Origin of the sequence: Nocardia sp. NPDC050713 (assembly GCF_040654315.1) — a bacterium.
Classification (GTDB): Bacteria; Actinomycetota; Actinomycetes; order Mycobacteriales; family Mycobacteriaceae; genus Nocardia.
Genome location: NZ_JBFAHS010000001.1, coordinates 576,716 through 634,207 on the forward strand (window position 1 = coordinate 576,716; position 57,492 = coordinate 634,207).

Sequence of the window (57,492 nt, forward strand, 5' to 3'; positions counted from 1 at the left end):
GCTCCTTGGCAGCCAGCGCGCCGGGCGTCATCGCGCCCTCGCGCGCCAAGGTGGCGAGGGCGGAGAGCTGGGTCAGCGAGATCTGTGAGTCGGCGCGTCGCCCCCGCAGATGTCGCGTCAGCCGAACCACCGCCAGCGAGAGTTCACCGGCGAGGGCTCTGACATCCGATGACGTTGTCACAGTGGCAAACGATACGGGACCCGCTGGGTGCGGCATGCCGGTTCCCGCAGCTACGCTGAGCCCGTGACCCAGAAAGTGCCGGAGATCCCGCCGCGGCTGACCGATCCGCGGCCGGTGCTCGTCGTCGGCAGCGCGCTGTGGGTGGTCGCCACCATCGTCGTGTGGGCCGGACCCGAGAGCTGGGAGCCGGCGCTTCCCGTCTGCCTGATGGGTCTGGTGGTCGGCCTCATCGGCTCGACCATCTTTTTGATCCAGCGCCGCGGCGCCCGGCGCGGCGACAAGGGCGCGCAGACCGGTCTGGAGTGATCAGCTCACCTGGAATTCCGCGCTCACCCCGGTGAAGGGGCGCAGTACGCCGTCGGCGCCGAGGCTGTCGGCGAAGTGCACGAAACGGTACTGCCCCGGCTCCGCGTCGGCGGGAACGTCCCAGGTGAACCGGGCCACCGATTCGGCGGACCCGCGCTTGCTCCAGTGATACCGCACCGCCCACTCCCCCTCGTTGGCAACGCGCACCCAGCCGGTTCCGGTGCTGCGCTGCACCTCGAGGAAGGTGCCGTTGCGTCGCGGGTTGTGCTTCGGGTGGGCCGAAACGAACTCGGCGACAACGCGTTCGCCGCGTGCGCAGGAGGCGGGCTGGGTCAGCACGTCGCCGAAGCCACGGCCCGGCGGGGTGGCGTCGGGACCCGGCGCGGGCACGAAGTTCGGCTGGAGGTTCGAAACGTCACGCGGCGCGGGTCCGCGCGCGACCGTCGCCCCGGCCGCCAAAGCCGTTGCCAGACGGTGGAATTCCTGCTGGTAGGCGGGCAACGTGTAGCGGCCGTACAGCGTCGAGGCGCCCTCGTACTGCTGGGCGTCGTATTCCTCTGGGGTGGTGACGTATTCGTGGTAGGCATTGGCGTAGCCCTGGAGCAGCACCTGTTCCACGTCGACGCCCAGCGCCTCCGCCACGGCCCTGCGCACCCGCAGCCCGGACACGATGGTGAACTCACCGCCCGCGGCGGCCAGGTACAACTCGCCGATCCGCATCAGCTGGATCGGCACCACGCTCGGCACCCACGGCACCGGCGGAAGCAGACCGAGCGGCGCGGCAATCGCCTTGGGCGCCTGGGCATCCGCTAGCCAGGCCGGTGCGGGCTGGTTCGGATCGCCGAGCGCGCCGAGGAACGGGTTGCGCACGCCTTCCGGGATCGGGCCGCCCGGCAGACCGGGGCCGTCCTCGACGCTGCCCGCGATCAGCGAGACGCCCGCGGCGGCCGGAGCGGTGTGCCGCGGTCGACCGTCCGGGGTGAATCGCCCGTCTACCGCGATGTTCGCCAGGTCGATGTAGCAGAGCAGGGAGTCGACGGGTCCGCTCAGGGAGCGTGCCGCGTTCAGCGCGTTCTCGGCGGCGTCGTGTTGGCGTTCACCGATGATCCGGGTGTTCTCGAACTCGTCCTCGGTCGGCCCCGATCCGGGGCGCAGATTCAGGTTCGGCGACATGTCGCCCGCGTTGGTCTGGGCGAAGGCCGACACGAAATCCGGTGCGCCGTCGAGGTATCGGACGCCGTGGTCGGTGTGTTCGTGGGCGAAGGAGGCGTAACCCTTGTTGTCACCGCTGATCAAACGGTTGGCGTTGGTCATCGACGTGTTGTGCGTCGCGAACCAGGTGATCGCGCCGATCCGCTTGCCGCCCTTGGCAATCGAGAGCGCGGTCACCGTTGGGTCGATGGCGTCGGGGAAGTAGGCGCGATCGGCGGCCGGGTTGCGGTCGAAGGCGACGCGCGAGCGGTTGACGCTGGCATCGTGCAGTTCCGCGCGGCCAAGCGCGAGCGACGCGGGCCCGAGATCGGCGTGCGCGGCCGCGACGGCCTCCACGATCCCGTTCACCTCGGCGTCGTACACCTGCTGTTGGAAGCCGAGGATGGACAGGTTGTAGGCGTAGTCGTGACTGGAGCCGCCGCAGGTCGCGTGCGAGTGAGTGGAGGTGAGCAGCACGTTCTGCTCGGTGTAGAGATCGCCGAAGCGACGGGCCAGCTCGAGCAGCACGCCGCGGTGCACCGACTGGAAGATCATGCCGTTCTCCGCGACGACGAACACGACGCGCCGCCCGCCCGCGGCGATCACGTACGCGCGCGCCCGCGGGCGCAGGTGGATGCCCGCGGTGGTCTGCTCCAGCTGGGAGTAACCCATCATTCCGCACTCGGCGGCCGGGCCGGTGATGTCGGAGATGCCGACGCCCACCTGATAGCCCGAGTCCGGCGCGGCGGCGGCGGGACCCGCGGTCGGCCCCGATCCGATCGTCGTGGCGGCCGCGAGCGCCGCCGACCCCGCCGCGGTTCGGGCGAGAACCGTTCTGCGTGACACCGGCATCCGAGCCTCCCTTCGTCCGTTTGGCAGCGAACCACACAACTGGACGCACGTCCAGTCCAGATTTTTCGGCGGCGCGAATTGACTGCACGCGCCGCGAGCGCTTAACTCGCTGAGGTGTCCTCCCGATTGAGCGTCGAAGAACGACGGGCCCACCTTATCGAGGCCGCTATCGGCCTTGCCGAAAAAAAGGGCGTGGCCGGTGTGACCACGCGCGATGTGGCTCAAGCAGCCGGTGTCTCACTCGGTGTGGTGCATTACTGTTTCGAAAATAAGGACGCGCTGATGACCGAGCTGGTCAAGGCGTTGTCGATGGAATTACGCGATTCCGTCGACGCCAATGAAACAGTTTGGCAAGACGTCGAAAGTGGAAAAGAAGCGCTTCAAAAATTGGTGCGCGCCGGACTCGAACTGATGTGGCTGAACATCGAAGCCACACCGGAACGACAACTGCTCACTTACGAAACAACCACATATGCGTTGCGCGAAGGGGAACAGACCCCGAAGAAACTCGCGATCGCGCGCGAACAGTACGCCTTCAACGACTCCACGGTCGCCGACATCCTCGATCACGCGCGCGACGCCACGGCCACCTCGTGGTCGGTGCCGGTGCAGACACTGAGCCGGTTCACCCTCAATGTGATCGACGGCGTCGTGCTTCGCTGGCTGGTCGACAACGACAGCGAAGCGGTGCGGGCGCAGCTCGATCTGCTGAGCGAGATGCTCGCGGGGTACGCGACCTAGGCCCTCGGCTGTTCGTAGCGTCTAAGGGCTCTCGAACGTCGTTCCGTCGATGATGCTTTCGGGCGTCGTCGTGTCGATGAGGCTCGGGACGCGGATGTGCGTCTCGGTCCCCACGCGCCACCAAGGCACCGACACCGTCCCGGTCACCGCGCCGGACAGCCGCACGCGCAGGTCGTCGTGCAGCACCAGCTCGCCGTCCTGCGGTGCGAGTGAGAACAGTTCGCGCAGAACCACTCCCAGCGGGTCGGCGGACCACGAGGTGCGTCGGCCCGCGCCGAGTACCTCGGCTGTCACCGACTCCGAGACGAGCGGCAGGTCGAGCAGGGTCGCCAGGCTCGGTGCGGTCTCCTGGTCGCCGAGCACCAGGCGATCCGGGGGCAGCGCTAGGCCGAACCACGGCAGGTCGAGCACCATCGCGTCGGCGGCTTGCACCGCGTCGCCGGACAGTACGCGCACCCGTTCCGGCAGCACCAGCTCGGTGAGGTCGAGACGGGACGCCGCGGCGGCCAGGTGGCGGTGCGCGCGCGAAACGATCTGCGGCTCAGGGTTGTTCGCCGGATCGGCCAGCGCGGCGAGCAGCGCCTCGGCGAGGTCCGGGGTGATTCGCTCCGGATCCGCGAGGACCGAGCGCAGTACCGCCAAGTCGGCGTGGCTCAGGCCGGGAACCGCGAACCGTGGGAGCAGCCCGGTGAATTCGGTGTCGTCGGGATGCAGGTGGTGGCCGAGCGGGATGCCGTCGAGGCGGGCGTGCCTGCGCAGCCACCACGCGGTGTAGCCGTCCGGGTCGGCGAGCAGACGCCTGGTCTTCGGTTCGGCGAGCAGCTGGTGCAGGGCGTCCGGCCAGGCGATGTCGTCGATCAGGTCCAGGTCGCGGACGGCCGCGAACTCGGCGGGCTCCTCGGGCAGGCTCGCCCACCAGGACTCTTCGTCGTCCAGATGATGATCGGGCCCGGTCGGGTCGGACTCGGAGACGACGCCGAAATCCCAGCCGACGCCCACGGCCCGCAGCGCCTGCGCGCCGTACTCGTCCACGATTTCCTTGGCGACGGTGCCCAGCGGCGCGTCCTCGACGAGCAGCGCGTACAGCGGCGCCTCGGGCAGCAGCAGCTCGTCGGCGGGCAGCAATTCGCCTGCGGTGTCCGGCAATTCGATCGAGCCGAGCCAGGGCGGCAGCGCGTCCGCATCGGCGTACGCGGCCAAACGGAGCACCGCGTCGACCAGGTCGGGATCGTCGGGGTGGTCTTCCAGGTCCGCGTGCAGCGCCGGATCGGCGAGCAGGTCCGCCGCGGTGGCCGAGCGCGCACCGAGCCTGGACAGCAGGGGGTGCGCGGCCTCCGGATGGACCAGGCGCGCCCAGTGCAGCGGGATGGCGACCTCGAGCATGTCGTCGAGGACGACCGTGCGCGGACCGGTCACCAGGCGGCCGTCGGCCAGCGGTACAGCCAGCGCGCCGAGCTCTTCGGCGGACAGCGGGTCGACCACGAACGGCTCCAGCGCCGCGTACCAATCCCGCCACCAAGCGGGCGGGCGCTCCACACCGGCGGAGAGTTCGGCGAGCCGGGCGAGGCCGAGGCGGTGCACGTCCAGGACCGCGAGGGCCTCGGTGTGGGCGCGGCCCGAGAGCTCGGGGATGACCAAGGGGCCGACGATGTCGTCGAGGAGGTCGGCCAATTCCGGTGTGAGGTCGGGGAAGACGCTCGCGCGGGCGGGTACGGCCGCGGGGATTTCATTTGCGGCTGGTCCGACGGCAGGGTGCGCGCCGGGCCCGGACTCCACGGCAAGACCAGATGCCGGGCCGGAGTAAGTCCCCGCTGCGACGGTGGACGCAGCACCGGAACTGGACTCGGCGCCGACGTTCGGGTCGGCGTAGAGGTCCAGCTCGGCAGGGGTGGGCCCAGCGGCGGAGTCGGCAGCCGCTTCGAAGCTCGACCCCGCGACGGCGCCCAACCGGGCGGCGGAGTTCGGCGCGGCGTCGAGATTCAGCTCAGCGGCAGGGCCAGCTTCGGTGACGCGGCCCGGCTCGGCGGCGGGAATAGGCTTCGAGGGTGCGCCGACCACCGGCAGCCAGGGGTGCGTTTGCAGTTCGCGGATGAGGGCCTCACGGAGCAGGCCGTCGGTCTCGCTGCGGGCGAACCCTGGTGTGGGGACCAGGACGAGGCGGTCGGTCGCGGGGAGGGCGCGTGCGAAATCGGCGTAGCCGGAGGCCAGTTCGGTGATGCGGGCGCCGGGTAGCAGGCGGCGCCGGTCCGGTTGCATCGGAATGTCGGCGATCAGCAGGGCCGGGAGGGACAGTTCCTCGTCGGAGCGCGTGGGCGCGCGAAGGACGTCGTGCGGTGCGGCGTGGGGTTTGCCCTCGCGCAGCGGCAGCAGCCATCTCGCGCGGGCGGTGCGGAACTGCCACCACGTTCGGCGACGATCATCCGGACCCGACACCTGTAGTTCCTGGAGGCCGCCGCCGAGTTCGCGCACCGCGGAGGTGAACTCGTCGTCGCCGATCCGAATGGATTGCAGGGTGGGCAGTTCCAGGAGCAGATCCGCGGCCTCGTCGCGCATGGCGGCGAGCAATGCGTCGGCGTCGATGTCGGCGTGTAGGCGCAATACGACTTCGGTGTCGAAGCCCGGTGTGGGACATGCCTCCAGCGGCCAGGTCAACCGGAGGGCAGGAGGTTGGAAAGCTTGCGCGGCGTCGTTCGGAACCGTGTTGCCCGCCGAACCGGCCGTACCGTCGCCCGACACAGCGGCCGAATCATCGCGTGACGCAACGGCAGTACCGTCGCCCGACGCAACGGCCGAACGGTCGCCCGACACAGCGGCCGAATCATCGTGCGACGCAACGGCAGTACCGTCGCCCGACGCAACGGCCGAATCATCGCGCGACGCAACGGCAGTATCGTCGCCCGATGCAACGGCCGGATGGTTGCGCGGCGCGTCGGCCTGACGATGGTGATCGGCGACCAGGCCCGGTGTAGCTATCCCATACTCGCGCAGGGCCTCTCGCGTCCTGGCGCGGGAGAAGTGCAGCGACCCTGTGGTGGAACGGAATTCGATGTCGTCGCTCACCGTGAGCACGGCGGTGAAGCCGACACCGAACCGGCCGATGGAGGTCGGTTCGGCCTTTCCGGAAGCGCGCAGGGCGGTGAGCGCGTGGACGCCGGAGAGCTCCAAGGGCGCACCGGTGTTCGCGATGTACAGCGTGCGACCGTCCAGCCGAACGGAGATCCGACCCGCGGCACCCGCTTTGGCCGCGGCGTCGGCGGCGTTCTGCGCCAGCTCGGTCAGCAGGCGATCGCGGTAACCGGCCCGGACCAGATCCGCCTCGGTGGCGGCATCCTCCCGAAGCCGGGTCGGCGAATCACGCCAGGAAGCGAGGACGGCGGCGCGCAGCCCCTCGGTGCCGAACGGGTCGGCCGAGCCCGTCAGTTCCGCGGCGATGACCCGGACTCCGGTCCCGCGTCGGTCGCCGAACCCGGCTCGGCGGCAACGTCAGTCGCAGCCGCGTCGGTCTCACCCTCCGCCGCATCGTCAACCGTGGCGATTTCACCCGACGGCTGCTCCGCGTCGGTCATCGAACCGAACTCGGCGGCGACATCGTTCGCGGCACCTTCGGCCTCATCCTCGGCCGCGGCGACATCCGCGGCGAGGAGGTCGCGCGGCGTCGACGGTTCCGCCGCATCGGCAACGGCCGACTCGGCCGCCGTCGCGTCGGCGATCGCCTCCGGCTGGGCCTCGGCCGCGGCAGCTTCGGCGACCACTTCCGCCTGCTCGACTCCCTCGACGCCAGTCGCGGCTTCACCCTCGACAGCGATTCGCTCGTCGCTGCTGGCCACGGCATCGACCTGAGCATCACCGCTCACGGCGGCACCATCGGCGCTCAGCTCGGTTGCGGTCGAAGCCGTTTCGGCCAGAGCGGCCTCGGCACCGGTCGCTTCCGCCTGCCCAGCGTCCGCGGTCTCGACTCCCGACTCGCCCGCATCGGCCGACGGCGCTGTCTCAGCGCTCGCATCCGCATCGGCGGCCGTCTCCGAGGGCACCGACGGGTGTACCTCGGCGCTCGTCTCGGCAGCGTCCGCCTCAGCGGCGACGGCCTCCGGCTCGGTGTGGACGGTCTCAGCACTCACGGCGGCAGCGCCGTTCTCCGGGGTGACGGCAGCCTCTGGCACCGACGGGGCGCTAACAGCGCTCGCGTCGGTAGCGCCGTCCTCGATCGCGATGGCGGCTTCCGGCACCGACTGGGCGCTTTCGGCGCTCAGGTCGACAGCGGCCGCCTCGGACGCATCGGCCGCTTCCGACACGGATGGAGCAGTGCTCCCGGCACCGTCCTCGGTCACGGCGGCCGTACCCTTCACCGACGAGGCGCCTTCAGCGCTCACATCGCCAGCGGGAACCGACGCATCGGCCGTCTCCCCATCAGCGGAAACCTCTTCGTCCGCAACCTCTTCGGCAACGGACCGCTCGGCGCCTTTGCCCAACTCCTCCGGCGCGATCACATCGAACGCCGCGTCGTCGTAGGCCTCGTACAGCGGCGAACCGTTGCCCGTCGGTGCGACGACGTCGGAGTGCGCGCCGCACCCGTATTCGACGTGTACCACGTGTCCGTCCGCGCCCATCGCGTTGCCGCAGACGCCGAAAGCGGCGCGCAGGGCACCGGCGAGCGGGACGTAGAAGCCGCACTTGCCGCAGGTGGACGGCGCGGCCTTGGCCATCTCGGTGTCGGGGCCGTATTCGGAGTACCAGCGTTCGGCGGCCTCGATACGGCCTTCCTCGCTGAGCACCTTGGTGCGGCCGAGGCCGATCTCCAGCGCGACCTCGTCGACCTCCGGGTCGCCGCTGCGCACGTAGCCGGGCACCAGCCGGGGGTCGTCCTGCGGCGGGGCGAGCAGGTCGCCGGGCGCGAGATCGCCCGGCCGGATCCGCTGGTCCCACGGCACGAATTCGGGCGCGACCAAGGCGTCCGGACCGGGCAGCAGCGCGGACTCGCTGACCGTCGCGCGATCGGCGCCGGGTGGGGCCGCCACGACGACGGCCCACTGCCAGCCGCGATAGCCGGGCAGGGTGGCCTCGAAACGGTGGGTCGCCGCGCTCTCGTCCTCGACGCTGACGCCGAGGTGCGCGCCGACGGCGGAGGGCTCCAACTCCAGGAGCGCACGGCGGGCCAGGTCCGCGGCTTCGGCAAGGACCGGCCGGACGTCGGACTCCGAAACAGATGCTGCGCTCACGGCCTACATTTTGCCGTATGGAGCGGAATCGGCGTGCGTTGGCCATCGGTGTGCTGGTCGGTCTGCTCGCGACGTGCGGTTGCGGCGCCGAGGAGCCCGAGCCGCCGCGGCTGCGGATAGAGGTCGTCGGCACCCGGCCGCACGATCCGAAAGCCTTCACCCAGGGCCTCGAGGTGCACGGCGACGTCCTCTACGAAGGCACCGGACTGCGTGGTCGCTCCACCGTGCGCGCGACGGATCTGCGGACCGGCGCCGAACTGGCCCGCGCCGAAGTCCCCGCCCCGTATTTCGGCGAGGGCATCGCCAGAGCGGGCGACACGCTGTGGCAGCTCACCTGGCAGGACGGCATCGCTTTCGCGCGCGACCCGGTCACCCTCGCAACCCGGGCCGAGGCCGCCTACCAGGGCGAGGGCTGGGGCCTGTGCGCGCGGGACGGCCGGTTGGTCATGAGCGACGGCTCGAACACGCTGACCTTCCGCGACCCGGCCACCTTCGCCCCCACCGGTTCGGTGACCTTGAAGAACCGCAGCGGCGCGCACCTGAACGAACTCGATTGCGCCGCGGACGGTTCCGTCTACGCCAACGACTACCCGACGAACCGGATCCTGCGCATCGACCCGGACACCGGCGAAGTGCTCGGCGTCGCCGACGCCGCCGACCTGCTCACCCGCGAGCAGCGCGCCGAGGCCGACGTGCTCAACGGCATCGCCCAGCTCCCGGGCACCGACCGCTTCCTGATCACCGGGAAATACTGGCCGACCGTGTTCGAGGTCCGTTTCGTGCCCGCCTGAGTCTCGGCGGGGCGCGAGGAACGTCACTTCTGCCCGGCAACGAGGAGCGCCGGTGCGTTCCTGTCGCCGTAGTACGACAGAATTGAGTGGTGACTACTCCGCGCGATCCCTTCGGTCCCGAGCGTGGTCCATGGGATGGCGAGGAGCCGCCGATCGAACGGCATCCCGGCTACGACCGATATCCCCCGCCCAACGCGCCCGCCCGGCGCAGGCCGCTGCCGCCGCTGGATCCCGGCCGCAACGCACCCCAGCGCGGTCCGCTCGGTCCATTGCGCAAAACGCCGCAGGAGCCCGACCCGCACGCTCGAACACGCGAGCTCGGCCGCCGAGGGCAGGACGACGAGCCGACACGTAAGACCTCGCGCCGCGTCTTCCGACGGCAGCCCGCCGACACCAAGCGCTTCGAGGCGCCCGACCTGCCGCCCGAACCGGCGCAGCCGGAACCGGCCGCACCGCCGCCCGAACAGCGCACACCGCGCAAGCTGACCGTCACCAGGGTCGCCGCGCTGCGCGGCCGGGAGCTGACCGAGAAGGGCATCGCCACCTTCCAGCGCGCGGCCAAGGCCGACGGCGCGGACAAGTCCGGCCTCACCGCGCTGACCTACGCCACCATGGCGAACTTCGCGCTGGACGCCGCGATCGCGGTGGCGCTGGCCAACACGCTGTTCTTCGCCAGCGCCACCGCGGAGAGCAAGTCCAAGGTCGCGCTGTACCTGTTGATCACCATCGCGCCGTTCGCGGTGATCGCGCCGCTGATCGGCCCGCTGCTGGACCGATTGCAGCGCGGCCGCAGGCTGGCACTCGCCACCTCGTTCGGCGCGCGCGCCGTGCTCGCCGTGGTGCTGATCTTGCAGTTCGACACGTGGGCGCTCTATCCGCTCGCGCTGTGCATGATGATCGGCAGCAAGTCGTTCTCGGTCCTCAAGAGCGCCGTGACACCGCGCGTGCTACCGCCGGATATCGACTTGGTGCGCACCAACTCCCGGCTCACCGTCTTCGGTCTGGTCGGCGGCACCATCGGCGCGGGCGGCATCGCGGCGCTCGTCGCGGCGATCACGGGTTCCACGGGCGCGCTCGTGCTCGCCGTTCTCATCGCGGGCGCGGGCGCCTATCTGAGTCTGCGCATCCCGCGGTGGGTGGAGGTGACCGAGGGCGAAGTGCCCGCGACCCTGAGCTATCACGGCGACGACGCGAACACCGAGGTGCTGCGCGAGGGCGCGCAGTCCGCCGTGCCCGCGCGCAAACGCAGGCAGCCGCTCGGGCGCGCCGTCGTCACCGGACTGTGGGGCAACAGCGCCATCCGCGTGCTGACCGGCTTCCTCACCTTCTACGTGGCGTTCGTCGCCAAGGCGACCGAGCACCGGCCGGTGCAACAGGCGGCGATGCTCGGCGTGGTCGGCGCGGCCGCCGCGATCGGCAACTTCACCGGCAACGCCACCGGCGCCCGCCTGGCGCTCGGCAGGCCCTCGCTGATCGTGCTCGGCTGCACCGCCGCGTGCACCGGGGTCGCGGTGTTCGCGATCTTCGCCGACAACCTGCTCGGCGCGGCGGTCGCGACCCTGGTCGCGGCGGGCGCGAGCGCGCTGGCGAAGGTGTCGCTGGACGCGTCGATCCAGGACGATCTGCCGCCGGAGTCGATCGCCTCCGGCTTCGGCCGCTCGGAGACCGTGCTGCAACTGAGCTGGGTGGTCGGCGGCGCGGCGGGCGTGCTGCTGCCGACCGACTACTGGAAGGGCTTCGCGGTCGTTTCCGGAATACTCGTGCTCGGACTGATCCAGACCTTCGTCAGCTACCGCGGCCATTCGCTGTTGCCCGGCTTCGGCGGGAACCGGCCGCAGCACGCGGAACAGGAAGTGCCCGCGGCGCGGAAACCGCACGGCGACGGCATCCAACGAGAAACGGGAGATCCGATCTGGTGAACAAGCTCTCTGGCCGCACCGTCGCCGCGCTGGTCGGTGTCGCGCTGACGCTCGTAGTCGCGGTTACCGCCGTCGTGGTGATCGTGGCGGTGCGCAACGCGCCCGAGCACGACCCCGAGATCACCGCCTACGCGTACGGCAAGTCGGTCACGGTGCCGCCGTACCAGTACTGCGACATCCGGATCGTCGGCGACGACCAGCTCGACCTATCCAATTGCCGCCAGGGCGAATCCGTCGATCTCGAGGTGCCCGCGGGCTACCCGCTGCAACTGTCGCTGCCGCATTCGATCGCGGAGGCACCGTGGCTGGCGCAGCTGGTCTACGCGCTGCCGAACGGCGACATCGTGGATCGGGTCATCAGCCACAACGACTACCCCGACGGCACGCTGGCGCTGACCATCGATTCGCGTCCGCTGCCCGAACTCCGCCTCATCGGCGTGGAATTGCAGCTGCCGGTGCCCGCGATCGACGAGAGCGGCAGGGAGACAACCGTTCCGCACGCCGCCTGGTCGATCCGCACGGCCTGACCGCTCGATCCGCCGGGCGCGCACGGCATCCCGGCGGATCGGTCGAAATGCGTATCGCCGCCTTCGCTCCGGCCGTGCGCGGGGCTATCGACCTGTGTCGATCAGTGGTCGAGTTCCCGCGCGACGGCCCGGACGACCTCGGAAATGGTGCGCGCGGACTTGCGATCCGGGTACCGGCCCTTGCGCAGGTCCGGCTGCACCTTGGTCTCCAGCAGGGTGATCATGTCCTCGACCATCCCGTGCAGTTCGTCGGGCGTGCGGCGCGGACCGGCGGGTTCCTTGCGGTTGCCGCGATCGCGTTCCTGGCCCTGCCGCACCGACGGCGGCGCCTCGAGCAGCTTCAGGCTCAGCGCCTGCGGACCGCGACGGCCCGCCGCCATGCCGAATTCGACGCGCTGCCCGGGCTTCAGGCCTTCGACACCGTCGGGCAGCGCGGACGAGCGGACGTAGACGTCCTCACCCTCGTCCTGGGAAAGGAAGCCGAAGCCCTTTTCGACGTCGTACCACTTCACCCTGCCGGTCGGCACTGCGCTCACCCGTTCATCATCGACACCCGGACCCGGACGGTCCGAGCACATCCGTCTGCTCGAAACTGCGCGGCGAATTCCCGCCGGGAGCAGCTCCTGTCAGTTTGCGAAAAGAACGCGCCCCACAAGCCTGTAGGACGCGATTGTCATCGAGTCTACCCCGGTGGCAATAACCGAAGCACATCAGTTTTACGGTCGAGAGGTGACGAACCCTTCCGCGCCGCCGCCGCCGAGCGACTCGCCGCGCCGCTCCGGAGATTGGTTGTTGAAGCTCGCGCTCGCTCTGTTCGCGATCGGATTGCTGGCGGTCATCGCGATCTTCCTGACGCCGATCCTCACCGACGGCCTGCCGGGACTGTGGCTGTACCTGCTCGCGATGCTCGCGCCCGTCGGCTTCCTCTGCGCGCTGGTGTTCGCGCTGTGGTCCGGCCGCCGGTCCAGATGACCGCGAACTGAGTACCCGACCGGTTCGTTACCCACTCCAAGGTGTGATCCTCGTCACATCACGAGAAGGTCACGGAGGGGCAACAGTGCCAAAGCAGCGGCGTGTCGCGCCTCCTAGCTGCGCGGAAGCGGTCACGCACCCACCGAGACCACATCGAGACCCGCGCGTACACGCCGGTTACCAAATAGTGATTTTTCGCGCGGATCGACGTACGGTCTATCCCAGCCGGGACACCCGGCACCACCGGCCCGCCGCACCGAACCTCGCCCCGCGGGTACCGGACCCCGACGGATAACAGGGGCGAGGGCGGGACGGACGACCTCTCAGTCCGAACCCGAGCGAAACCTCGCAGGTGCGGACGAGAGGAAGACACCCGATATGAGTGGACGCCATCGCAAGCCGACCTCCACCGGGCGCACCGTAGCCAAGGTCGCCGTCACCGGCGCGATCTTCGGCACCGCAGGTGTGGCCCTCGCTGGAAACGCCAGCGCGGCTCCCGACTCCGACTGGGATCGCCTCGCACAGTGTGAAGCCGGCGGCAACTGGGGCATCAACACCGGCAACGGTTTCCAGGGCGGCCTGCAATTCTCCCCGAGCACCTGGAACTCGCACGGCGGCCAGGAGTTCGCGGCCACCGCCAACCAGGCCTCCCGCGAAGAGCAGATCGTCGTCGCCGAAAAGGTCCTGGCCTCGCAAGGCTGGGGCGCTTGGCCGTCGTGCTCGGCCAAGCTGGGGCTGAAGAGCGCCCCGACCGAGCGCAGCGCTCCGGCCAGCGCGGAGGCTCCGCGCTGGAACCCCGAGCCGTCCGCACCGCAGGCCCAGGCCCAGGCCCAGGCCGCCGACGCCAACCAAGAGATCTTCCAGGCCGTCGACCGCGCGATCGCCGCGGTGCAGCAGCAGGGCGTGCAGATTCCGCAGCCCGCACTCGATTTCTTCAACGCCGCCAAGGCGAACGGGGTCACGCTGGATCCCGCCGTCGTGAACTTCTACGAGGCGAACAAGGGCCTGCTGCCCTCCTGAGTCTCGTTTCACGAACAAGGCCCCCGCATCAACGAGGATGCGGGGGCCTTGTTCGTACCTGCGGCCGCGGTCGGCCGAGATCAGCGGTTGATCACCGTGTGCGGGTGCACGTAGGCCAGCTGCTCGGCCGGAACCGGAAACTCGGTGTCCTCGCCGTAGGGCGACAGGCCACCGGACCGGGTCGAGGAGAGCTCGGTGACCGCGTGATCACCATCGGCCACCTGGGGCCAACCGTTGTCGACATAGGGCTTCTTAGATTTGTTCACCACGCCCCTCATGCTAGCTCCCCCGCCTCTCCGCGTTTCAGGCCAGACCTAGGTGCGGGGCCGAGCAGCGTTGGCGGCCGGCGGTTGCGACGAGGGTGACGTCAGCCCGTCCCCGGTGAGTTACCCGGGCCGTGCGAAAGCTGTCGTCGCGTCAGGCATATCGGCATCTGCGATGGAACAGAGTGTCCTGGTCCGGCGAGCGGCCTGGTATCGCACTAGGCTGGATCGGATGACTCTGACCAGTGCCCTTGCCGCGTGGCTCGGGGCGCGCAGCGACGACCAGCTGGTGCGGCTGCTGCAGCTGCGGCCCGATCTCGCTGTGCCGCTGCCCTCCTCGATGGCGGTGCTGGCGGCCAGGGCCGAACAGCGCGCGTCGGTGCTGCGCGCCACCGACGATCTGAACACCCTCGACTTCGCCATCGTGGAAACGCTTGCCGTGCACGGCGCCTCGCGGGCGCCGGGCGACGGCACGCCGCTGACCCGAAAAGCGCTGCACGCGCAATTGAAAGGACGCGCGACCAAGGCCGCGATCGAGGAGTCGCTCGACCGTCTGACCGCCCGCGCCCTGGTCTGGCTCGACGGTGACGATCTGCATTCGAGCGCCGCGGCGGCCGAAGCCCTGCCGTGGCCGATCGGCAGCACCACCGAGTTGCCCGACGCGCTCACCGAAGCCGAGGTCGTCACGGCGCTTGCCGCGGTATCCCCCGCCGAACGCGCCCTGCTGGAGAAACTGGCGAGCACCGGTCCGCGCGGTCGCACCAAGGACGCCGCGCCGGGCACCCCCGCCGACCGTCCGGTTCAGCAGCTGCTCGCGCGCAGGCTGTTGCACCGGATCGACGACGAGACCGTGGAACTGCCGATCACGGTCGGCCAGGTGTTGCGCCGCGAGCCGGTCACCCATCCGCACGCGCTGACTCCCCCGAAGCCGGAGCCGGCCAAGTACGCGCCCGCCGACGTCAACGCCGTCGCGGCGGGCGAGGTGGGCGAGCTGCTGCGCCATTGCACCGACATCCTGGAGGCGCTGGGGCAGACGCCCGCACCAGCACTGCGCGCGGGCGGACTCGGCGTACGGGAGTTGCGCCGAGTCGCCAAGCAGACCGGCATCGACGAGACGCGAGCAGGTCTGCTCGTCGAATTGCTGGCGGCCGCGAAGCTCATCGAGAAGGGCCAGCCGGACCCGCCGCCGGATTTCGACTCGGTGGACGACTACTGGGCGCCGACGCCCGCCGCCGACGCCTGGCTGGAAGGGCCCGCCGCGCGGCGCTGGACCGTGCTCGCGATGGTGTGGCTCGATCTGGACCGGATGCCGTGGATGATCGGTATGCGCGACGCCAACGACAAACCGCTGGCCGCGCTCTCCCTGGAGCTGCGCACCCCGACCGCGCCACGGGACCGGCGCGCCATTCTGGAACTGCTCGCCGAATTCCCGTCCGGCAGCGCGCTCGACCCCACCGACATCGGCCGCATCCTGGCCTGGCGACAGCCGCGCTGGCGCAGGCACTTCCGGCGCGAGGCGATCGAGAACACCGTGCGCGAGGCGGCCGAGGTCGGTCTGATCGGACGCGGCGCGCTCGGCTCGCCCGGCCGCGCGCTGCTGCACGGCGCGGTGACCAGCGCGGCCGACGCCGAGGCCGCCATGGAGGAGGCGCTGCCCGCCCCGGTCGACCACGTCCTGGTGCAGGCCGACCTGACGGTGATCGCCCCCGGCCCGCTGACGGCCGAGCTGCAACAGCGGGTCGCGCTCGTCGCCGACGTCGAATCAGCTGGCGCGGCAACGGTCTATCGGATCGGCGAGGACTCGGTGCGGCGCGCGCTCGACGCCGGGCTGACGGCCGCCGAGCTGCACACGCTGTTCACCACGCACTCCCGCACGCCGATCCCGCAGGCGCTGACCTATCTCATCGATGACGTGGCCCGCAGGCACGGCAGGCTGCGCGCGGGCATGGCGCAGTCGTTCGTGCGCAGCGACGATCCGACGCTGCTCGCGCAGGTGCTGGCGGCGCCGGTCGCGGGCGCGCTCGCGTTGCGTGCGGTGGCGCCGACGGTGGCGATCTCGCAGGCGCCGCTCGGCGAGGTGCTCGAACAGCTGCGTGCGGCCGGGTTCGCGCCCGCGGGCGAGGATTCGGCGGGCGCGATCGTGGATCTGCGCACCCGCGGCGCGCGCATCTCGGTGCGGCCGAACGCGCGTCAGGCCTACCGGCCGTCGCCGCCGAGTACCGAACAGCTCGAGCTGCTCGTCGCCGAGCTCAGGGCGGGCGAGCGCGCGGCGAGCGCGCGCTCGGGTCAGTCGGTGCGCACGGACGGCACCAGAACGAGCACGGCCGCCACACTCGCGCTGCTGCAATTGGCGGCACGGGTGCGGCGGCCGGTGAACATCGGCTACGTCGACGCCTCGGGCGTCGCGTCCCAGCGCGTCGTCGAGCCGTTGAAAGTCGGCAACGGGCAACTCGACGCGCTGGACCCGGTGACGGGCGCGGTCCGGCACTTCACGTTGCACCGGATCGCGTCGGTCGCACTGCTCGAGTGATCAGCTGTTGGGCTTGCCCACGCAGAACAGGGTCTTCGGGTCGGAGACGGTGATGAACTCCGTGGCGCTCTCGCAGAGCAGTTCGTCGGTCTGGCCGTCGACGCGCTGCAGGACCTTGAAGGTCGCCTCGGTCGAGGTGCAGTCGACCCACTTGTACGGCGAGGTCGCGACGTCGTTGTAGCAGGCGCCCTGCGCGAAGTTCGGCGCCAGGCACAGGAACGCGGTGCCGCCGCTGGCCAGCTCTTCGGTGTAGCTGGTGTACTCCTTCGACGCGCATTCGGTCTTCTGGTCGAAGCTCTGGTGCACCTTGTACACAGCCTTGGGCGAGGAGCACTCGACCGGCTCGCCCTTGGTGGCGGTGGGCGAGTTGTCGGTGATGTTGATGCAGTCACCGACCTTCGTCTTGGCCACGTCGGACTTGGTTGCGTTGTCGATCGTCGAACAGCCGGTCACCGCGACCGCGAGGGCGGCCACCGCCAGGAGGGCGAGCACGACACGTGCCAGCAGCCTCGTTCCTGGGAACTTCACGGGAAAACCTCTCTCACCGAATACGTTCACGGGCGTGAACGCGGTGAGGATACCCGCACGATCGCGGTGACCGCATCAACTCGGTCCGGCGCGCGGCCTGGGCGGGTTCAGAGAATGGTGCCGTACATCCCGAGGATGGCGAATCCCAGCACGCGGGGGAGCAGTTGACCGAGCATTTGCAGACCAAAGTAGTTCACTGACAATGCCTTCCGCAGATCGCCCACTTGGTGGACGTTCGTCCAATACGTCGACTGTGTCGTCGGCGCACGGCGAGTCGTTACGCTTGGCAGGTATGACGCTCGAGGACGTCGCAGGCGACCTGTACGCAGTGGAGCCCTCCGAGTTCGTCGCGGCGCGCGCCGCACGGGTCGCCGAGGCCAAGGAGTCCGGCGACAAGGAGCTCGCGGCCGCCATCGGCAAGCTGCGCAAACCGACCGTCACCGCGTGGACGGTGAACCTGCTCGCCCGCTCGGTACCCGACGAAGTGGACGCCCTGCTTCGGCTCGGCGACGCCCTGCGCACGGCGCAGCGCCAACTGTCCGGCGACCAGCTGCGCACGCTGACCACCCAGCGGCAGCAGGTCGTCAACGCGCTGTCCCGACGGGCGGGGGCGCTGGCCGCCGAGGCGGGCAAGCCGGTGAACGAGGGCGTGCTGCGCGAGGTAGGCCAGACTCTGACCGCGGCCCTCGCCGACCCGGAGGTGGCCGATCAGGTGCGCACCGGCACGCTGGCCACCGCCGCGAGCTACGAGGGATTCGGTCCGGCCGGGCCGGAGCTGGTCGCGATCGACGGCAAGGGCTCCGCGAAGAAGCAGGCGCGCAAAGAACAGAAGGGCAAGGAACCGAAGACCGAGGAACCCGACGCGGAGGCTCGCCAGGAACTGGAAGACGCCCGCGCCGCGCTCGAATCAGCTGACGCCGCCATGGATTCGGCGCAGCGGGAGGCCGACGAGACGGCCGCGCGGCGCACCGAGATCGAGGAGCGGATCACCGCGCTGCGCGCCGAGCTCGAGCACGCCGAACAGGAGAAACAGTTCGCCCGCACCGCAGAACGCGGCGCGCAGGACGAGTTGCGTTCGGCGCAGCGGCAACTCGATCGGGTGCGGCGCTGGGTGGAACGGGCGCGGGCACGCGTGGAGGGCTGAGCTCAGAGCCGCAGGTCGCCAGGGAAGAGGTACTCGTCGGCGGGCGGTGCGGTCTGGTTCAGCCACGCGTCGAAGAATCCGCGCAGATCCGTCCCGGTCTTCGACTGCACGAACGCGCGGAACTCGGGCATCGAGGCGTTGCCGTAGGCGTGTCGGGCGAGGAATTCCCGCAACGCGCCGAAGAATACGTCGTCGCCGATTTGCTTGCGCAGGGCGTGCAGGAAGAGCGGGCCGCGGTAGTAGACCGAGGTGAACTCGAAACCGGCGCCGGGGTTTTCCAGCGGGATATCCCAGAAGGTCTGTTCGTCGTACCACTTCGCGATGGTCTCGCGGTACTGGGCGTCGACGTCCTTGCCCTCCATCCGCTCCGGCCACAAGTAGTCGGCGGTGTAACTGGCGAAGCACTCGTTGAGACAGATGTCGGACCACTGCCGCACCGATACCGCGTCACCCCACCACTGGTGCGCGATCTCGTGCACCACGGTCTGCAGATCGGTCCACGGAGCGTAGATCGGGCGGGTCTGGGTCTCCAAGGAGAACACGATGTCGGCGTCGACGTAGATGCCGCCCGCCGCGTCGAACGGGTACGGGCCGAAGAGCTGCTCGGTGAAGTCGAGGATCTCGGGCAGCCGCGCTTCGAGCTCGCGGTTGTGCTCGGCGTCGGGGGCGAAGGCGCTCAGCAGCGGCATGCCGTTGGCGCGCTGCTGCTCGAGGTAGGAGAAGTGGTCGATCGCGACGGTGGTCAGGTAGCCGAGGACCGGAGAGCGCGATTCCCAACTGACCGTGCGCTTGTCGGCATGCACCGAGTTCCGGGTGCGGTATCCGTTGGACATGACCTCCCACTCCGCGGGCACGGTCGCGTGCAGCGCGAAGGTGGCTTTGTCCAAGGGGGTGTCGTTGAGCGGGTACCAGGTGGTCGCGGAGTGCGGCTCACCGGCGACGAACGCGCCACCGCTCGGCGCGAAGGTCCAACCCTCGCCCACGGTGCTGGTCATCTCGCCCGCGTAATCGACGGTCACGGTGAACGGCAAGCCGGGCAGGATCGGCAGCAGCGGGGTGACCGTGAGTTCGTGCTCGCCGTTGCGGTCGAAGGAGGCGGGCTGGTTGTTCACCCAGACCATCCGCACGGGCGGCCCGGCGAAGTCGAGATTGAACGCGCGCAACGCCTGCGTCGCGACGGCGTCGATGCGGGTGCTGCCGTCGAGCAGGCGACTCGGCGGGTCGTAATCGATGGTGACGTCGTAGTGGCGGACGTCGTAGCCGCCGTTGCCGTCCATGGGGTAGTACGGATCGCCGAGCCCTGGCGCACCGACGAACGGGTCGGCGTTCGCCGGTCCCGCCGCCGTCAGCACGACCGCGGCGACCGCGGCACTTACCAAGCCGGACAACCTCATTCGACAACCGCCCCTCTCACCGCACCCCATACCGGTACCGGCGTACCGCGCAGGTGGATGGTAGCCGGTTCAGTCCGCGGTGCCGCTGAGTGCCACCGACGCGCCGAGTCCGACGATCATCGCGCCGCCCGCTCCGCCGACGGCTTCGAGCCTACGCGGCGACTTGGCGAACCAGCTGCGGGCCGAGGCGGCCAGCAACGCCCACGCGCTGTCGGACACCAGCGCGATGGCAAGGAACACCGTCCCGAGAACGACGAACTGCAAAGGCAGCGAACCGGTCGCCGGATCGACGAAATGCGGGAGCACGGCGGAGAAGAACACGATCCCCTTCGGGTTGGTCACGCCGACGAGCACGCTCTGCCGGAAGACGCGGCCGTCGGCGCCGGTGTCCACGCTCGCGCCGAGCGCGTCGCGCAAAGCCTTGCGTTCGCGGATCGCCTGCACGCCCAGGTAGACCAGATACAGCGCGCCCGCGAACTTCACCACGGTGAGCGCGAGCGACGAGGCGGCGAGCAAGGTGCCGAGCCCGATCGCGACGAAGACCAGGCAGATCAGCACGCCCGCGCAGTGGCCGACGGCCGAGATGAGCGCGGCCCGCCTGCCGAGGGCGAGCGCCCGCCCGACGGTGAACAGCACACCGGGGCCGGGGATCACGACGATGAGGGTGGCTGCGGCCATGAACGCCAACAGGTTGGTCATGGGAACCATCACGGCAGTGTATTTCGCCGTGGACGGCACACGGCGTGTCGCGCGAAGGCGGCGCGCTCAGTTGCCGAGATCGTCCGGCAGCTGCCGCGGATCGAGCAGCAGGCGCTTGGCCGAGGTGCGGCGCACCTGCGCGGCGAGCGCGAGATTGTCGGTGAGCAGTTGCCATTCGACCTCGCTGATGGCGGCGCGCGCCTTGGCGATGACCCGGTCGTCCCTGGTCCCCCAGGCGATCGGCATGGCGCTCACCGACTGCCAGCGCTCCCCCACCTGGCGCGGCGCGCGGTCGGTGCGGATCGCCACCGACGGCACCCGCTCGCCCGCGCGCTTCTCGTGCCCTGGCAGATCGCGCACCTTGCGGATCACCAAGGCGTAGCGCGGATCGGTCGCCTCGGGCGTCGACACGTCGACGAGCGCGAGCAGCACGACGCCGGTCGGATAGGTCTCCGAGACGACGGCGGGCACGAGTTCACCGTCGGCGTAGAGGCGATCGATGCTCGACCGGTGCGGCGACCACAGCGCCACCCACAGCGCGGTCACCGTGCCGAGCGCGAAGGCGACCGCCAGCAGATAGGACCACGGGTGGTTCAGCCAGATCAGATAGGCCGTCACGGTGGCGGCGATGACGGCGGCCGCGATCGCGGCGATGCGCAACCGGCGTAGGTCGGCGAACACTTCGTTCACCGCATGGGCGTGCCTGCGGTCCACCGCGAATTCGAAGCGTCGCACGTCTCTTTCCTAGCACACGTTGCGGAGGATTTGCCTCCACTTATCCGATGGCAGGACCCAGCAAGTCGTCGGCATCCGTAATGCGATACGCATACCCCTGCTCGGCCAGAAAACGCTGCCGGTGCGCGGCGTATTCGGCGTCCAGCGTGTCCCGGGCGACCACCGAATAGAAATGCGCCTGACCGCCGTCGTGCTTGGGACGCAACAGCCTGCCCAGCCGCTGCGCCTCCTCCTGGCGCGAACCGAAAGTTCCCGAAACCTGCACCGCCACCGAAGCTTCCGGCAAATCGATGGAGAAATTCGCGACCTTGCTCACCACCAGCACCGGAATCTCACCGCGCCGGAACGCGTCGAAAAGCTCTTCGCGCTCTTTGGTTTTCGTCGAACCCTGGATCACCGGCGCGTTCAAGTGCTCGCCCAATTCGTCGAGCTGTTCCAGGTACGCGCCGATCACCAGGCTCGGCGAATCCTTGTGCTTGGCCAGAATCGATTCCACCACCGCGATTTTGGTGCGCGCGGTCGAGCACAGCTTGTAGCGCTCCTCCGGCTCGGCGGTCGCGTATGACATCCGCTCGGCGTCGGTGAGCGTCACCCGCACCTCGATGCAGTCGGCCGGGGCGATCCAGCCCTGCGCCTCGATGTCCTTCCACGGTGCGTCGTAGCGCTTCGGGCCGATCAGCGAGAACACGTCGCCCTCGCGGCCGTCCTCGCGCACCAGGGTGGCGGTGAGGCCGAGCCTGCGCCGGGACTGCAGATCCGCGGTCATCCGGAAGACCGGCGCGGGCAGCAGGTGCACCTCGTCGTAGATGACCAGGCCCCAGTCGCGGCTGTCGAACAGCTCGAGGTGCTTGTACTCACCCTTCGTCCGGCGGGTGATCACCTGGTAGGTCGCGATGGTGATCGGCCGGATCTCCTTGCGCTCGCCGGAGTACTCGCCGATCTCGTCTTCGGTCAGCGAGGTGCGGGCCAGCAGCTCGCGCCGCCACTGCCTGCCCGCGACGGTGTTGGTCACCAGGATCAGCGTGGTCGCCTTGGCCTTGGCCATCGCCGCGGCGCCGACCATCGTCTTGCCCGCGCCGCACGGCAACACCACGACGCCAGAGCCGCCCGCCCAGAACGAGTCCGCCGCCATTTGCTGGTAGTCGCGTAGGTGCCAGTGGCCGCCGGCGTAGTCCAGCTCGATCGGATGGGCCTCGCCGTCGACGTACCCGGCCAGATCCTCGGCGGGCCAGCCGATCTTGAGCAGCATCTGCTTGATCCGCCCACGCTCGGACGGGTGCACCACCACGGTGTCGTCATCGATGCGCGCGCCGAGCATCGGGGCGATCTTCTTGTGCCGAAGCACCTCTTCCAGCACCGCGCGGTCCAGGCTGACCAGCGTGAGGCCGTGCGCGGGATGCTTCACCAGCTGCAACCTGCCGTACCTGGCCATGGTGTCGACCACGTCGACGAGCAGCGGCTGCGGCACCGCGTACCTGGAGTAGCTGACCAGAGCGTCGACCACCTGCTCGGCGTCGTGTCCGGCTGCGCGCGCGTTCCACAGCGCGAGCGGCGTCACCCGGTAGGTGTGCACGTGCTCGGGCGCGCGCTCCAGCTCGGCGAACGGCGCGATGGCCTGACGCGCCGTGTCGGCCAACTCGTGGTCGACCTCCAGCAGCAGCGTCTTGTCACTCTGAACGATCAGCGGACCGTCGGTCACAGTCTCTCCTCGTATCGGGGGCAGGTGAACCCGCACATAGGGTGCTTCTCCGCGTGAGTGCCTGGCAACGGGAAGACAGGGTCTGCTTGGGCGCCGTCTCCGCACAAGTACACCTGCCGAATACGGACGTGCGCTCATTCCATTCATGCACGGTCGTGCGCCTGCTCGGCCCATTCTTCCCGAGGCCACCGACAACCCGCAGGCCGCGGTGGGTGCGCGCGGCGGCTTCGGCTCCTGATCTACCAGCGTCCGGCACGGGCGTTTTGTTCCGTTGCGCCGGTCACGGTGGGGGTCCAGCGGAGTCGAAGTGGACCGAGACGGGGTGGGGCGCGGTCGGCGACGATCGGGGGCATGATCGAGACGGCGGCGATTGTCGGGGTGGCGGCGGCCGCGCTCGGCATGGTGCTCACACCCGGGCCCAACATGATGTATCTGGTTTCTCGGACGGTATCCCAAGGGCGGCGGGCCGGGCTGGTGTCGCTGGCCGGGGTGGCGGCCGGTTTCGGCGTGTATCTCGCCGCGGCGACGGCCGGTATCACCGCGGTGTTCGCGGTGGTGCCCGGGTTGTATCTCGCGGTGAAGCTGGCCGGGGCGGCGTATCTGTTGTGGCTGGCCTGGCAGGCGCTGCGACCTGGCGGCGTCTCGGTGTTCGCGCCCTCGGAGCTGCCCGCCGATCCGGCCCGGCGGCTGTTCACCATGGGCCTGGTCACCAACCTGCTCAATCCGAAGATCGCGATCATGTACCTCGCGCTGATCCCGCAGTTCGTCGCGCCCGACCGGGGTCTGGTCTGGCTCCAGAGCTTGTCCCTCGGCTCGATCCAGATCGCCGTCGCGCTCACCGTGAACGGACTGATCGTGCTCGCCGCGAGCTCCATCTCCGGCTTCCTGACCGGTCGGCCACTGTGGTTGCGCGCGCAGCGGTATGTGATGGGCACGATGCTCGGTTCGGTCGCGGTGCTGCTCGCGACCGACCGCGCCCGCCCGGCACCGGCCTGAGGCGCGGCTCGTCCTATCCCGGCGCGTCCCATCCCGGCGCGGGACCAGGCTCGTCGCGATCCCAGGTTCCGCTCGGCGCGGGCCTTACCCGAGTCGGCTCGGCGGGCACACCGCTCGTCCGCTCCGTCCCGACGGCATCGACGGGCCTGATCTCAGGCCGGTTTGCGGGCCTCGATCAGTACGCGCGCCGAGTGGGCGACGAACGGTCCTTCGGTTTCGATCTCCCGATGCGGCTCGAGCAGCCGGTCCCGATACTCGGCAGCGAAGAGCGACGGTGGTTCGTCCGAGTCGGCGACCACCACGACGCCCATCGGGTGCGGCAGGCCGGTGGCCTTGGCGACGTTGGGCGGCCACGATTCGGCGGACGAATCGCCACGCGTTTGCGACCGCTCGCCGATCGGCAATCGGGTGTCGCGGAACTCACAGCGCAACCGACGTGCAAACCTGCTGAGCGAAGAAGGGTGAAAGGAGCGGTTCCATGGTCGCCGGGTTGGACGTCATGGCCACGCAGCTGGATTCCGCCGTGAACGCCGCCCAGCGCATGGGCGAGTTGCTCGGGGTGGTCTCGTTCGCGGCCTCGGGCGCGCTGCTCGCCGTCCGCAAGAACATGGATGTCTTCGGCATGGCGGTGCTGGCCTGTAGCACCGCGCTCGGCGGCGGCGTCATCCGCGACCTGCTCATCGGGCGCACGCCGCCCGCCGCCTTCACCGACCTGACCTACCTGTGCGCGTCCCTGCTGACGGCGCTGGTGATCTTCTTCAAGCACCCGTCGCACCGGCTCACCGGCCCGCTCGAGGTCTTCGACGCCGTCGGGCTCGGCCTGTTCTGCGTGACCGGTACCGCGGTCGCCTATGCCCAGGGCGTCGGCGCGCCGACGGCCGCGCTGCTCGGCATGGTCACCGCGATCGGCGGCGGTGTCATCCGCGACGTGCTCGGCGGCGAGGTGCCGCGGGTGCTGCGCCCGGACCAAGAGCTGTACGCGGTGCCCGCGCTGCTCGGCGCGGCCGCCACCGCGACGCTGCTGCACTTCGACGCCTACTGGGCGTGGACCGGTCTGCTCGCCGCCTTCCTCGCCATCGCCTTCCGCCTGCTGGCTCGCCGCTACGGCTGGCACGCGCCGCAGGCCCGGCGCAACACCGGCCGCCTCGATCGCTCTCCCGACTGAACGACGCGCAGCCGAAAGGCCACGCCGACCCGGGCCGAACCGACGCGCGCCCGCGCCCAACGAACCCAGCGCCCCACGGCCGATGAACTCAGCGCCTCGCGCCCAACCAACCAGCGCCTCGCGCCCAACCAACCCAGCGCCCCACGCCCAACCAACCCAGCGCCCCACGCCCAACGACCCAGCGCCGCTGGACCGAAAGAGACATGGCGACCTCCTGCGCCCACCCGTAATCTCGGAAACGTGACGGCCACCGAGCTGCGGCAGGACCTTCCCCCGGCGCGCGATCGCCGCCGAATGACTTGGCTCGCCGTCGAATTCACCGCGCTCTACTTCGGGCTGGTCGGCGGCTACGCCGCGCTGGGCAGTCCGGGCAGCCCCATTCCGTTCCTGATCGTGCTCGCCGTCGGCGCGCATTTCTGGCTGCGCGAACAGCGGGTGCCCACCTACGGGCTCCGCGATCACTTCCGCTCGCTGCGCGCCGTGCTGCCGTCGATGCTCGCCCTGTGGGTCGCCGCCGCCGTCGCCATCGGTGTCGCGCTCGCCGTGCTCAGCCCGGACCGGCTTTTCGAGCTGCCGCGCACCGAACCGCTGCTGTGGGCGATGGTCATGGTGTTCTATCCGCTGTTCTCGGTGTATCCGCAGGAACTGATCTTCCGGAAGTTCCTGTTCCAGCGGTACGCGCCCGCCTTCGGCACCGGGTGGGCGTTGGTCGCGGCGAACGCCGCCGCATTCGGCTTCGCGCACATCATCTTCGGCAACTGGATCGCTGTGGCGCTGACCTTGGTCGGCGGCGTGCTCTTCGGCTACCGGTACCGGCGGACCGGCTCGCTGCTGGTGGTGTCGGTCGAGCACGCGCTGTACGGCTGCCTCGCCTTCACCATCGGCCTCGGCGGTTTCCTCTGCCACGGCGCGAGCTGATTCGACCGAGTTCAGCTCAGGCGGTAGGTGAGCCGCGCGAACTGCCCCATTCGCTGGACGTCGACCAGCGTCATCCGATCGGACAGGATGCGGCGCGGCAGCAGCGGCGCTCCGCCTCCCAGCGTCACCGGCGTGATGCCGACGATCACCTCGTCGAGCAGACCCGCGTCGGCGAACAGCCCGGCCAGCTCGCCACCCCCGACGATCCAGATATTCCGCTCGCCCGCCGCCTCGGCCATCAGCTCGTGCACCGGCTCGACGGCACCCGAGACGAAACGCAGATTCGCGCCGGGAACGGCGGGCAGCTCGCGGTGGGTGAACACCCAGCAGGGCCGGTCACCGTAGTTGTCGTGCCAGTACTGCGGCGATTCGTTGGCCGTGATCCACTCGTAGGTCGTCGCGCCCATGCACATGGCGCCGACGCCGCTGAGGAACACGCCGATGTCATCGGTGGCGGAGTCCGCGTCGGCGACGGCGAACAGCCAGCTCAGCGAGTTGTCCCGGTCGGCGAGGTAGCCGTCGAGACTGGCCGCGGTGTAGTACTGGGTCGTCATGGTCTCGATCCTCACATCGAAACCTGACACCTTCGGTCAGCGTTTGCCGGTCATCGTGACGGCGGCGCGCAGACGCCGCACGCCCTCGTCGAGGGTTTCGTCGCGCTTGCAGAAGGTGAACCGCACCAGGTGATTCCACGCGGGCTTGTCGTCGGCGAAGACGCTGACGGGCACCGCGGCGACGCCGATCAGTTCCGGGATCTCCCGGCAGAACTCGAGTCCGTCGGCGCGGCCGGTCGGCCTGAGGTCGGCGCAGACGAAATAGCCTCCGCCACTGACCTTCACGTCGAAACCCGCGTCGGCGAGGGCGGCGGAGAGGCGAAGGCGCTTGTCGGAGAGAACATCTCGCAACCAGGCGACCCAGTCGAGCTCGTTGGTCAGCGCGTGCGCGACAGCGGGCTGGAACGGTCCGCCGCCGACGAAGGTGAGGAACTGCTTGGCGGCGAGCACGCCGTCGATGAGGTAGGCGGGGCCGCACGCCCAGCCGATCTTCCAGCCGGTGACGCTGAAAGTCTTTGCGGCGCTGGACACCACGACGGTCCGCTCGGCCATGCCGGGCAGCGTCGCCAGGCTGATGTGCTCGTTGTCGTCGTAGACGAGGTGCTCGTAGACCTCGTCGGTGAGCACGATCAGGTCGTGCTCGCAGGCCAGCTCGGCGATCGCGGTCAGATCGGCGCGGTCGAGGACGGTGCCGGTCGGGTTGTGCGGCGAGTTGACCACCAGCATCCGCGTCCGCGAGGTGATCGCGGCGCGCAGGCTGTCCAGATCCAAGACGAAACGATCGCCGTCGGCCACCAGCCGAGCCGTGCGCCGCTGCGCGCCCGCCAGCGCGATCGCCGCCGCGTAGGAGTCGTAGTACGGCTCGATCAGCACAACCTCCTCACCCGGCTCGACCAGCCCGAGCATGGCGGCGCTGACCGCCTCGGTCGCGCCGACGGTGACGAGCACCTCGGTGTCCGGGTCGTATTCGGTGCCGTAGCGGCGGGCCCGGTCGGCCGCGATGGCGCGGCGCAGCACCGGCATGCCGCGCCCGGGCGGGTACTGGTTGACGCCGTCGGCGATGGCCTGCCTGGCCACCTCCAACATGCCCGCGGGCCCGTCCGTGTCGGGGAAGCCCTGACCGAGGTTCACCGCCTCGTGCCGTACGGCGAGCTCGGTCATCTCGGCGAAGATCGTGGCGGCGAAGGGGCGGAGGCGAGCGACGGTCGCGGGGCGTGCGGACATACCCCGGAGAGTAGCGGAGCGATCGCCATTGTTGCCATTAGATAGCGAAAGGCTATGTTTCACTTTCTTTTTGATGCTCCTACCTGCGCTGTTGTGCGTTCTCCCATGGGCAGCTAGCCTCGCCGTGTTCTATCTCACAAGCCGCCGCCCCGCGGCGGTGTCTCGAAAGGGGCGCTCATGGCCTCGTATCTCGACCTCGTACTGCATCCGGCCGCGTCGGAGGTCGCCGGAACCGTACTCGGTCTGATTCGCGAAGTGGCGCACGATCTGATCGCCGGCACCGGTGATTGGTTCACCGGATCGTCGACCGGCGACTGGTTCACCGGATCCACCACCGGCAACGGCGGCACCGGATCCTCGACGGGCGACTGGTTCACCGGTTCGACGACCCCCTGACCCGTCCGATCCGCCGGGTCGGGCGATGAGGGTCCGGCCCGGCGGTTCAGGCCAGCCGCACGCCGGTCAGCTTGGCGGGGTTGGCGTGATCGTAAGTGCCCCAGACCAATCCGTCGCGCACCGTGAAACCGACGACCCGCGCCGGATGCCAATCCTGTTCCTCGGTCTCCGAGTCCAGATTCATCACGAGCCCCAATTGCCCGTTCACCGTGGCGAATTCGTAGCGAGTCGCGGCCTGATCGGTGTCGCCGATGCCGTACTTGCGAACCAGACCCAGCATGAAGCGGGCGATCTTCTCCGCGCCGCCGACGATGTTCACCGCCGTGGAGGTGGTGCCGTTGGCGTCGCCGATGAGCACCGAATCCGGGTGCAGCGCACGAGCGACCGCGGCGACGTCGCCGGTCGCCAGCGCCGCGAGCAAGCGACGAACGGCCGCCTCGTGCTCGTCGTCCGATACCGGGGCGGGCACGCCATCGACCGCCTTGCGCGCCCGAACGGCCAACTGCCGCGCGGCATCCGCGGAGACGCCGAGAACTTCGGCGATCTCGTCGAACGGCACCGCCAACCCGTCGTGCAGCACGAACGCCACCCGCTGCGGCGGGGTGAGGGTATCCAGCACGACCATCGCGGCCATGCGGTATTCCTGCCTGCGCACCACCGATTCCAGCGGATCCGGCGTACTCGACGGCGTGACGCCCGTGACGATCGGCTCCGGCAACCATTGCCCCACATAGGTTTCCCGGCGCGACGCCGCACTGCGCAAGTGGTCCAAGCAGATTCGGCTCACCACGGTGGTCAACCAAGCCCGCAGATCGTCGATCTCGGACTGGTGGGTCCCCGCCAACCGCAGAAAACTCTCCTGCACCGCGTCCTCGGCGTCGCCGACGCTGCCCGTCAGCCGGTAGGCGACGGAAAGCAAATGAGCCCGATGCGATTCGAACAAGTCGGCGAGAAGAGCGGCAACCATCGGGCCGATTCTACGGTCCGCTTGGTCGGGCGATCACCGCGGTATCCATCCGGTCATCCGATAACCGGATGCCCCCGTCGACCCGTCCGTGTCACGATGGCTCGATGGAGATCCGCACGCTCTCGGACGGCGCGGTCTGGCTTTCCCCGCCCACCGCGGCCGATACCGATGTCATCATCGCCCGCTGCCAGCACCCGTCCATCGGCGAGTGGACGACGATCCCGGTGCCGTACGGCCCGGCGGACGCCGAGAAATTCTTCGCCGACTTCGTCGTACCGGGCTGGGCCGCGCGCAGCCCGACCTGGGCGCTGCGCCTCGCGGCGGACGGACCCGTCATCGGCATGATCGGCCTCGAGCAAAAAGACCCGACCGCGTGCGAGATCGGTTTCTGGCTCGGCCCCGAGCACCGCGGCCGTGGCCACATGTCGCGCGCGGTGGCGATGGTCTGCGCATTCGGCTTCGCCGCCGACGGCATGGGACTGGCCCGGATCAGCTGGCGCGCGTTCGTCGGCAACTACGCGTCGGCGGCCGCAGTGCGCCGCAACGGGTTTCGCTACGAGGGTCTGGCGCGGCTCGGGGGGGTGGCAGCGCGGCGTCCGGCGCGACGAGTGGCTGGCGGCGCGCCTGCACAGCGATCCGCCGGGCCAGGTCGCCGATTGGCCCGCGGAGTTCCCGGCGCTCCGCGACACTGTCCCCCATGGGTGATGACGGGAATCGCTGGTTCGTGAACGCCCCGGCGCTCGGACCCGCAGACGACAACGCGCGAACCGAGGGTAAAAGGACGGTCGGCCGTGGGTGACGCACGCTTCCACTGGTTCGCCGACACGATGACGCTCGGGCGCGCGGATCGGGTCCTGGAGATCGGCCCCGGCGCGAGCCCGTCGCTGTCGCTGCTGGCCGACCGAGTGCCCGAGGGGCGCGTCATCGGCGTCGAGCGCTCGGCGACGGCGATCACTCGCGCGGCGGAACGGTTGCGCGCCGCCGGGCTCGATCCATCGGTCCACGGCGCACCGCCCGGCGAGAGCACCCGCGCCCGAAGTTCGCGCACAGGCGGCACCGAGCCGCGCGAAGGCGAAGCGTCGCATGGTGATCCGGGCCGCGTCGGTCTGGTGCACGCCGAGCTGACCGAACTGCGACCGGAACAGGTGCTCGACGATTTCGGGATCGACGCCTTCGACAAGATCCTCGCGGTCAACGTCAACCTGTTCTGGACCAAACGGCCCACCGCCGAACTCGCACTGATCCGGCGCCTGCTCGCGCAGGGCGGCGTGCTCTACCTCTGCTACGGATACGGCGATCCGGATGGTGCGGCGGCATCGCCGAAGCCGCCGCCGGCGCGGCTCGGTGAACACTTGGCCCAGGCCGGGTTCACCGAGCGCACCGTCGCCTCCGGCGATCTGCTCTGCGTGATCGGCGAGCTGGATTAGTGCCGCGTCCGGAATGCTCGGCGCGGTAACCGACCGAAGGCCACCTACATCCGGCATTGGCTCGACAACCCCTTTCACACGCCTCACAGGCCCGCTGGCGCTGTGAGGCGTCGAAAGGATGGTCAGCCCGCGCGGCGCTGAGCGACGGCGTCGGCGAGGCGATCCAGCTGGGCCGCGGTGGTGGACCAGTCGATGCAGGCGTCGGTGATGGACTGGCCGTAGGTGAGGTCCGCGGCGCGGCCGAGGGTGAGATCCTGACGACCCGCGACCAGGAAGCTCTCCAGCATCACGCCGACGACGCTGCGCTCGCCACCGGCGATGCGCTCCGCGATGTCGGTGACCACGTCGACCTGCTTGTTGTGGTCCTTGTTGCTGTTGCCGTGGCTGGCGTCCACCACGATGCGCTGCGGCAGGCTCGCCTTCTCCAGGCGCAGGCAGGCCTCGGCGACGGAGGCCGCGTCGAAGTTCGGGCCGGTGCTGCCGCCGCGCAGGATCACGTGGCAGTCGGGGTTGCCGGTGGTGCGGATCAGCGCCGAGCGGCCGTCGAGATCGGTGCCGGGGAAGACGTGGCTGGCCGCCGCGGCGCGCACGCCGTCCACGGCCACCTGCACGTCGCCGTCCGTGCCGTTCTTGATGCCGACCGGCATGGACAGCGCGCTGCTCAGCTGACGGTGCACCTGGCTGGCCGCGGTGCGCGCGCCGATCGCGCCGTAGGAGACCAGGTCCGCGATGTACTGCGGGGTGATCGGGTCGAGGAACTCACAGGCCACCGGCAGACCGAGGGCGGTGATGTCGACGAGCACCTTGCGACCGATGCCGAGACCGGTGTTGACGTCGAACGAGCCGTCCAGGTGCGGATCGTTGATCAGGCCCTTCCAGCCGAGGCTGGTGCGCGGCTTCTCGAAGTAGACGCGCATCACCACGTGCAGCCGGTCGCTCAGCTCGGCGGCCTTCTCGGCCAACCGCCGCGCGTAGTCCAGCGCCGCCGCGGGATCGTGCACGGAACACGGGCCGACGATCACCATCAGGCGGTCGTCGGCGCCGTCGAGCACGTCCACCGTGGCCTTGCGGCCCGCGCGGACGGTGTCGGCCAGCGCATCGCTGATCGGGTGCACCATGCGCACCTCGGCCGGCGAGCGTAACGGGCTCACGGACAGGGTGCGCTGGTCGTCGAGATCGGAATGCCGCGCGTCGACGTCGGCTGCGGTTGTCATCTGTGTGGGTTCCTTTTCGTCAAGGCCGACCCACGGACATGAATACCGTCGAGCCGGTCCATCATCCGGCTCGGGGTGGAAGAAGTCAGCGCATGTGGTTGCCGCAGACCGACCCACCCAGGGCCGGCTTGCTAAACCAGAAATACGCGCGCTGCACGTCGGCCACTGTACCAGGCGTTGGCAGCCGGGTGACGCAGGGGCCAATTTCCATGATCGAGACGGCGTCGGTCGTCACATCGATACTCGTCGGCTACCGGCCCCGAGGCCAGGAACGTGATCAGCTCCACTGATCCGGCTGCTACCCGCCCGCGACGACGTTCATCCGGTTGTCGACGTCGATCAGTGCGATGAGCCCGGCGCGATCTGGTCGGCGTAGCACGTCCACCGTCAGGAGAACGAGTAGGTGACGCCCGTGAGCTTCTCCGACAACTCCCACAGCCCCCTTGCGACGGCCTCGTCGCGGGACTGCTTGGTCGAACCCGAGATGCCCGGGTAGCCGCGCATGCCGCCGAGCCCGGTGGGGCCGTAGAACGCGCCCGGCTCGATCGGCGTGACGGTGGCGGCGTAAAGCTCTGGCAGCGCGCCCATTTCGGCACTCTGCGCGAACAGCCGGTTGCCGACCGACATGATCGGGTCGAGCAGCGACTCGGTGTGCGACTGCAATTCGGTCGCGGCGTAGCCGGGGTGCGCGGCCACCGAGATCTTGCCGGAACCGGCGGCGGTCAGCTTGCGCTGCAACTCGTAGGCGAACATCAGGTTGGCCAGCTTGGCCTGCCCGTAGGCGGCCCAGCGCTGGTATTTCCTGCGCTCCCAGTTCAAGTCGTCCAGGTCGATCCTGCCGATGGCGTGCGCGCCGCTGGACACCGTGACCACCCGGTCCGAGACCTTGTCCAGCAGTAGGCCGGTCAGCGCGAAGTGGCCGAGATGGTTGGTGCCGACCTGCATTTCGAAGCCGTCTTTGGTGCGCCCTTCCGGCACCGCCATGACGCCCGCGTTGTTGATCAGCACGTCGACTCGGTCCACCGATTCGGCGAACTCGCGCACCGAGGAGAGATCGGCCAGATCGAGCGCGCGCACCGTGGCGCGCTCGCCGAGCTCGGCGGCGACCTTCTCCCCCTTGGCGACGTTGCGGCAGGCCAGCACCACATCGGCCCCCGCCCCGGCGAGCGCACGCGCCGCCACCGCGCCCAAGCCGCTGTTCGCGCCGGTGACGATGAACGTCCGGCCGGTCTGATCGGGGATGTTCGAGGCGTCCCAACGGGTCATGCCGGGAAGTTTAGTCCCGGAAGCGCGACCCGTCGCCCCGATCGAATCGAGGCGACGGGAAACCGCGTCAGGCCTGGGCGAGGATCTCCTCGTCGGTCATGGCCGCGACCTCCAGATACAGCTTGGCGACCTCGTCCAGCCGGTCCGGTGTGCCCGCCTCGGCCTCCTTCGCGAGCAAGCGCTCGGCCAGCCCCGCCACCGTGCGGCCGACGAGGATGTCCGCGACCAGCGCGTGCTCCGCGTCGAGCCATTCGCGGACCCGGGCGATCGCCGTCGTCGCGAGCACCGAGTCGCCGCCGAGCCCGAAGAAGTCGTCGTGCACGCCGAGCCGCGGCACGCCGAGCACCTCGGCGATGATGGCCGCGAGCGCCGACTCCAGCGGCGTGCGCGGCGCGAGGTCCGCGGTGTCCTGCGCCGAGGGCTCGAGCAGCGCGACGACCGCGCGGCGGTCGAGCTTGCCGTTGTCGGTGAGCGGCATGTCCTCCAGGAGTTCGATGCGAGTCGGAATCATGTAGCCGGGCAACAGATCCGAGATCGCGCCGACCAGATCCACAGTGCTGCCCGGGAACCCGGCCACGGCCGCGACCAGCTTCGGCGCACCCGTTCCGACCACGGCCGCGACCGCGTGCCGGACGCCCGGCGCGGTGCGCAGCGCGCTCTCCACCTCACCGAGTTCCACGCGGTAGCCACGGATCTGCACCTGGTGGTCGGCGCGGCCGAGGAATTCGATCGTGCCGTCCGGCCAGTAGCGGGCCATGTCGCCGGTGCGGTACCAGCGGATGTCGTCGTGCGTCACGAACCGTTCGGCGGTGCGCTCGGGATCGTTGCGGTAACCCGCGGCGACGTTCGCGCCGCCCACCCAGAATTCGCCCGGCACCCAGTCCGGGCAGTCGCGGCCCGCCGAATTGACCACGCGGCAGCGCACATTGCGCAGCGGAACGCCGAACGGCACCGTCGTCCAGTGCGCGGGCGGATCGCTGACCTCGCAAATGGTGTTGTGGATGGACGTCTCGGTCGCGCCGCCCAGGCCGGAGAAGCGGCAGCCGGGCACCTGCGCGGCGAGCCTGCGCGCGAGGTCGGCGCCGACCCAGTCGCCGCCGAGGGTCACCGCGCGCAGCGAGTCGCCCAGTTCGTCGCCGCCGATCTCGAGGATCATGTCGAGCATGCTCGGCACGCAGTTGAGGATGGTCACCCGGAAGCGCCGCAACAGCTCGACCCAGGTGGTCGCCTCCTCGCGCTGCCTCGGGTTCAGCGCGACGACGGAGCCGCCGACCGAGAACATGCCGAAGATGTCGTAGACCGAGGCGTCGAACTCCAGGGCGGACAGCCCGAGTACCCGGTCGCCGGGACCGACCCCGAACCAGTCGTTCACGGCGTCGATGGTGTTCATCGGGCCGCTGTGCGGTAGGTCGACGCCCTTGGGCACGCCGGTCGAACCGGAGGTGAACAGCACGTATGCGATGGCCGAGGTATCCGGGATCACGGGCGCGGCAAGCGGATTCGGGTGCTGTGCGGCCTGCGAGACCGGCACGCAAGCGATCTCGGGACTTCCCATGTTCGCACCGTCGACGGTGAGCGCGGCCACCACCTCGCCAGTGCGCAGGATTTCCGCGCGCCTGCCCACCGGCTGGTCGAAGCCGATCGGCACGTAGGTCGCGCCCGCCGCGAGCACGCCGAGCACCGCGAGGATCTGATCCGGGCCCTTCGGCAACTGCACCGCGACGGTATCGCCTTGCCGCACCCCCTGATCCCGCAGCGCACCGGCAACGGCCAGTGCCTGCGCGGCCAATTCGCCGTAGCTCCATCCGCCGTCGACGCCGTCGGTCTGCCACAGCACCGCGGGCGCGTCGGGCGTCGCCGCGGCGTGCTGGAAGAAGCCCTCGTGCAGCGCGCGGCCGGTCACCGGTCCGTCGGTCGCGTTGACCTGCGCGCGCACGGTGGCCTGCGCGAGCGGAAGACGTACCGCCGCCTCGGCATTCCACCCGGCCTCGCCCGCGCCGAGCCGCGCGATGGCGTCGGTGTAGCTGGTGAACATCGCGTCGATCACGCCTTCGGGGAAGGCGGATTCGCGCACGTCCCAGTTCAGCAGCAGGCCGCCGCGCACCTCGGTGACCTGCGCGTCGAGCAGCACCTGCGGGCCCTGCGAGATGATCCAGACCGGCTCGCCGAAAGTCTCGGTCACCGAATCGGCGAACAGCTCGCCGAGATTGAGCGCACTGGTGTAGACGATCGGCGCGAGCACCGGCTCGCCGCGGTGGCGGCCGAGGTCGCGCAGCACCTCGAGGCCGGAATAGGCAGTGTGCGCGCCGCTTTCGTGCATCGAGCGCTGCAACGCCCGAGCACGGTCGGCGACCGTCAGGTCCGCGCTGACATCCACCTCGAGCATGATCGATGACGTGAAATCGCCGATCACGCGATCGATGTCGGGATGCACCGGCTCACGGTGGAACAGCGGCACGTTCAACAGGAATCGGCTCTGCGCGGACCAGCCGCCGATGGTTTCGGCGAACACCGCGGCCAGCGCCATGGCCGGGGTGATGCCGCGCGCGTGCGCGGCGTCCAGCAGCCGCTGCTTGGCCTCCGGCTCGAGCCAGTGGTTGTAGCGGACGGTCCGGTGCGGGTCGGCGCGCTCGCTGACCGGAATGGTCGGCAGCTCGGGCGAACCGGGCAGCCGCGACAGCCGTTCCTGCCACCACTGCTTGTCGCGCTCCCGCGCGGCCGCGTCGATCTGGCGTTCGGTGCGGTAGCGGCGGTAGCTGTAGGTCTCGGCGGGCAGCGACCCGCCGTGGTAGAGCTCGGCCAGGTCGGAGATCAGGACGCGGTAGCTCATGGCGTCGCCCGCGAGCATGTCGACGTCGAGGTGCAGGCGGGTGCGATCGTCGGCCAGCAGGCTGAGCGTCAGGTCGAGGACCTGCCCGGCCTCGATGTCGAGACGCTGGTGGGTCTTGCTGTCGCGCAGGCGTTCCAGCTCGGCGGCCGCGGCTTCGGCGGACTCCGCGCGCAGGTCGACGACGGAGAACACCGGACGGCCGGGCGCGGGCATCGTCTGCTGCGTTCCATCCGGCAGCACCCGGGTGCGCAGCATCGGGTGCGCGGCGACCAGGGCCGCGACGGCGCGCTCGAGCCGCTCGGGATCGACGGCGGAACCGTCGAATTCGACGTACAGGTGCGCGGCGACGCCGCCCAGATCCTGTTCGTCGGAGCGGCCGATCCAGTACGCGTGCTGCATGGTCGCCAGCGGGAAGGGCTCGGATTCGTCCCCGGCCTCGGCGGATGCGACCAGTGCGGTGGCCGACTCGACGGGCGCTGTACCGGATTCGGCGAGTGCCACGGTAGATTCGCCCGTCTCGGCGTCCGACTCCGCGGCTGCGGCTTCTGCGGGTGCGGCGCCCGCGCCGAGCAACCGGGACCATTCCGCGACGGTCGGCGTGGCGGCCAGCTGGGCGAAGTTGACGTCCGCGCCGCGCTTGCGCCAACCACCGGCCAGTTTCATGGTCCGGATGGAATCCAGGCCCAGCTGGATCAGATCGTCCTCGTCGGCGATCGCGTCGATATCGATGCCGAGTTGCCCGGCGATCGCGGCGCGGATCTCGTCCCGGCCGATCACCGCGTGCGCGGCGCTCCCCGCTCCGCCTCCCGGTCGCTGTGCTGGCTCCATGTGCCGCTGTACTCCTTGTTCGCCGCCGCATCCGGCGGATCGAGACTGCTCGGCGATAGCGTATCGCACTGAGATAGGGTTGCCTAACCTACATAAAGAGACCCTAATTACTAGATCCGAGAACTACCCGTTCCGACTTTGTGAGGCGGCCCGTGACCACCACATCCAGCACCCACCGAGAGGGCTACGTCCCCTTCCCCGCCGACGCGGCCGAGAACTATCGGGCCGCCGGCTACTGGACCGGCCGCGCGCTCGGCGACCTGCTGCGCGAGACCGCGCGCAAGGAGCCGGGGCGCACCGCGCTGATCACCGACGCGGGGGAGCGCTGTTACGCGGAAGTGGACGCCGAGGCCGATCGGATGGCGCACGGTCTGCTTGCGCTGGGCATCGTGCCGGGCGACCGCGTCGTCGTGCAGTTGCCCAACGTGCCCGAGTTCCTGACGGTGCTGTTCGGTCTGCTGCGGGCGGGCATCATCCCGGTGCTGACGCTGCCCGCCCACCGCAGGGCCGAAATCGAGCATCTGGCCGCGCTTTCCGAGGCGGTGGGTTACGTCATCGTCGACCGGCACGGCGATTTCGACTACCGGGAACTGGCCGCGACGGTGTGCGAGTCCGTGCCGAGCTTGCGCCACGTGCTCGTGCTCGGCGAGCCGGGCGCGTTCACCGACCTGAATTCGGTACCCCGCGACGGCGCTGGGCTCGACGGCGCTGTGTTGTCGCTCCCCGAGGTCGACCCGAGCGACATCGCGCTGATGCTGGTCTCGGGCGGCACCACCGGCCTGCCCAAGCTGATCGCCCGCACGCACGACGATTACGCATACAACGCCACCGCGAGCGCCGCGGTGTGCGAGCTCACCGCCGACGACGTCTACCTGGCGACGCTGCCCGCCGCGCACAACTTCCCGCTCGCCTGCCCCGGCATCCTCGGCACCGTGAGCGTCGGCGGCGCGGTCGCGTTCGTCACCGATCCGAGCCCCGAGAGCGCCTTCGCCGCCATCGAGAAGCACCGGGTCACGGTCACCGCCGTGGTGCCGCCGCTGGCCCAGTTGTGGTGCGCGGCAACCGAATGGGAGGACGCCGACCTCGCCTCGCTGCGCCTGCTCCAAGTCGGCGGCGCGCGTCTGGCCGAGGTGAACGCCGTCGAGGTCACCCCCGCTCTCGGCGCCACCTTGCAGCAGGTGTTCGGCATGGCCGAGGGTCTGCTCAACTACACCCGGCTCGACGATCCGGCCGAGCTGCTGCACACCACTCAGGGCAGACCGCTCTCCCCCGCCGACGAGGTGCGGGTGGTGGACGGCGAAGGCAACGACGTCGCGCTGGGCGAGGAGGGTGAGCTACTCACCAAGGGCCCCTATACGATTCGCGGCTACTACCGCGCGCCCGAGCACAACGCCCGCGCCTTCACTCCCGACGGCTACTACCGCAGCGGCGACCTGGTCCGTCGCCTCCCGTCCGGCCACCTCGTGGTCTCCGGCCGGATCAAGGACGTGATCAACCGCGGCGGCGAGAACATCTCCTGCGACGAGCTCGAGGAGCACCTGCTCGCCCATCCGGCCGTCCGGCACGCCGCCGCGGTCGGGCTGCCGGACGCGGCGCTCGGCGAAAAGGTCTGCGCGGTACTGGTCGTCGACGGCGCGATGCCGGCCCTGGCCGAAATCAAGACCTTCCTCACCGACCGCGGCCTCGCCACCTACAAGCTGCCCGACGTGCTGCGCCAGGCGGACGAGCTGCCGATCACCGCGGTCGGCAAGATCGATAAGAAGGCGCTGCGCGCCCAGTAGTACGGTCGCGCGACTCGACATGCCGGTCGCGACTCGTCCAGGCACCGATCCGACGACACGGGCCGCCCACCGAATGGTGGGCGGCCCGTTGGTCTTTCGACGTGCGCTCGACTCTCGGCGTCCGCTACGCCTTGACGACGTACGGCGCGACGCTACCGAGCTTTTCGCAGGTCTCCTCGAATTCGCGCTCGGGACGGGACTGTCCGACGATGCCCGCGCCCGCGCGCAGCCAGGCGCCCTCGGTGGTCTGGTAGACCGCGCGCAGCACCAGCGTGGCCTCCATCGCGCCGGTCGGCGAGATCGTCACCACCGCACCGGAGTACAGCCCGCGCGGCGCACCGTCGAGGCGGAAGACCGAGTCGACGCCCTCGCGCTTGGGGATGCCGGACGCGGTGACCGACGGGAAGAGCACCTCGAGCGCGTCCCAGCTGGAGCGATCGGCGGCCAGCCTGCCGCGCACGGTGGAGGCGAGGTGCTGCACGCTGCCGCGCTCGCGCACCGCCATGAAATCGGACACCGCGGGCGTACCGGGATCGGCGACCGCGCTGATCTCGGCGAACGAGGTCTGCACCGAAATGGCGTGCTCCACGATCTCTTTCGGATCGCTGACCAGGTCGGCGCGGGCCGCCATGTCGACCTCCGCGCCGAGGCCGAAGGCGCGGGTGCCCGCCAGCGGCTCGGTGGTGACCACCCGGTCCTCGTCGACGGAGGCGACCAGCTCCGGGCTGAAGCCCGCGGCTTCGAGACCGCCGAGCCGCAGCAGGAAGGAGCGGGCGGGCGTGTTGTTCGCCCGGCCGAGCCGGTAGGTGGCGGGCACGTCGACCGCGAACGGCAGCTCGACCTTCCTGGAGAGGATGACCTTCTGGTAACGGCCGGAACGGATTTCCGCGACAGCCTCGGCGACCCGGTCGCGGTAACCGGTCGGATCCACCCGGATGTCGGCCGGGTGCGGCGTCGGCAGCTCGCTGCCCTGCGCCTCGGCGATGAGATCGTGGATGTCACCGGTCTCGCTCGGCGTGGCGCCCGAGATGCGAATACCGGATTCGTCCACACGGACCTCGATGCGCGGAATCATCAGGTGCGCCAAGGGCGTCCGCTCGTCCAGGTGCGCGGTCGCGTCCAGCGCCCACGCGCAGAACTCGAATCCGATCCAGCCGTAGGCGCGACGGCCGTCCAGCGGCAGCAGGCCGAGGGCCTCGTCCAGAGCTCGCGCGGGCGTGCCCGTCCAGCTCGCGGTGGTGGTCTTCCCCTCCCAGGTGACGCGCAGTTCGCGCACGTCGAGTTCGATGCTGCCGATCGGATCGGCCGCGAACACCCACTCCCCCGGACGTTCGTACATCACGTACTCGCCGAAACTATCCGCCGCAGCCAGCCGTGACATCGCTGCCGCCGGATCGGTTACATACTCTACGCGCAAGCGCTCGTCCGTGGTCGACAACGATCCTCCAAGGTAACCCTGACCTAACTTCGAGAGGTAAGGTTAGCATTACCTCGGCACCGCGAAAGTGTGCTCGCGACCACAGGATGTTTATTGCGGCAAACGCCCTGGGCGACACCGGTTATCCGGCCGCAACGGCCGCCGCGCACTGTCGGACACTCCGCCGCGCACTTCCCGCGACCGCCCCTCCCCGCCTGTCGCGCCCGCGTTCGAGGGCAGCCCGCTGCGCGCGTTCACCGCACCGGAATCGAACTCGCCGCGCGGAGTGCCTGCGCACAGCGGCGCGGCAGGCTTGAATGAAGGAAGCGTCACCTGCGGAGGGAAGAACATCGATGATCGATCACCGCGGCGGCTCGCCGACGAAGTCAGCTACCGCGCCCCGGTCGGTGGTGGCGCTGGTGGACGCCACCTCCGGGGTCGAGCGCGAACTGGTCGGCGCCTGGCTCGGCGACGGCGGCATCGCCAAGGAGATCGGCACCGACGCGCCGATCACCCAGCTCGACCTGGACTCGGACGCGATCGCGGACAGGCTGGTCGGTCGCCGCGACGACCCGCTGGTGGTGCCGATCCGGGTGCTCTGGCTGCCGCCCGAGCGCGACGGCGTGCGCCGGATGACCTTCGCCGATCTGGCGATGCTGACCAATCCCCGCAAACCACACTGGCTCGCGCAGCGCAAGCTGGTGCGCAAATCGCCGGACCGGCACGTGATCCTGACCGGGCAACCCGCTCTGCTGAGCGAGCTGCGCGTCAACAATCCCGAGGCCTCCGCGCTGCACGCGGCGGGAACCGCCGAGCCGTTCGCCCGCGCCATCCTGCGCGCCGCGGTGGTCGCGCTGGAACGCGCGGAGCGGTCCATCATCGGCGACCGATACAAGGTGCCCCGGCTGGTGGCCGAGGAGATCCTCGACTCCCCCGACTTCTTGCGCAGGCTGGAGCTGATCGCCGACCGGATCGGCGCGGATCCCCAGGAGGTGTATCGCCGCGCGGAGCGGGCGCTCAACGAACTGGTCGCCGCGCAGAGCCGGACGGTCTCGGATCTGTTCACCCAGGCCATGCGCCCGGTGCACGCCTCGACGTGGAAAGTCGACACCGACGACTCCGGCCTTGCCGCGCTGCGCGCGCTCAACCGCCGCTATCCGCTGGTCTTCCTGCCCTCGCACCGTTCCTACGTGGACGCGTTCGTGCTCGGTGACGTGCTGGCCCGCAACGACTTCCCGCCCAACCACGTGATCGGCGGCGCCAATCTGCGGTTCTGGCCGCTCGGCCCGATCGCGCGGCGCACCGGCACGGTGTTCATCCGGCGCAGCTTCGGCGACGACGAGGTCTACAAGGCGGTGGTCGAGGAGTACTTCGCCTACCTGGTCGCCAAACGCTTCAACCTGGAGTGGTACTTCGAGGGCGGCCGCACCCGCACCGGCAAGCTGCGCCCGCCGCGTTACGGCCTGCTCAACTACCTCGCCGCCGCGGTGCGCGCCGACCGCGTCGACGACGTCATGCTGGTCCCGGTATCGATCACCTACGAGCGACTCAACGAACTCGGCGCCATCGCCACCGAACAGGCGGGCGGCACCAAGAAACCGGAGGGGCTGGCCTGGATGGCGCGCTACATCCGCAGCCAGCAGCATTCGGCGGGCCGCGTCTACGTCCGCTTCGGCGCGCCGCTCTCGGCCCGCGACCGGCTGGCCGCGCACGGCGACCCGCTCGCTCCGCCGCGGATCTCGATTCCCTTGCACCACACCGAATCGGTCGCCGAGCCGGTCGCCGACACCGATCCGGAGACCATGGAGCGGGAACGAAAGGCCGTGCAGCGCCTGGCTTTCGAGATCGCCGTCGGGATCAACACGGTCACGCCCATCACCGTCAACTCGCTGGTCACACTGGCCCTGCTCGGCGTGGACGAGCGCGCGCTCACCCTCGGCGAGGTCCGCTCGCTGCTCGCGCCGGTGCTCGGCTACATCGAGAAGCGCGAGCTGCCCAGCGGTGAACTCGACGCGCTGCGCGACGAACCGAACCTGGCCGTTGTGCTGGAACAGCTTTCGCTGGCCAAGGTGGTGACCGTCTATCGCGGCGGCCTGGAGCCGGTGTATTCGATCGAGAGCGGCGCGCACCTGGAGGCCGCGTTCTACCGCAACAGCGCCGTGCACTGGTTCGTGAACCGGGCGATCCTGGAATTGTCGATCCTCGCCGCGGTGGATTCCGGTGCGCCCGACCAGCTTCGGACCGGATGGGACGAGGCGTTCCGGCTGCGCGACCTGTTGAAGTTCGAGTTCTTCTTCCCGGACCGCGCGGAATTCACCACCCAGATCACCGCCGAGATGCTGCTCGTCGATCCGGAGTGGAACGGACGCAGCCGCAAGGACACCCTCGGCACCGACATCCTCGGGAAGCTCACCGCCTCCGGATTCATGATGGCCCACCGCGTGCTGCGCTCGTTCTTCGACGCGCAGCTCGTCGTCGCCGAGCGGTTGGCCGCGCGCGATCCCGGCGCCGCGATCGACCGCAAGGAATTCCTCGACGAATGCGTGTCGGTGGGCAGGCAGATGCTGCTCCAGCAGCGCCTGCACAGCCCGGAATCGGTGTCCACCGAACTGTTCGGCAGTGCGCTGAAACTGGCCGACAACCACGGGCTGCTGCGGCCGGTGTCGGGGACCTCGGCCAAGGACCGCACCGAATTGATCGCGCGCCGTGCCGAATTCGCCGATCGGCTGCGCGGTATCGGGGCCCGCATCGCGCAGGCCGCGGCCCTCGACCCGTCCAACATCCCGGGGCTGGGGGCGCGATGAGCCAGGCCGCAGCCCCGCGCCCGGCCGCCGATGATCGAGGCGGATCGGGGGATGCGCCCGCCGATCTCGGCGCGATGTTGTCCGCCATCCGATCCGGGCCGCAGGGACCCGAGATCGCCGCGGTGTTCGACTTCGGCGGCACTGTCGTGGACGGGTTCCCCCGGCCGCCGCTGTATCGCAGGGCGTTGGGCGGCGGCGCGCGCGGCCTGTCCGCGACGCTGCTCGGCAGCATCCGCAACGGGCTGACCGACGGCGAGTACAGCCGCTTCCTCCAGCAGGCCGCCCAGGTGCTGGCCGGGCGGACCGAGGACGAGCTCGACGAACTAGGCGTCCAGCTGTTCCGCCGCGCCGTCTACGGGCACCTGTATCCCGAAGCGTGGCAATTGATCCGGACGCACGAGGCGGCCGGGCACACCGTGGTGCTGACCAGTTCGCTGACCAGGTTCCAGGTCGCGCCGGCCGCCGCCGCGCTCGGCGTCCGGCACGTGCTCTGCACCGAGATGGCCACCAGCGACGGCCTGCTCACCGGCTACACCGCGGGGAAGACCCTGTGGCGGCACGGCAAAGCCGACGCCGTGCGCACGTTCGCCTCGGCCAACGGCATCGATCTGAGCCGCAGTTATGCCTACGCCGACGGTGTCGCGGACCTACCGGTGCTCGCGCTCGTGGGCCACCCGGTCGCCGTCAACCCCGAACGCAAGCTGGGCGCGATGGCGACCGACAACGCCTGGCCGTCGCTGGCCTTCCGGCCGCGCAGAGCGCCTCGGCCGCTGGACTACCTGCGCACGATCGCCGGTTTCGCGGCGCTGATCGGCGGCGCGGTGTTCGGCGTGCTCGCCAAGTCGTACACCGGGCAGCGCAGGAAGATGGCCGACGCGCTGATGGCGTACGGCACCGGCGCGACGCTGCGCGCGCTCGGCGTGCGCGTCCGGGTGACCGGCGCCGAGCACGCGCGAGGGCCGCGCCCCGCCGTCTTCCTGTTCAACCACCAGAGCCAGTTCGACGTGATCATCGTGCCGAACGTGATCGGCGGCGGTGTCACCGGCATCGGCAAGAAGGAGTTGACCCGCAACCCGCTGTTCGGTCCGCTGATGCGCTTCGTCGGCGTGACCTTCATCGACCGATCGGACACCCATCGCGCCAGAGCGGCGCTGGCGCCCGTGGTCGAGACGCTGCGCGGGGGGCTGTCGATCGCCGTCTCGCCGGAGGGAACCCGTTCGTACACACCGGAAGTCGGGCCGTTCAAGAAGGGCGCCTTCCACATCGCGCACCAGGCGGGCGTTCCGGTGATCCCGGTGGTGATCCGCAACGCGGGCGAGATCTCCTGGCGCAATTCGATGATCGCGCGGCGCGGGACGGTGGACGTCGCGATCCTGGCGCCCATCGATGTGCGCGACTGGGATCCGGCGGCGATGAACGAGCAGGTCGAGACGGTACGGCAGCTGTTTCTTGCGACGTTGCTCGACTGGCCGGACACCGGATCGAGTGATATGGAACACACTGCGCCGCAACGCGATTGACCTAAACAATTCTTGAGGTTTCAAGATGAGTCTCACAACGAATTCACAGCTTCGCCTCAGGAGACCGGAACCATGTCTGTCGCACACGCCACCACCGCACCCACCATCCAGATCCCCGCCGTGAACCGCCCGGTCGCCGTCCTCGGCGCGGTCGCCGCCGGCGTGCTGGCCAACCTCGTCGTCTGGCTGATCGGCGCCGCCGCGGGCGGCTCCTTCGTCATTGTCGACGGCACGACCACCCAGGACGTCGCGCCCGGCGGCGTGATCGTCATGTCCGCCGTCCCGCTGGCGGTCGGGCTGACCGCCGCCGCCCTGCTGTCCTACCGCTGGGTGGGCGTGCTGCGGATCGCCGCGGTGGTCGGCTCGGTGTTGAGCCTCGCCACCATCGTGGGCACCGTCGCCGCCAACTTCGACACCGCGTCCACCGTGGCGCTGTCGATCATGCACGTGCTGCTGGTGCCGGTCATCGTTGTCAGCATGGAGGGCCTGCGCAAGCACCTGATCGAGCGCTGAGCCCGGCCGAGTGAGCACCGAACACAACAGAGCCCCGCCTCCGTTTCCCGGACGCGGGGCTCTGCGGTGTGGTCAGACCGAGCGGCCGAACAGCAGCTTCCACGGCATCAGCGCCGACTCCAGCTGCACCTTCAGACTCATCTTCGAGGCGCCAAGGGTGCGCTCCTCGAACCGGATCGGCACCTCGGCGATCGCGATGCCCCGCTTGACCGTCCGGTAGTTCATCTCGACCTGGAACGAGTAGCCGTTGCTCCGGATCGAGGCCACGTCGATGGCGCGCAGCGTGTCGGCCTTCCATGCCTTGAAGCCCGCGGTGGCGTCCTTGACGCCCAAGCGCAGGATCAGGTTCACGTAGAAGTTCGCCCACGCCGAGAGCGCCTTGCGGTACCACTTCCACTCCTCGGCGGTGGAACCGCCCGGGACGTACCGCGAGCCGAGCACGACGCCCGCCTCGGTGTCGCGCAGCTTCTCCAGCATGGCCGGAATCACCTCGGCCGGATGCGAGAGATCGGCGTCCATCTGAATCACCACGTCGGCGCCTTCGTCCAGCGCCCGGGTGATACCGGCGACGTAGGCGCGGCCGAGTCCGTCCTTCTCGGTGCGGTGCAGCACGCCGACCACGTTCGGCAGCTCGGCGGCCAGCTTGTCGGCGACCTCCCCGGTGCCGTCCGGCGAGTTGTCGTCGACGACGAGGACGTGCAGGTCGGCCACCGGCAGCGCCGTCAGCCGCTCCACCGCCACCGGCAGATTCTCCCGCTCGTTGTAGGTCGGCACAACAACGGTAACCCTCAAGGGTCGCCCTCCCTGCTCACCTGGTCCGGCCCGCAGCCCACGCCGGACCGCCGAGCACTCGTTCGATTCTGAGAAACCGTACTCGATCGACCTGATGGGCACCTGAGCGGCCGGACGCGGCGTCGAGGGTATTACGCGCCGTGATCCGGACCAAGATCAAGTCGCGGACCTGCGGCGACGGTCGCGCCGCCGCGCGTTCCCGCGCCGCACGAGCGAAATCTGTTGTCGCGCAGGAAGGGTTTCAGTCGCCGTCGCGCCAGGATCGGTCGCGCGCGTCCTCGCGCTCGTTGCGCGCCCGGACGATCTCCAGCGCGCGTTCGGCCGTGGCCTGGTCCGGATACGGGCCCATCCGGTCCCGGAACCAGCACTGGCGGCCCTTCTCGGCACGCTGGTGCTTCAAGCAGTAGTACCACCGTTCAGCCATGCCCCCAGCATCCCACCTCGCCGACCACCCGGCCCACGTTTCCGGACGGGACCGGGATACGCCAACGCCCGCGAAACGAAAAATCCCCCCGCCGGACCGGCGAGGGGATTGTGGTGGCCAGGGCCGGGATCGAACCGGCGACCTTCCGCTTTTCAGGCGGACGCTCGTACCAACTGAGCTACCTGGCCGCAGGCACCCGTTCCGAATGCCATACGCTAAACGCCGGATTGCTCCGGCGCTTATTTGCGACCCTGACGGGACTCGAACCCGCGACCTCCGCCGTGACAGGGCGGCGCGCTAACCAACTGCGCCACAGGGCCTTGCTCTGCTACCAACGGTCCGAAGACCGTACCCCCTACGGGATTCGAACCCGCGCTACCGCCTTGAAAGGGCGGCGTCCTAGGCCGCTAGACGAAGGGGGCTCGTCCCGGATTTCTCCGGACCGGCTTTTCAACGGGTATCCGTTGGGAGCTCGCATAGCTTATGACAGTCTCGCCGAGTTTCCCAAATCGGCTGGTCAGAGGCCCAGACCGAGCTCTTCCAGCCGTGCGGACGCGCGCCATCCGTCGACCCGGAACTTCGCGCCCCACTCCGGGGTGGACATCGCATCGACCACGACCTCGAGCACTTCCTGGAAGCGCGAGCGCAGATCGGTCGCGCCGCCCAGCAGATCGAGCATGTAGCGCTGCCCCGCGAGACCGGCCGCCAGCGTCCTGGTGAACCGGTCCGGATCGGCGTCGGCGCGCAGCTGTCCGTGCTCGATGGCGCGCACGGCCAGCACCCTGGTCGCACGGCCGAGGATGCGACCGCCGCCGGTTTGCACGTCGCGATAGAAGTCCGGCTCGATGATCAAGCGGTACTCCGCCTGCACGATGATGTCGTGCTCGAGCCGGAGCGCCATCTCGTCGATCATCCCATGCAAGGTGTCCAGCGGGCCGAGATCCGTTCTGGCGAGCCAGCGTTCGGCCGAGGACCGATACCGCTCCACCGCCGTCTCCAGTACCGCGCGTGCCAGATCTTCCTTGGAATCGAAATGGAAGTACATCGCCCCCTTGGTCGCGCGCGATCCCTCCAATATGCGGTTGAGCGATGCAGCGGCATAGCCGCTCTTCCCGAACTCAACGGCGGCGGACCTGATAATCGCCGCACGTGTCCGGCGGGCCCGCTCTTGCTGCCGTGCCATGCTCGAAACGCCTCCGAAGCCTACTCGCCGCCAATCGGTGCCCCCCATAGGAACGAACCCTTGGCGCGAAGTTATGAGTTTTATCAATACTTCAAACCGGGTTTTCGCCCAGTTTCAAACTTTCGGTACGAAAACTTGCGAAAAACCTGAAACACACCAGCTGGTATAGTTTGCCTGCCCGGGTGCGCCGCAGGGGGTGCGCACCCGGGCAAACATCGTCTCGGATCAGCCTCCTGCGGCATCGACTCCTTGTTCGCCACGATCGGCCGTACCGTTCGTGACACGTTCGGGCACAACAACGATAAGCCGAATTCCAGTTCGCCGGGTGTGGCGGCGATTCTTCCGGAATTCACCAAGGCGTCACCGTACCCGGAAACTCCTTGCGACACGCGGCAAACCGAAGAGTCAGATAGCCGCCGGACTCGGATATCTGTTACAGCAAACATCTCGCAATCAGAATCGGGCATCGCCCCGATTACCGAATTCGGCAGCGTCGCAGGGCTGTTCACCCGACCCGACCGGCAGGCTCGACGCCCGTCCGCCATCCGCGCGACCATCGCCCGCGCCGTCCACGCGCTCCCCCGAGCTTCGGTCTCCCGCCCTCTGCAAATCCAAAGTCCCTGGAAGCCAACATGATTGGATGATATCCAGTTCTACGCGGAATGAACAAAGCTGGGTGCCAAATGTTTACCGGCAGCATCGCCTCGCCCGCCTCCCTTGTTACCGCACGCGCCGCCACCACTCGAACCGCGCCGCCGACCGCCCGGCCCCACGCCCCCCGACCCACCCCCGCCCGGGTTGGGCGATACGGACCCCGCGCACTACACTTTCCCTTCGCGCCCCTATAGCTCAGTTGGTAGAGCTACGGACTTTTAATCCGCAGGTCGTAGGTTCGAGCCCTACTGGGGGCACACCGCCGCAGGCGCCCGGATCCATCCGGGCGCCTGCGGTTCTTTCTGTCCGGAGAAGGCCGAGGATGCCTCGGCTCTCGTCGGCACGTGGGGCAGATCCGCCCCGGCGTGGGGCGCGGTGCTGCCTCAACCGACGGAAAGGAAACGCCACTGCTGTATGTCGGCCCCGTTTTGGGGAAGTAGCGTGAGCTTCCATCCCCCCTGCCCGTTGGTAGGGGTGAGGGCCATGCCGTCGTAGACGATCGGCGATCGCTCGGAGTCACCGTCGATGGTCCACAGGAGGTCACTGAACCCGCACTCGGCCTGCCCGCCCTCCGACGGTTTGTCCAGCACGAGCGGCATGTTCGAGCCCTGGTTGAAGACCACGTAGACCCCGTCGCCGAGCCCATCGAACCGCCACTGCTGCCGCGGGCCGCCGTCGGCGAAGTCGACCATTCCCACGCTCGCCCCGTCGTCGCTGGTGACCGCCATCACGGATCCTGGGTCCGCGCAGTTGAATATCAGGTATATCCCGCTGAAAATCTCGGCCATGGTCTGCGTCCTCACTGTGTGAGCGCACCGCCACTGAGCTTCGAACTTCCCGGTGACGCCGCGCTGCTGTCGTAGTCGTAGGCGAATCTCCGAGTTCAGTAATCAGCATCGCATCAGGACCGGATTCCGGTGCCGAGATCACCTAGGGCAGGCGGCGGCCGAGACCGGTTGCTCGGCGCGGCGGTGCCTGAGCAGATCGGTTGCGGCACAGCGTCGAGCGTTCCCATAGCGCCTCCCAGCGCGGCGACGCAGGAGGACATCGCCACCCGGCGCTAACGCCGAAGGCCTCGCGACGATAGACCAGACGCTGCGGGCCGACGTGTCTTCTGTCACCGGACGCCAGGCTCGACGCGGCTTACACTCGGGGGGTGCGCCGAGCGTCAACGACGACGTATGAAGTGCATCACCGGGCGCCGATTCTCAGCTGGATGCGTTTCGCATCACACCTACGGTGCCGTAAGGTATGGCCGCATCAGCACGGTCTACCCGGGGGGACGACCTGCAAGCGTGCACGCACTCAATGAAGGGCTATTACATGGCAAGGGATCTGACTCAACTCGAGCTGCTCACGGAGTTGGAGCCGGTTGCCGAACAAAACGTCAACCGGCACCTCTCCTTGGCAAAGGAATGGCATCCCCACGACTACGTCCCCTGGGACGAGGGCCGCAACTTCGCGGCACTCGGGGGTGTCGACTGGGACCCGGAGCAGTCCCGATTGAGCGAGGTCGCCAAGGCGGCCATGATCACGAACCTGCTGACCGAGGACAACCTCCCCTCCTACCACCGCGAGATCGCCGAGAACTTCTCGCAGGACGGCGCGTGGGGCACCTGGGTGGGGCGCTGGACCGCCGAGGAGAACCGGCACGGCATCGTCATGCGTGACTACCTGGTGGTCACCCGCGGCGTCGACCCGGTCGCACTCGAAGAGGCCCGCATGGTCCACATGACCAACGGCTTCGCCTCCCCCACCGAGGCCGACGCCGGCTTCCTGCACTCGGTGGCCTACGTGACCTTCCAGGAACTCGCCACCCGCGTCTCGCACCGCAACACCGGCAAGGTCTGCGACGACCCGATCGCCGACCGCATGCTGCAGCGCGTCGCCGCCGACGAGAACCTGCACATGATCTTCTACCGCAACATGTGCGGTGCGGCCCTCGACCTGGCGCCCGACCAGACTCTCGAGGCCATCACGCTGATCCTGGAGAACTTTCAGATGCCCGGCGCGGGCATGCCCAACTTCCGCCGCAACGGCGTGCTGATGGCCAAGCACGGCATCTACGACCTGCGCCAGCACCTCGAGGACGTCGTGGAGCCGGTGCTGAAGAAGTGGAACATCTTCGAGCGCGACGACTTCACCCCGCGCGGCGAGGCCGTCCGCGAGCGGCTCGGCAACTTCCTGGAAAAGCTCGGCAAGGACGTCGTGAAGTTCGAGGAGCAGCGCGACCGCATGCTGGCTCGCGAAGCCAAGAAGCGCGAACTCGCAGGCGCCGCCGCGATCTGATCGCACGGTAAAAGCAAGCGCCGCCGCTGGAATCATTCCGGCGGCGGCGCGCTTTTGTCCGAACCGTATTCAGTTCAGCGGCAATGCGCCGTCGGTGCCGCCGACATCGGTGATCTTCCAATCGGAGTTCTCATCCAGCGTGACGTTGTAAGTCACCGTGGTTTGCGCGCCTTCCGGGCTCTGCGCATTCGTCGAACTCACGTTCACGAAGACATTCACCTTGTAGACGCCGTTGTCCTCGGAAACGACCTTCGCGGAAATGGGCGAGGCGGTGGACGTCCACTTCAGCGGGACCAGAATCTGCTCCAGCTTGGGCGCTGTGGCGTCGAATTTGTTCGCCAGCTGGGGAGTGGTGTTGGCCTTCAGCTTTCCGATCCACGCGTTGATGTCCTGATAATTCACCGTCGCCGCGCCGACCGCGTAATCGGTGGCGACCTGTTCGGCGCGGCGGTCCTCGGCGGCGCGCTGAGCTTGTTCGTCGAGATCGCTCTTGGCCGACCACCACAGCACGCCGAACAGCACGGTCAGCACGGCGAGGACGCCGACGGCCGCACCCCACAGCACCGACGTCACCGGGATGGAGAGCGTGGCGCCGGACTTCGGGGCGGGGGCGGGATCGTCCTTCTTGTCGAGACGCACGTCCGACGTGCTCGCACTCTGTTCCGGGGTGGCCTTGTCGTCGGCAGGCAATGGGTACTCCGATGTCGTATTGATGATGCGTTCGCGCTATAACCGCCGGTCACGGTAGGCGTCACAGCAAGGTCGCCGATGTCGCCGCTGATCGGGAGTGCGAGCGGCCGTGGTACGGCCCCCGCGATCCCACTGTCCCAGACTAAGGCGTCGAGCGCATTCGGCCGCGCGCGAGGTGCCGCCGAAGTTACCGTGGGGTTGGAGCTCATCGAGGGAGGCCATCATGGCTGCGGGCGTGGTTCTCGCTGGCAAGGTCGTGGCGATCACGGGTGGCGCCCGCGGGATCGGGCGGGCCACCGCCGAGGCGTTCCTGGCGGCGAAGGCCGCCGTGGCGATCGGGGACGTCGACGTCGAGCTGGTCGAGAAGACCGCGGCCGAGCTGGGGGCCGACCCGGACGCCAAGGTCGTCGGTCTGCCGCTGAACGTCACCGATCGCAACTCCTTCGCCGCCTTCCTCGACGCGGTGGAAGCTCAGCTCGGGCCGCTCGACGTCTTGGTGAACAACGCGGGGATCATGCCGACGGGGCTGTTCGCCGACGAGGACGAGGTGATGACCGAACGGATCATCGACGTCAACCTGCGCGGCGTCATCCACGGCAGTCGGCTGGCCACCGACCGATTCCTGGCGCGCGGCCACGGCCACCTGATCAACATCGCCTCGCTCGCCGGGACACAGGGCTTCCCCGGCCTCGCCACCTACAGCGCGACCAAGCACGCGGTGGTCGGCTTCACCTCGGCGCTGCACCTGGAGTTGAAGGAGCAGGGCGTGCAGGTGAGCGCGGTACTGCCCGGCATCGTGCGCACCGAGCTCTCGGCGGGCGCGAACATGCCGAACTGGATCGAGCCGCTCACCACCGTCGACCCGGAACAGGTCGCCGCGGCGATCGTGGACACCGTGCGGCGGGCCCGTCCGCTGGTGACGGTGCCGCGCAGGCTGGCGGCCGTCATCAAGTCCACCCAGCTGATGCCCTACCGGGTGCAGCTGGCCGTGGCCAAGCTCACCGGCGCGACCACGGCGTATACGGAACCGGACCCGGCGATACGGGAGATCTACCACCGGCGACTGCGCGGGGAGTGAATCGGCGCACGTCACGCCACGGTGCCGCCGGGTCGGGCATGCCCTGATGAGACACTGGAACGCGTGACGATGACTACCGAGGCGCCGACGACGCTGCGGATCGGGCCGTATCCGGTCGACCCGCCGGTGGTGCTCGCGCCGATGGCGGGCATCACCAACCTCGCCTTCCGCAAGCTGTGCCGCGAGTTCGGCAGCTCCACCTCCATCTACGTGTGCGAGATGATCACCGCGCGCGCGGTGGTGGAGCGCAACGAGAAGACGCTGCACATGATGTCCTTCGACGAGGACGAGCACCCGCGCTCGATGCAGCTCTACGGCGTCGACCCGGCCACGCTGGGCGAGGCGGTGCGCATCATCGTCGGCGAGGGCTGGGCCGATCACATCGACATGAATCTCGGCTGCCCGGTGCCGAAGGTCACCCGGCTGGGCGGCGGGGCGGCACTGCCGTACAAGCGAGCGTTGTTCAGCAAGATCGTGCGCGCCATGGTCGCCGCCGCCGAACCAGCGGGTGTGCCGGTGACGGTCAAGTTCCGCATCGGCATCGACGACGAGCACCTCACCTACCTGGACGCGGGTCGCATCGCCGAGGCCGAGGGCGCCAAGGCGGTAGCGCTGCACGCGCGCACCGCGGCTCAGCGCTACTCCGGCCAGGCCGACTGGTCGGCCATCGCCCGGCTCAAGGAGGCGGTGACCACCATTCCGGTGCTCGGCAACGGCGACATCTTCTCCGCCGACGACGCGGTCCGCATGATGGCCGAGACGGGCTGCGACGGCGTCGTCGTCGGACGCGGCTGCCTCGGCAGGCCGTGGCTGTTCGCCGAACTGCAAGCGGCGCTGCGCGGCGAGGCACTGCCTGAGCCGCCGAATCTCGGACGCGTCGGCGAGGTGCTGCACCGGCACGGCGCGCTGCTGTCGGACCATCTCGGCGAAGAGAAGGCCATGCGCGATCTGCGCAAGCACATGGCCTGGTACCTCATGGGCTTCCCGGTCGGCGCGGATCTGCGCCGCGCCTTCGCCACCGTGTCCAGTCTCACCGAACTCGGCGACCTGATCGGCAAGCTCGACCCGACCGCGCCGTTCCCGAAAGACGCCGAAGGACCGCGCGGACGGCAGGGTTCGCCGGGCAAGGTCGCGCTGCCGCACGGCTGGCTCGACGATCCCGACGACCCGGCGGTGCCGACGGCGGCCGATGTGATGCACAGCGGAGGCTGATCGGAGGCGGCTCCGCCGTCGCGGTCACGGGCAAACCGACACACGTCGGAATCGTCCGAGGACCAGCTGTTTCGCCAGTCTTTTCGCTACTATCCGGTTACCGATCAACAGCGAATTGGGATACGGCTTTGCGGCAATTCGATTTCGCTCCGGGCTGGCCCGCCGTGGCGGAATCGTTATCATTGGCGAAATCGGTCATGCTGGTCGAGCTCGGCGCCGGCGGGCAGCAAAGACGAAAAGCGAGGTTCGTTGGTGGGTGACGATCGGCACGGGCGCGCGCCACGGCCCGGAGGTCGCGCCCCGTGGGAGCACCATGCCACGGGTGAGAACACCGAACGAGATGGCGCACGCACGTCCCGCCGCTCCCGGCACGCCGATGCCGCGGCCGACTCCGGCTCCGCGCCGCTGACGGTCCAGGATCTGGTCGAGAAGGTCGACAACGAGCGCACCGGCCGCAGGCGCCGCGCCGACAACGCCGCCGGCCACCCGAGCCGCCGCGCCGAGACCGCGCCGGAACACCCGGCCCGCGCCGCCGCACCGGCCCGTCCCGCCGAGCCCCCGCGCCGCGCGCCCGAGAGCCCCGCCCCACATCAACGCCGCGCGCCGGAGGCTCCGCACCGCGGCACACACCAGGCTCCGCAGCACAAAGCACCGGCAGGTCCCCAGCGTGGCGTGCCGGAAGGTACACAGCGTGGCGCGCTCGAAGGTCCGCAGCGGGGCGCGCTCGATGGGACACAGCGCGGTGGGGCTCCACAACACAAAGCTCCCGAAGGTCCCCAGCGCGGCGCGCCGGAAGGTCCGCAGCGCGGCGCGGCCAAGGCTCCGCAACGCAAAGCACCGGAGGGAACCCAGCGCGGTACCCCTCGAGCTCCCCGTGCCGTAGAAGGTGCCCAGCGCGGCGCTCCTGACGCTTCGCTGCGCAATGCCACGCAGGCACCCGCCCGCCGGGCCCCCGAAGCCGCGCCCACGCGGTCCGCGCCAGGCGGCAGCCCCGACGAGAAGCGCCTTGCGGCGGCCACACCGGCCCGGCAAGCGACGCCGCGCCGCGCTCCGTCCGCCGTCGTCGACGACATCACCGGCGCCACACCCGCCGCCCCGCCGCGGCGCGTCGCCGAACCGGCCGAGCCCGAAGAGGTCACGGACGTCCTACCGCCGCTCGACGAGCCGGAGAAGCCCGAGACCGCCACCACGAAATGGCCGACGACCGAGTCCGCCGCGACCCCCGCCGCCAAGTCGGCCTCCAAGATCGCGGCGCCGCCCAAAGCCGTCGGCAGCCCGCCGCTGTCCCGGCTCGCCGCCTCGAAGCAGCGGCGCAACCGCCGGATGAAGACCGCGGGCCGGGCGGCCGCCACCCTGGTCGCGGTGCTGGTGCTGCTGATCACCGGCGGTGGCTGGAGCTACGTGCGTTCGACCACCAACAACTTCACTCAGGTCTCCGCCCTCGACGAGAACTCCGAGGACATCGTCGATTCCAACGCCCAGCTCGGTGACGAGAACTATCTGCTCGTCGGCAGCGACACCCGCGCGGGCGTCAACGGTCAACTAGGCGCGGGCACCCTGGACGACGCCGAGGGATCCCGCGCGGACACCACCATGCTCGTGCACATCCCGAAGGCCCGAAACCGAGTTGTCGTCGTGTCCTTTCCGCGCGACCTGGATGTGACAAGGCCGCAGTGCAAGGGGTGGGACAACGAGAAGGAGGCGTACACCAGCGAGACCTTCCCCTCCGCGATGGGCGACAAGCTCAACGCCGTCTACAACCTCGGCGGACCGAAGTGCCTCCTCACCACGATCCAGCGACTGACCGGCGCCTCGATCAATCACTTCATCGGCATCGACTTCGCCGGCTTCGAGACCATGGTCGACACGATCGATGGCGTCGAGGTCTGCGCGACCAAACCACTCGTCGACGATGTACTCGGCACCATCCTGGAGAAGCCTGGCAAGCAGCGCATCAACGGCGAGACGGCGCTGAACTACGTGCGCGCCAGGCACGTCTACGGTGAGGAACGCAGCGACTACGACCGCATCAACCGGCAGCAGCGCTTCCTGGCCTCGCTGCTGCGCGGCGCACTGTCCAGCAAGGTCCTCTTCGATCCGGGCAGGCTGAAGAACTTCATCGACGCGTTCAGCAAGCACACGTGGGTAGACGCGGTCGAACCCAACGACCTGCTGATGCTGGGACGTTCGCTGCAGAAGGTCGACGCGGGCGCGGTCACCTTCATCACCGTTCCCACCGCGGGCACCACGGCCTACGGCAACGAGATCCCCCGCGAGTCCGACATCAAGGCCATCTTCAAAGCCATCCGCGACGATCAGCCGTTGCCGGGCGAGAAGCCGACCGTGCACGACGATGCGCCGGCCAGCACCTCCGCCGCGCCGGAGCCGCCCAAGTACGTGGCAGTCGACCCCGGTACCGTCTCGCTGCTGGTGTCCAACGGCTCTGGGTACGACGGTCTCGCCCGCACAGCGGCCACCAAGCTGGACAACCAGGGCTTTTCGATCTACAACGTCACCAACTACGTCAACGGCACCTCCGCGACCACGAAGGTCCGCTACGGCGCCGGCCTCGAGGCCGCGGCGGCTACCGTGGCCACCGCGATCCCCGGCGCGACCATCGAAGCCACCGAGGACCTGGGCGGCATCGTCGAGGTCGTCATCGGAGCCGACTCGGCGAACGGCGTGACCGTCAAGGCGCCGACGCCGGTCGGTGACCAGATCACCAACGTCGTGACGAGCGCCTCGACGGATTCGACACCTGCCGAACTGCCCTCGGACCTGGAACACGTCAACGCGGCCGACGAGATCTGCAAGTAGGCGATGCAGCGCAGCGCAGCGGTGACACGAGTCACTCTCGCTCGGTTTGAAGCACATCGACATCGTCCGCCGGCGCGTTCGGTGTAGCTGCGCGGACGCCGAGGCACCGGCCATTCACCCTCCGTTGGTGACTTGGACAGCGCCGGGAACTAGTGTCTGGTTTTATGCGTGTCATCTACAACGAGCAAATGGCCGAGCTCGCCCACCTGCTGGGCGAGATGGCCGGTCTCGCGGGTACGGCCATGGACCGGGCCACCCAGTCGCTGCTACAGGCCGATCTGGCGCTCGCGGAGCAGGTGATCACCGAGTCCGACCGGATCGCCGAAATGATCACCGACGCCGAGGAGAAGGCGTTCGCGCTCCTCGCGCTGCAGGCTCCGGTCGCGGGCGACCTACGCCAGGTGGTCAGCGCCATCCAGATCGTGCAAGACGTGAACCGGATGGGCGCGCTGGCCCTGCACGTCGCCAAGGTCACCCGCAGGCGTCACCCGAACCACGCGCTGCCGGAATCGGTGAACGGCTACTTCGCCGAGATGGGCCGCATCGCGGTGAACATGGGCGCGGGAGCCAAAGAGGTGCTGGAGACGCGTGACCCCGAGCGCGCCGCGCAGCTCAACCAGGACGACGAGGCGATGGACGACCTGCATCGCCACCTGTTCACCCTGTTGATGGACCGGGACTGGAAGTACGGCGTCGCCGCGGCGGTGGACGTCACCCTGCTGGGCCGCTACTACGAGCGTTTCGCCGACCACGCGGTGGAGATCGGCCGCCGGGTCATCTTCCTCGTCACCGGCGTGCTCCCCGCGGACCCCGACACCGAAGCGTAGAACGCGCCGCCCGACGCGCACTGCTGCCGGGCAACAGCAGAGGGCACGCGCGGATCGCGAGCACTTCCTCGGCCCCGGCGAAACACGCCGGGGCCGAGTTGTATGCAGCACGAGGACGCCTACCGCCGACGGTCGGCGGGGCGTGCCGACCGGGACAGACAAGGGATCCTCGGCCGGGATAGGTGCGACGCCGCACAGCCGCGCGAACGCCGCTTCGGAGAACGGCCGCAAGGCCTGCCCAACGAGTTGAGCAGGCCTTGCGATGCCAATCGCCACAAGTAGGCGAGGCGTGATCAGGAAGTGGTTACCCGAAGCGACCGGAGATGTAGTCCTCCGTCGCCTTCTGGCCGGGGTTGGAGAAGATCTTCTCGGTGTCGTCGATCTCGATCAGCTTGCCCGGCTTGCCCTGCGCCTCCAGGTTGAAGAAGCCGGTCTGGTCGCTCACGCGCGCGGCCTGCTGCATGTTGTGCGTGACGATGACGATCGTGAATTCCTTCTTCAGCTCGGTGATCAGGTCCTCGATCGCGAGCGTGGAGATCGGGTCCAGCGCCGAACACGGCTCGTCCATCAGCAGCACGTCGGGCGAGACCGCGATAGCGCGGGCGATGCACAGACGCTGCTGCTGACCGCCGGACAGGCCGCCGCCCGGCTTGTCGAGGCGGTCCTTGACCTCGTTCCAGAGGTTGGCGCCGCGCAGCGAGCGCTCGGCGACCTCGTCGAGCTCCTTCTTGTTGCGCACGCCCTGCAGCTTCAGCCCGGCCACCACGTTGTCGCGAATCGACATGGTGGGGAACGGGTTCGGCCGCTGGAACACCATGCCGATGGTGCGGCGCACGCCGACCGGGTCGACGGTGGCGCCGTAGATGTCCTCGCCGTCGAGCAGCACGGCGCCCTCGACGCGGGCGCTCGGGGTCACCTCGTGCATGCGGTTCAGCGAACGAAGCACGGTGGACTTGCCGCAGCCGGACGGGCCGATGAAAGCGGTCACGCTGCGCGGC

At 69.3% G+C, this 57,492-nt stretch carries 48 protein-coding genes, 4 tRNA genes and 3 pseudogenes (2 of these 55 only partly in view); 26 read left to right on the forward strand and 29 right to left on the reverse strand.

The genetic code is table 11. The features are described from left to right. Window positions 1-181: the beginning of a MarR family transcriptional regulator gene (locus tag AB0H49_RS02105; RefSeq protein ID WP_357246154.1), read on the reverse strand. 257 nt of this gene lie to the left of the window's left edge; only the first 181 of its 438 coding nucleotides appear in the window; it begins with the start codon at window positions 179-181; its stop codon lies off the left edge, out of view. A gap of 63 nt (window positions 182-244) precedes the next feature. On the opposite strand from AB0H49_RS02105, the gene AB0H49_RS02110 reads away from it, so the two are divergent. Then, a complete protein-coding gene (locus tag AB0H49_RS02110; protein ID WP_355000257.1) occupies window positions 245-487 on the forward strand; it encodes a DUF2530 domain-containing protein in 243 nt (80 codons plus the stop codon). On the opposite strand, the gene AB0H49_RS02115 is transcribed toward AB0H49_RS02110, so the two are convergent. Continuing rightward, window positions 488-2,530 carry a neutral/alkaline ceramidase gene (locus AB0H49_RS02115; RefSeq protein WP_357246158.1) on the reverse strand — a complete coding sequence of 681 codons (2,043 nt, stop codon included), beginning with the start codon at window positions 2,528-2,530 and terminating at the stop codon, window positions 488-490. It lies immediately after the preceding gene. 126 nt (window positions 2,531-2,656) lie between these two features. Here AB0H49_RS02115 and AB0H49_RS02120 point away from each other — a divergent pair, with 126 nt between their 5' ends. Continuing rightward, window positions 2,657-3,271, forward strand: coding sequence for a TetR/AcrR family transcriptional regulator (locus AB0H49_RS02120; RefSeq protein ID WP_355000259.1), 615 nt, complete (start codon window positions 2,657-2,659; stop codon window positions 3,269-3,271). Window positions 3,272-3,292: 21 nt separating this feature from the next. Here AB0H49_RS02120 and AB0H49_RS02125 read toward each other — a convergent pair whose 3' ends face one another. Further along, window positions 3,293-6,436 (reverse strand): ATP-binding protein, encoded by a 3,144-nt coding sequence (locus AB0H49_RS02125; protein WP_357246161.1) that lies wholly within the window; start codon window positions 6,434-6,436, stop codon window positions 3,293-3,295. Between AB0H49_RS02125 and AB0H49_RS02130 the strand changes: the two genes are divergently transcribed. Next, window positions 6,318-6,566, forward strand: a complete 249-nt coding sequence (locus AB0H49_RS02130; RefSeq protein WP_357246631.1) for a hypothetical protein — start codon at window positions 6,318-6,320, stop codon at window positions 6,564-6,566. The two genes, AB0H49_RS02125 and AB0H49_RS02130, sit on opposite strands and share 119 nt — an antisense overlap. A gap of 1,186 nt (window positions 6,567-7,752) precedes the next feature. Here AB0H49_RS02130 and AB0H49_RS02135 read toward each other — a convergent pair. Further along, window positions 7,753-8,487, reverse strand: a pseudogene (locus AB0H49_RS02135) (DUF3027 domain-containing protein); the annotation flags it as partial. 17 nt (window positions 8,488-8,504) lie between these two features. Here AB0H49_RS02135 and AB0H49_RS02140 point away from each other — a divergent pair. The 3 genes from AB0H49_RS02140 (at window position 8,505) to AB0H49_RS02150 (ending at window position 11,724) form a co-directional block, all read left to right on the forward strand. After that, a complete protein-coding gene (locus AB0H49_RS02140) occupies window positions 8,505-9,278 on the forward strand; it encodes a glutaminyl-peptide cyclotransferase (RefSeq protein ID WP_357246164.1) in 774 nt (257 codons plus the stop codon). 89 nt (window positions 9,279-9,367) lie between these two features. Beyond that, window positions 9,368-11,197 (forward strand): MFS transporter, encoded by a 1,830-nt coding sequence (locus AB0H49_RS02145; RefSeq protein ID WP_357246167.1) that lies wholly within the window; start codon window positions 9,368-9,370, stop codon window positions 11,195-11,197. Then, window positions 11,194-11,724, forward strand: a complete 531-nt coding sequence (locus AB0H49_RS02150) for a DUF2771 domain-containing protein (RefSeq protein ID WP_355000262.1) — start codon at window positions 11,194-11,196, stop codon at window positions 11,722-11,724. The genes AB0H49_RS02145 and AB0H49_RS02150 overlap by 4 nt, the downstream gene beginning before the upstream one ends. A gap of 101 nt (window positions 11,725-11,825) precedes the next feature. On the opposite strand, the gene AB0H49_RS02155 is transcribed toward AB0H49_RS02150, so the two are convergent. After that, window positions 11,826-12,251, reverse strand: coding sequence for a cold-shock protein (locus AB0H49_RS02155; RefSeq protein ID WP_355000549.1), 426 nt, complete (start codon window positions 12,249-12,251; stop codon window positions 11,826-11,828). Window positions 12,252-12,453: 202 nt separating this feature from the next. Here AB0H49_RS02155 and AB0H49_RS02160 point away from each other — a divergent pair, with 202 nt between their 5' ends. Both AB0H49_RS02160 and AB0H49_RS02165 read left to right on the forward strand, forming a co-directional pair. Beyond that, window positions 12,454-12,696, forward strand: a complete 243-nt coding sequence (locus AB0H49_RS02160; protein WP_355000263.1) for a hypothetical protein — start codon at window positions 12,454-12,456, stop codon at window positions 12,694-12,696. Window positions 12,697-13,074: 378 nt separating this feature from the next. Next, window positions 13,075-13,716 (forward strand): resuscitation-promoting factor Rpf1 domain-containing protein, encoded by a 642-nt coding sequence (locus AB0H49_RS02165; protein ID WP_357246170.1) that lies wholly within the window; start codon window positions 13,075-13,077, stop codon window positions 13,714-13,716. Between the two features lie 80 nt (window positions 13,717-13,796). Here AB0H49_RS02165 and AB0H49_RS02170 read toward each other — a convergent pair whose 3' ends face one another. Beyond that, window positions 13,797-13,985: a hypothetical protein gene (locus AB0H49_RS02170; protein WP_067840224.1), complete on the reverse strand. Its 189-nt coding sequence runs from the start codon at window positions 13,983-13,985 to the stop codon at window positions 13,797-13,799. A gap of 226 nt (window positions 13,986-14,211) precedes the next feature. Between AB0H49_RS02170 and AB0H49_RS02175 the strand changes: the two genes are divergently transcribed. Then, window positions 14,212-16,509 carry a helicase-associated domain-containing protein gene (locus AB0H49_RS02175; protein ID WP_355000265.1) on the forward strand — a complete coding sequence of 766 codons (2,298 nt, stop codon included), beginning with the start codon at window positions 14,212-14,214 and terminating at the stop codon, window positions 16,507-16,509. Here the strand turns inward: AB0H49_RS02175 and AB0H49_RS02180 are convergent, their stop codons facing one another. Further along, window positions 16,510-17,037: a hypothetical protein gene (locus AB0H49_RS02180; RefSeq protein ID WP_355000266.1), complete on the reverse strand. Its 528-nt coding sequence runs from the start codon at window positions 17,035-17,037 to the stop codon at window positions 16,510-16,512. It abuts the gene before it with no gap. A 292-nt stretch (window positions 17,038-17,329) separates the two neighbouring features. Here AB0H49_RS02180 and AB0H49_RS02185 point away from each other — a divergent pair, with 292 nt between their 5' ends. Next, a complete protein-coding gene (locus AB0H49_RS02185; RefSeq protein ID WP_357246175.1) occupies window positions 17,330-18,181 on the forward strand; it encodes a hypothetical protein in 852 nt (283 codons plus the stop codon). A 2-nt stretch (window positions 18,182-18,183) separates the two neighbouring features. On the opposite strand, the gene AB0H49_RS02190 is transcribed toward AB0H49_RS02185, so the two are convergent. The 4 genes from AB0H49_RS02190 to AB0H49_RS02205 form a co-directional block, all read right to left on the reverse strand. Then, on the reverse strand, window positions 18,184-19,575 hold the full coding sequence (locus AB0H49_RS02190) for a M1 family metallopeptidase (RefSeq protein WP_357246178.1): 1,392 nt from the start codon (window positions 19,573-19,575) through the stop codon (window positions 18,184-18,186). Between the two features lie 69 nt (window positions 19,576-19,644). Next, the gene (locus tag AB0H49_RS02195) at window positions 19,645-20,283 is read right to left on the reverse strand and encodes a LysE family translocator (RefSeq protein ID WP_357246180.1); all 639 of its coding nucleotides are present in this window, start codon (window positions 20,281-20,283) and stop codon (window positions 19,645-19,647) included. Window positions 20,284-20,340: 57 nt separating this feature from the next. Further along, window positions 20,341-21,009: a DUF3239 domain-containing protein gene (locus AB0H49_RS02200; protein ID WP_357246183.1), complete on the reverse strand. Its 669-nt coding sequence runs from the start codon at window positions 21,007-21,009 to the stop codon at window positions 20,341-20,343. 40 nt (window positions 21,010-21,049) lie between these two features. Next, window positions 21,050-22,708, reverse strand: a complete 1,659-nt coding sequence (locus AB0H49_RS02205; protein WP_355000271.1) for a DNA repair helicase XPB — start codon at window positions 22,706-22,708, stop codon at window positions 21,050-21,052. A gap of 351 nt (window positions 22,709-23,059) precedes the next feature. Here AB0H49_RS02205 and AB0H49_RS02210 point away from each other — a divergent pair, with 351 nt between their 5' ends. After that, a complete protein-coding gene (locus AB0H49_RS02210) occupies window positions 23,060-23,704 on the forward strand; it encodes a LysE family translocator (protein ID WP_357246186.1) in 645 nt (214 codons plus the stop codon). A gap of 152 nt (window positions 23,705-23,856) precedes the next feature. Here AB0H49_RS02210 and AB0H49_RS02215 read toward each other — a convergent pair. After that, a pseudogene (locus AB0H49_RS02215) lies at window positions 23,857-23,964 on the reverse strand (SAM-dependent methyltransferase); the annotation flags it as partial. A gap of 218 nt (window positions 23,965-24,182) precedes the next feature. On the opposite strand from AB0H49_RS02215, the gene AB0H49_RS02220 reads away from it, so the two are divergent. Continuing rightward, window positions 24,183-24,869, forward strand: coding sequence for a trimeric intracellular cation channel family protein (locus tag AB0H49_RS02220; RefSeq protein ID WP_355000273.1), 687 nt, complete (start codon window positions 24,183-24,185; stop codon window positions 24,867-24,869). Window positions 24,870-25,109: 240 nt separating this feature from the next. Beyond that, window positions 25,110-25,787, forward strand: a complete 678-nt coding sequence (locus tag AB0H49_RS02225; protein ID WP_357246191.1) for a CPBP family intramembrane glutamic endopeptidase — start codon at window positions 25,110-25,112, stop codon at window positions 25,785-25,787. A gap of 11 nt (window positions 25,788-25,798) precedes the next feature. Here the strand turns inward: AB0H49_RS02225 and AB0H49_RS02230 are convergent, their stop codons facing one another. Both AB0H49_RS02230 and AB0H49_RS02235 read right to left on the reverse strand, forming a co-directional pair. Next, window positions 25,799-26,341 (reverse strand): dihydrofolate reductase family protein, encoded by a 543-nt coding sequence (locus AB0H49_RS02230; protein ID WP_357246193.1) that lies wholly within the window; start codon window positions 26,339-26,341, stop codon window positions 25,799-25,801. Window positions 26,342-26,377: 36 nt separating this feature from the next. Beyond that, entirely contained in the window at window positions 26,378-27,565 is a 1,188-nt protein-coding gene (locus AB0H49_RS02235; protein WP_357246195.1) for a pyridoxal phosphate-dependent aminotransferase, read from the reverse strand. 177 nt (window positions 27,566-27,742) lie between these two features. On the opposite strand from AB0H49_RS02235, the gene AB0H49_RS02240 reads away from it, so the two are divergent. After that, window positions 27,743-27,961, forward strand: a complete 219-nt coding sequence (locus AB0H49_RS02240) for a hypothetical protein (protein WP_355000277.1) — start codon at window positions 27,743-27,745, stop codon at window positions 27,959-27,961. Between the two features lie 46 nt (window positions 27,962-28,007). Here AB0H49_RS02240 and AB0H49_RS02245 read toward each other — a convergent pair whose 3' ends face one another. Next, window positions 28,008-28,928 carry a sigma-70 family RNA polymerase sigma factor gene (locus AB0H49_RS02245; protein ID WP_355000278.1) on the reverse strand — a complete coding sequence of 307 codons (921 nt, stop codon included), beginning with the start codon at window positions 28,926-28,928 and terminating at the stop codon, window positions 28,008-28,010. Window positions 28,929-29,032: 104 nt separating this feature from the next. Here AB0H49_RS02245 and AB0H49_RS02250 point away from each other — a divergent pair. Next, window positions 29,033-29,633: pseudogene (locus AB0H49_RS02250) on the forward strand (GNAT family N-acetyltransferase). 86 nt (window positions 29,634-29,719) lie between these two features. Then, window positions 29,720-30,355: a class I SAM-dependent methyltransferase gene (locus AB0H49_RS02255; RefSeq protein WP_357246197.1), complete on the forward strand. Its 636-nt coding sequence runs from the start codon at window positions 29,720-29,722 to the stop codon at window positions 30,353-30,355. Between the two features lie 122 nt (window positions 30,356-30,477). Here the strand turns inward: AB0H49_RS02255 and AB0H49_RS02260 are convergent, their stop codons facing one another. The 4 genes from AB0H49_RS02260 to AB0H49_RS02275 form a co-directional block, all read right to left on the reverse strand. Then, window positions 30,478-31,569 (reverse strand): 3-deoxy-7-phosphoheptulonate synthase, encoded by a 1,092-nt coding sequence (locus AB0H49_RS02260; RefSeq protein WP_355000280.1) that lies wholly within the window; start codon window positions 31,567-31,569, stop codon window positions 30,478-30,480. An 85-nt stretch (window positions 31,570-31,654) separates the two neighbouring features. Further along, on the reverse strand, window positions 31,655-31,804 hold the full coding sequence (locus AB0H49_RS02265) for a hypothetical protein (protein WP_357246201.1): 150 nt from the start codon (window positions 31,802-31,804) through the stop codon (window positions 31,655-31,657). A 152-nt stretch (window positions 31,805-31,956) separates the two neighbouring features. Next, window positions 31,957-32,835, reverse strand: a complete 879-nt coding sequence (locus AB0H49_RS02270) for an oxidoreductase (protein WP_357246203.1) — start codon at window positions 32,833-32,835, stop codon at window positions 31,957-31,959. Between the two features lie 67 nt (window positions 32,836-32,902). After that, the gene (locus tag AB0H49_RS02275) at window positions 32,903-36,493 is read right to left on the reverse strand and encodes an amino acid adenylation domain-containing protein (RefSeq protein ID WP_357246206.1); all 3,591 of its coding nucleotides are present in this window, start codon (window positions 36,491-36,493) and stop codon (window positions 32,903-32,905) included. Window positions 36,494-36,645: 152 nt separating this feature from the next. On the opposite strand from AB0H49_RS02275, the gene AB0H49_RS02280 reads away from it, so the two are divergent. After that, a complete protein-coding gene (locus AB0H49_RS02280) occupies window positions 36,646-38,274 on the forward strand; it encodes an AMP-binding protein (protein WP_357246209.1) in 1,629 nt (542 codons plus the stop codon). A 124-nt stretch (window positions 38,275-38,398) separates the two neighbouring features. Here AB0H49_RS02280 and nbtS read toward each other — a convergent pair whose 3' ends face one another. Then, window positions 38,399-39,712: a nocobactin biosynthesis salicylate synthase NbtS gene (gene nbtS, locus AB0H49_RS02285; protein WP_357246211.1), complete on the reverse strand. Its 1,314-nt coding sequence runs from the start codon at window positions 39,710-39,712 to the stop codon at window positions 38,399-38,401. A 332-nt stretch (window positions 39,713-40,044) separates the two neighbouring features. On the opposite strand from nbtS, the gene AB0H49_RS02290 reads away from it, so the two are divergent. From AB0H49_RS02290 to AB0H49_RS02300, 3 genes are all read left to right on the forward strand, one after another. Further along, window positions 40,045-42,495 carry a glycerol-3-phosphate 1-O-acyltransferase gene (locus AB0H49_RS02290; RefSeq protein WP_355000286.1) on the forward strand — a complete coding sequence of 817 codons (2,451 nt, stop codon included), beginning with the start codon at window positions 40,045-40,047 and terminating at the stop codon, window positions 42,493-42,495. Continuing rightward, the gene (locus tag AB0H49_RS02295; protein ID WP_357246214.1) at window positions 42,492-44,015 is read left to right on the forward strand and encodes an HAD-IB family hydrolase; all 1,524 of its coding nucleotides are present in this window, start codon (window positions 42,492-42,494) and stop codon (window positions 44,013-44,015) included. The genes AB0H49_RS02290 and AB0H49_RS02295 overlap by 4 nt, the downstream gene beginning before the upstream one ends. A 72-nt stretch (window positions 44,016-44,087) precedes the next feature. Next, window positions 44,088-44,528 (forward strand): DUF6069 family protein, encoded by a 441-nt coding sequence (locus AB0H49_RS02300; RefSeq protein ID WP_357246217.1) that lies wholly within the window; start codon window positions 44,088-44,090, stop codon window positions 44,526-44,528. Window positions 44,529-44,600: 72 nt separating this feature from the next. On the opposite strand, the gene AB0H49_RS02305 is transcribed toward AB0H49_RS02300, so the two are convergent. The 6 genes from AB0H49_RS02305 to AB0H49_RS02330 form a co-directional block, all read right to left on the reverse strand. Further along, window positions 44,601-45,320, reverse strand: coding sequence for a polyprenol monophosphomannose synthase (locus AB0H49_RS02305; RefSeq protein WP_355000289.1), 720 nt, complete (start codon window positions 45,318-45,320; stop codon window positions 44,601-44,603). A gap of 241 nt (window positions 45,321-45,561) precedes the next feature. Beyond that, the gene (locus AB0H49_RS02310; protein WP_067790454.1) at window positions 45,562-45,744 is read right to left on the reverse strand and encodes a hypothetical protein; all 183 of its coding nucleotides are present in this window, start codon (window positions 45,742-45,744) and stop codon (window positions 45,562-45,564) included. Window positions 45,745-45,855: 111 nt separating this feature from the next. Beyond that, window positions 45,856-45,932: transfer RNA gene (locus AB0H49_RS02315), tRNA-Phe, on the reverse strand. Between the two features lie 58 nt (window positions 45,933-45,990). Then, window positions 45,991-46,064: transfer RNA gene (locus AB0H49_RS02320), tRNA-Asp, on the reverse strand. 29 nt (window positions 46,065-46,093) lie between these two features. Continuing rightward, window positions 46,094-46,166: transfer RNA gene (locus AB0H49_RS02325), tRNA-Glu, on the reverse strand. A gap of 95 nt (window positions 46,167-46,261) precedes the next feature. Continuing rightward, window positions 46,262-46,927, reverse strand: coding sequence for a TetR/AcrR family transcriptional regulator (locus AB0H49_RS02330; protein ID WP_355000291.1), 666 nt, complete (start codon window positions 46,925-46,927; stop codon window positions 46,262-46,264). An 838-nt stretch (window positions 46,928-47,765) separates the two neighbouring features. Here AB0H49_RS02330 and AB0H49_RS02335 point away from each other — a divergent pair. Beyond that, window positions 47,766-47,838: transfer RNA gene (locus AB0H49_RS02335), tRNA-Lys, on the forward strand. Window positions 47,839-47,964: 126 nt separating this feature from the next. Here AB0H49_RS02335 and AB0H49_RS02340 read toward each other — a convergent pair. Further along, window positions 47,965-48,369: a hypothetical protein gene (locus AB0H49_RS02340; protein WP_355000292.1), complete on the reverse strand. Its 405-nt coding sequence runs from the start codon at window positions 48,367-48,369 to the stop codon at window positions 47,965-47,967. Window positions 48,370-48,904: 535 nt separating this feature from the next. Between AB0H49_RS02340 and AB0H49_RS02345 the strand changes: the two genes are divergently transcribed. After that, the gene (locus AB0H49_RS02345) at window positions 48,905-49,870 is read left to right on the forward strand and encodes an acyl-ACP desaturase (protein ID WP_355000293.1); all 966 of its coding nucleotides are present in this window, start codon (window positions 48,905-48,907) and stop codon (window positions 49,868-49,870) included. A gap of 69 nt (window positions 49,871-49,939) precedes the next feature. Here AB0H49_RS02345 and AB0H49_RS02350 read toward each other — a convergent pair whose 3' ends face one another. Next, window positions 49,940-50,509 carry a hypothetical protein gene (locus AB0H49_RS02350; protein ID WP_355000550.1) on the reverse strand — a complete coding sequence of 190 codons (570 nt, stop codon included), beginning with the start codon at window positions 50,507-50,509 and terminating at the stop codon, window positions 49,940-49,942. Window positions 50,510-50,795: 286 nt separating this feature from the next. Here AB0H49_RS02350 and AB0H49_RS02355 point away from each other — a divergent pair, with 286 nt between their 5' ends. The 4 genes from AB0H49_RS02355 (at window position 50,796) to phoU (ending at window position 56,494) form a co-directional block, all read left to right on the forward strand. Continuing rightward, complete coding sequence (locus tag AB0H49_RS02355; protein WP_355000551.1) at window positions 50,796-51,638, forward strand: SDR family oxidoreductase; 843 nt, start codon at window positions 50,796-50,798, stop codon at window positions 51,636-51,638. A gap of 69 nt (window positions 51,639-51,707) precedes the next feature. Continuing rightward, complete coding sequence (gene dusB, locus AB0H49_RS02360) at window positions 51,708-52,850, forward strand: tRNA dihydrouridine synthase DusB (protein WP_067790445.1); 1,143 nt, start codon at window positions 51,708-51,710, stop codon at window positions 52,848-52,850. 252 nt (window positions 52,851-53,102) lie between these two features. After that, window positions 53,103-55,667: an LCP family protein gene (locus AB0H49_RS02365; RefSeq protein ID WP_357246222.1), complete on the forward strand. Its 2,565-nt coding sequence runs from the start codon at window positions 53,103-53,105 to the stop codon at window positions 55,665-55,667. A 164-nt stretch (window positions 55,668-55,831) separates the two neighbouring features. Then, window positions 55,832-56,494: a phosphate signaling complex protein PhoU gene (gene phoU, locus AB0H49_RS02370; protein ID WP_355000295.1), complete on the forward strand. Its 663-nt coding sequence runs from the start codon at window positions 55,832-55,834 to the stop codon at window positions 56,492-56,494. A gap of 304 nt (window positions 56,495-56,798) precedes the next feature. On the opposite strand, the gene pstB is transcribed toward phoU, so the two are convergent. Next, window positions 56,799-57,492, reverse strand: partial view of a phosphate ABC transporter ATP-binding protein PstB gene (gene pstB / locus AB0H49_RS02375; RefSeq protein WP_067790438.1) — the 3' portion only. The gene runs 83 nt beyond the window's last position; 694 of the gene's 777 nt are visible here — the last part of the coding sequence; its start codon lies off the right edge, out of view; its stop codon occupies window positions 56,799-56,801.

Coding starts and splice junctions, on each gene's coding strand:
- AB0H49_RS02115 (WP_357246158.1), bottom strand. CDS start 2,530: ATGCCGGTGTCACGCAGAACGGTTCTCGCCCGAACCGCGGCGGGGTCG.
- AB0H49_RS02130 (WP_357246631.1), top strand. CDS start 6,318: ATGTCGTCGCTCACCGTGAGCACGGCGGTGAAGCCGACACCGAACCGG.
- AB0H49_RS02140 (WP_357246164.1), top strand. CDS start 8,505: ATGGAGCGGAATCGGCGTGCGTTGGCCATCGGTGTGCTGGTCGGTCTG.
- AB0H49_RS02165 (WP_357246170.1), top strand. CDS start 13,075: ATGAGTGGACGCCATCGCAAGCCGACCTCCACCGGGCGCACCGTAGCC.
- AB0H49_RS02175 (WP_355000265.1), top strand. CDS start 14,212: ATGACTCTGACCAGTGCCCTTGCCGCGTGGCTCGGGGCGCGCAGCGAC.
- AB0H49_RS02185 (WP_357246175.1), top strand. CDS start 17,330: ATGACGCTCGAGGACGTCGCAGGCGACCTGTACGCAGTGGAGCCCTCC.
- AB0H49_RS02190 (WP_357246178.1), bottom strand. CDS start 19,575: ATGAGGTTGTCCGGCTTGGTAAGTGCCGCGGTCGCCGCGGTCGTGCTG.
- AB0H49_RS02195 (WP_357246180.1), bottom strand. CDS start 20,283: ATGGTTCCCATGACCAACCTGTTGGCGTTCATGGCCGCAGCCACCCTC.
- AB0H49_RS02210 (WP_357246186.1), top strand. CDS start 23,060: ATGATCGAGACGGCGGCGATTGTCGGGGTGGCGGCGGCCGCGCTCGGC.
- AB0H49_RS02220 (WP_355000273.1), top strand. CDS start 24,183: ATGGTCGCCGGGTTGGACGTCATGGCCACGCAGCTGGATTCCGCCGTG.
- AB0H49_RS02230 (WP_357246193.1), bottom strand. CDS start 26,341: ATGACGACCCAGTACTACACCGCGGCCAGTCTCGACGGCTACCTCGCC.
- AB0H49_RS02235 (WP_357246195.1), bottom strand. CDS start 27,565: ATGTCCGCACGCCCCGCGACCGTCGCTCGCCTCCGCCCCTTCGCCGCC.
- AB0H49_RS02240 (WP_355000277.1), top strand. CDS start 27,743: ATGGCCTCGTATCTCGACCTCGTACTGCATCCGGCCGCGTCGGAGGTC.
- AB0H49_RS02245 (WP_355000278.1), bottom strand. CDS start 28,928: ATGGTTGCCGCTCTTCTCGCCGACTTGTTCGAATCGCATCGGGCTCAT.
- AB0H49_RS02260 (WP_355000280.1), bottom strand. CDS start 31,569: ATGACAACCGCAGCCGACGTCGACGCGCGGCATTCCGATCTCGACGAC.
- AB0H49_RS02270 (WP_357246203.1), bottom strand. CDS start 32,835: ATGACCCGTTGGGACGCCTCGAACATCCCCGATCAGACCGGCCGGACG.
- AB0H49_RS02275 (WP_357246206.1), bottom strand. CDS start 36,493: ATGGAGCCAGCACAGCGACCGGGAGGCGGAGCGGGGAGCGCCGCGCAC.
- AB0H49_RS02290 (WP_355000286.1), top strand. CDS start 40,045: ATGATCGATCACCGCGGCGGCTCGCCGACGAAGTCAGCTACCGCGCCC.
- AB0H49_RS02295 (WP_357246214.1), top strand. CDS start 42,492: ATGAGCCAGGCCGCAGCCCCGCGCCCGGCCGCCGATGATCGAGGCGGA.
- AB0H49_RS02300 (WP_357246217.1), top strand. CDS start 44,088: ATGTCTGTCGCACACGCCACCACCGCACCCACCATCCAGATCCCCGCC.
- AB0H49_RS02310 (WP_067790454.1), bottom strand. CDS start 45,744: ATGGCTGAACGGTGGTACTACTGCTTGAAGCACCAGCGTGCCGAGAAG.
- AB0H49_RS02330 (WP_355000291.1), bottom strand. CDS start 46,927: ATGGCACGGCAGCAAGAGCGGGCCCGCCGGACACGTGCGGCGATTATC.
- AB0H49_RS02340 (WP_355000292.1), bottom strand. CDS start 48,369: ATGGCCGAGATTTTCAGCGGGATATACCTGATATTCAACTGCGCGGAC.
- AB0H49_RS02345 (WP_355000293.1), top strand. CDS start 48,905: ATGGCAAGGGATCTGACTCAACTCGAGCTGCTCACGGAGTTGGAGCCG.
- dusB (WP_067790445.1), top strand. CDS start 51,708: ATGACTACCGAGGCGCCGACGACGCTGCGGATCGGGCCGTATCCGGTC.
- phoU (WP_355000295.1), top strand. CDS start 55,832: ATGCGTGTCATCTACAACGAGCAAATGGCCGAGCTCGCCCACCTGCTG.